The organism is Microbacterium sp. M3, assembly GCF_033548675.1.
GTDB classification, from domain to species: Bacteria; Actinomycetota; Actinomycetes; order Actinomycetales; family Microbacteriaceae; genus Microbacterium; species Microbacterium arthrosphaerae.
Genome location: NZ_JAWTZT010000001.1, coordinates 735,928 through 791,815, shown reverse-complemented (window position 1 = coordinate 791,815; position 55,888 = coordinate 735,928). Strand labels below are relative to the sequence as shown.

The window sequence follows — 55,888 nt, the reverse complement described above, 5'->3', positions numbered from 1 at the left end:
CGAGGCGAGGGCGTCGAACACGAGCCCGGTGCGCGAGAGCCGGATGCCGGGGTGGCGATGGTGCGCGTCGGCGATGAGCGGATGCCGCGTCGCGTCGAAGGCGGACGGGTCGTCGTCCGCCCCGCACAGCGCGGGCAGCTGATCGAGCACCCATTCCCGGCCGGGACCCCACGCGGCTCCCCGGATCACCCCGGGATGCGTCTCGCGGAGCGCGAGCGTCGCGATGCCCGCGGGCGTGCGGCTCACGCGCCAGATGACGGCGCCCGAGACCGTCATCGTAGGGTCGCCGGCGCCGTGGCGCTGAGACAGCACCGTGCGGTTCAGATCGAGCGGATGCCGCGGGCGGTACTCCGTCTCGAGCGGCCGGTCGTGCTCGGGCCGGGGGTCGCGCATCGGCGCGGCGCGCGGACCGCGGCGCTCGGCATCCCGCGTGCGGGGGCTGCGCGAGAGCGACGTGGTCATGCCGCCCACCCTACGCCGAGGCATCCGACATCCGACATCGCCCGCCATCCGGCGGGAGGTGAGCCGACACTTCCGACCCGCGGGCAGCGGGCGACCGCGTGCGACGGGTCGCGGGAACGCGACGCCGAAGCGGTCAGAAGCGGTCGGGCGACGGGGTGCCGTGACCGTAGCGGATGACGACGTCCGCGTGACGGTCGAAGCGGTAGCCGACGCCGCGCACGGTGCGCACGATGTCTTCGTAGCGGCCGAGCTTCGCGCGCAGGCGGCGGACGTGCACGTCGATCGTGCGCTCGCCGGGGGCGTCCTCGTCCGAGGTGCCCTGCCACAGCGAGGTCACCAGCTCGGTGCGCTCGATCGTGCGGCCCTCCCGCAGCACGAGGTACTGCAGCAGCTCGAACTCCTTGAACGTGAACGCGGCCGACTCGCCGTCGATCAGCACGCGCTTGCGCGAGATGTCGACGACAACACCGCCGGAGGCGGGCTCGTCGTCTTCGGGCTCGTCCTCCTTGGTGCGGGCGACGGCCGAGGGCTCGTGGAGCGCGAGCCGCACCACGTCGACGTCGCGACCACCCGAGCCGACCGGTGCCAGGGCGACTGTGGCGTAGGTCTCGGCCGCGGGGGCGAGGTCGGACAGCGTGCGGCGCAGCGCCTCGACGAGCACGCCGAGGCTCACGCCCGATGCGGCGGCCTTCGCCTCGTCGATGCCCACGTACAGCGCGAAGCCGCGCGGCGCGGTGCCGGCGGGGAGGGCGCGGGTGGCGGGCTGTTCGGGCGCCGCAGGGGCCGCGGGCGCGGCCGGCTCGACGGCGGCCGGCCTGTCGACGGCACGGAGGTGACGGACGGGAGCGGTGGCGGGACGGTCGAGGAGAGCGGTGGTCGACATGATGATGGTCCTTGCGGGAGGAACCCGGGGTGGCGGTACCGGGTTGGATGATGTGCTGCGGCCCTGTCGTCGTGGCGAGGAGGCCGTCGGCCCGGAGGGAGGCCTGTGCCCGACGCTGGGCGGTGTGCGAAGCAGTTCCGGGTGCGCGTGATCGACGCACGAAACCGGTGCTTCGGGGGACTCGCTGCGATCCGTTTTCAGAAGCGGAGGCGGAATCCGGCGGGGGTCACCGTGCTAGTGGCACATTCGACAACACATGACAATGCGGCCGGCCATCATCATGCCGGCAGTCCTGTTCGCCTCCCGGGCGGACAGATACAGCGCGTTGTCAGTCATGTGGCCGATTATGACGGACTCTGTCGAAAAACGTCAAATCGCACGGATGCCGGGGGCCGGATCGTTTCGGAATGTGACAGATTGCTCAGCCGATCGACCGAAAGCGCCCGCACCGGCCCCTCGAGCGCTTGACTGTCGCACGTGTCGAGCCGATCCGCGAAGGGCTCCGGGCCGCTGAAACGCTGGTGGCTCGGTCTCATCCAGCGCCGTCTCAACCCGCTGACCCTCGACCTGGCGCGGTCGGGCCGCGGACCGTTCTCGCTGATCCGCCACATCGGCCGCAAGACCGGCAGGACGTTCGAGACGCCCGTGATCCTGGGTGAGACGGCGGACGGACTCGTCGCCGAGCTCACGTACGGCACCGGCGTGAACTGGTATCGCAACATCGTCGCCGGCGGCGGCGAGGTGCTGCACCGCGGACGGTGGTACCGCATCGACGCCGTCGAGCCCTATGGCGTCGACGTCGGCCGGCGGGCGTTCGGCGCGGCGGCGCGCGTGGTTCTCGCGGTGCTGCGCCGGCGGGAGTTCCGCCTCTTGCGCGTGGCGCCCATCGATGCCCCGAGCGACCCGGCGGGGGATTGAGGCCCGTCGCCGGCGCAGTCTGAAGGCCGTCTGGGCGATCGCGGCGACATCCCCGTCGATGCGCCGGCGCGTCAGGGGCCGGGCGTAGCCTGTGCGGGTGACCGAGCTGCGCTTCACCAACGAGACGGATGCCTCGCGCTACACGCTGCACCGCGGCGATGACCTCGTCAGCGTGCTGGACTACCGCGACGACGGCCGCACCGTGGCCATGACCCGGGCGTACACCGTTCCGACCTTCCGCGGTCACGGCTACGCGGGCGAGCTCGTCGAGCGGGCGGTCGACGAGCTCGAGCAGACCGGCGACCGCAAGGTCGTACCGGTGTGCCGGTACGTCGCCGACTGGTTCGACGCGAACCCGTCGCGCCGCGGCATCCTCAATCCGCGTCCCTGACGGCGCGCCCTCGCGAGACGGCATCGTCCTCGCACCTTGTCAACCCCATGTCCCCGGACGCCCGGGTGCCGGAGGCTGGGGGAGGACGAGAGGAGTGCGCCATGGACCACGACCGATCGAGCGACCAGAGCCTGCCGGAGGGTGTCATCAACGCCGACCCGGCCGGTGGCTGGGAGGGCGTCGACGACCAGGAGGCTCGGGAACGCAACGCCCAGACCACCGAGTCCGAGCTGCTGACGGATGCCGCGCTGCAGCCGGACGATCCGGTCGAAGGGGAGGCGGCACGCCGTGGCGCCGATCCCGACATGGCCGCTGACACCGGACGAGGCGAGGAGCCCTGAGATGAGCACGACAGGCAACGAGTACGAGCAGCCGGGCGTGAACTACCCCGACCGCGGCGACGGCCCGGGCACCGGCACCGGCGCGGACGGCGCGGAACGCGACGAGCAGGTCGAGGCGGCGCCCACGATGGGGGAGCCGGCACCGGATTCCCAGCCCGCCGGCACGTGGACCGAGGCACCCGAGCAGGGCGGCGGTGCTCCGCCCACATCGCAGGGCGGATCGGAATCCGGCGCGCACTCCGCCGCCGCGGACGACTCCGCGGTGCCCTCCGCCGACCCCGCGGGATCGTCGCAGGGCGCCGCCGCGACGCTTCCGTCGAGCGGTGCGCTGAGCGGTGAGCCGAGCCACGAGGCGGTCGGCGTCGGCGTCATCGACGGCCAGGACCACCACGGGCACGACGACGGCCGCGACACCATGACGGTGAGCCAGGCGCAGCAGACCCCGGGTGGGCTGGGCAGCGAGCAGGAGCAGCGGCTGCCGGCGATGTCGCAGAACAACGCGTCGGATCTGGAGAAGGTGACCGGCATCGTGGCGCAGACGCGCCAGGACGTCGGGACCGAGCCGCAGGAGCGGATCGCCGATGTGCTGCGGCAGCGCCTCGAGCAGGCGGGCGTCACGCTGCCCGACTCCGATGTGCAGGAGCTCGCGCGCCAGGTGTCCACCGGCGACGCCGACGGTCCTGCCGAGCCGGGACGCAGCGCCACGAGCTGAGTTCCCGCGATTCCGACGGCGACGGCGGTGCGCGGGCTCTAGGCTGAGCGCGTGCGCATGGAAGACGTGTTCACCGCCGTCGCCGTCGGATTCGAGGCGATCGGCGCGGCCGCGATGATCGCCGGCTTCGTCGTCGCCCTGGTGCTGGGCGCCCGATCGCTCGCCCGCCACGAAGGTGGTCAGGCGGCGTTCACGACGTTGCGCACCACGCTCGGTGGCGCGATCCTGCTGGGCCTCGAGGTGCTCGTCGCGGCGGATCTCATCCGCACGATCACGTCGAAGCCCTCACTCGAGGATGCCGCGATCCTGGGCCTCATCGTGCTGATCCGCACCATCCTCTCGATCTCCATCCAGATCGAGATCGAGGGCACGCTCCCGTGGCGACGGGCGCTGCTGCGCAGCGGCGGCCAGGTGGTGGGCGACGCCGTCGCGCGCGATCGCGCGGCCGCGCAGGCTTCGCGGGCCGCCCCCGACCCCCGCTGACCCTCAGGCGACCGCGCAGGCGGCGGGGCATTCCTGCGGCGCGCGCAGCCCGATCGGCCGCGGCCAGGCCGCGCGCTGCGGGCGCACAGCCGTGACGGCGGGCACGACGGCCGCGGGATGCCGCGGGGCCGCGGTCGCCGCGTGCGGCGCAGTGGTGCGCTCGCGCATCGCAGCGAGGATGCGGTGCTCCCGGTCTCGCGTCCGGACGTCGTGGTGGTACTGCAGTTCGGCGGCATGTACAGCGAACATGGCTTCCTCCATCGGTTCCGTCACTGTGCAACCTACGCGGGGGCCCCGACATTGCCGGGGGCCGCAGGGATGTCCACCGCCCCGCGGCAGTCACCGCGCCGTGGAGCGGCTCTGCGCGGCGAACGCGCGGATGAGTCCGGCGGCGGGCGCGGCATCCCTGATCATCGTCTCGTGACCGTGACCGGCCACCTCGGCGAGCCGCCCGTCGGGGATGTTCGCGGCGACCCGTCGGCACCACGCCTGCGGTGCCACCAGGTCGTCCTCCCCGCGCAGGACGAGCGCGGGAACGTCCACCCGTGCGAGGACGTCCTCGGGGCGGTGGACGAGCATCGCGCGGAACTTCGCGCGCAATCGCGGCCCGGCGCGCAGGTACTCGCGCGCGCCCCGGGCGATCACGACCGGGCTCTCCACCGCGATGTCCCGCAGCAGGCGCCCGAGCTGCCGGGGCGCGGTGCGCGCCGCCGGGTCGACGGTGGGGCCGACGAGCACGATCCGCTCGACGACGGACGGATGCCGAACCGCGATCTCCAGCGCGACCTGTGCGCCCATCGAGTGCCCGACGACGACGGCGGGCGTGCGCACCCGCGCGCGCAGGTACGCCGCCACGAGGTCGGCGGTGCGCTCCATGGTGAGCACGCGCGGCGGCTCGGGGGCCTCTCCGTAACCGGGGAGGTCGAGCGTCACCACCTCGCCGTCGCCGAGATGGCGGGCGAGGTCGGCGAACACGGAGCGGCCCATGCCGATGCCGTGCACCAGGACATAGACGCGGTCCCCGCGGCCGCGACGCTCGGCGACGATCGTCGCGCCCGCGTGCGTGAATCGCTCGACCCCTGCCATCAGGCGGCGCCGGGCTGATCGCGGAGCCCGACGCGGTCGGGGATGTCGAACTGCACGCGCCGGAGCCACGATGACGGATCCGGCCACGGCCGCGACGCCGGCAGCGCCCGCAGTCGTGCGCGCAGCGCGGCGCCGGACGCCTCCACCGGCAGCACCCGCGACGGCGCGTGGTGCGCCAGCGCCCCGAGCCACCAGTGCCGCCAGGTGCCCTCGATGGCCTCGGGGCCGGCGACGACGTAGTAGTCGGGCATGACCGCCTCGCCCGTCGCGAACAGGCCGAGCAGGGCGTCGACCTCCGCCTCCAGCGACCCCAGCGTGGCGCGCTCCTCGTAGAGCTCGACCCACGCCGACGCGACGTGCTCGAGCGGGTCGGCGTCGTGCACCACGTAGGGGGCCGACACCGTCGCGACGAGGTGGGCGGCGACCGCCGGCTCGGCCTCGCGCAGTGACAGGGCGACGAGGGCCGGGACGTCGGCGAGACCCGTCAGGAGGCCGTCGCTCTCGGCTCCCACGAGCGCCACGACCGTGGACCGCGGGGCGGTGTCTGCGTTGTGCGCCATGTTCCACGATACGTCGGGCGCCGGTCGCGGCGCGCGCCGCCTCGCCGGGTGGCGGCGCACCTCGAGGCGCCGCGGGCCGGGGCCGCGGTCACTCGGCGCTCAGCACCACTGTGGTGAGGTCCGCGCCGAAGGTGAAGCGCGCGTCCACGGTGCCGCCCCGCAGCACCCCGGGCAGCCAGCGCGGGAAGTCGTCGCCCATCCGGGCGTACGGGACGGCGTCGAGGGGGAACCAGCGCGGCGCGAGCACGGCGCGCGCGACCGGTTCGCCCTGCCACCGTCGGCAGACGAACACCGTGGATCGCTCCGCCCGCGCACGCTGCGTCGGGAAGTGGCGGTCGACGACACCGGCCGGATGGAGATCGGATGCCTCGACCTCCACTCCGATCTGATCGCGCACGCCGCGCACCGCCGCCTGATCCGCAGGCTCTCCGGCCTCGAGCGCTGCGCCGATCCCGACGACCGCGCACCGGCCGTCATCGGCGTGCGTCTCGCCGAGCAGGACCTCCATGCCGTGCGGCCCGCGTCGCAGCAGCAGGACGACGCAGACCTCGGGCAAGGACATGGCATGAGGCTACGCGCTGCGCGCGACGACGCGCCTGCGGCAGGCGGTCTGCCGCTGCGCGGCCTGCCTCGCGAGGGATGTCGGGAGGCGAACGTACGGTGTGTGCATGCGGATCCTGCACACCTCGGACTGGCACATCGGGCGGTCGTTCCACGGCCACGCCACGCTCGATGCGCTGCGCGGTGTGCTCGATGCCCTCGTGGCGCAGGTGCGCGAGTGCGAGGTCGACGTCGTCCTCGTCGCGGGCGATGTCTTCGACTCCGCCACGCCGGCCGCCGGTGCGTACACACTGCTGTCCGACGCGCTGCGGGGACTGGCCGACGCCGGGGCGACCGTGATCGTCACGAGCGGCAACCACGACTCCGCCGCCCGGCTCGGATTCCAGTCGGGGCTGCTGCGCGACGGCGTGCACGTCGTCACCGACCCCGCGACGGTGGGCACACCCATCACGGTGGCCGACGAGCACGGCCCAGTGCACGTGTACGGCATCCCGTACCTCGAGCCGGTGCTGCTGCGCAGCGCCTGGCCGGGCGTCCGCTCCCAGACCGATGTGCTGGCGCACGCGATGGACCTCGTCCGCGCCGACGCGGGCCGCCGGGGCGGACGCTCGATCGCCGTCGCGCACTGCTTCGCCGCCGGCGTCGAGCCCACCCCGCACCTCGAGCGCGACATCCAGCAGGGCGGCCTCGACATCGTGCCGCTGACGACGTTCGACGGTGTGGACTACATGGCGCTCGGCCACATCCACGGCCGCCAGCAGCTGTCCCACCGGGTGCGCTACGCCGGCGCGCCGCTGCACTACAGCTTCGACGAGGGGCACAAGCCGCGCGGTTCGTGGCTGATCGACCTCGGTGCCGAGGGGCTGGGTGAGGTGGAATGGCTGCCCCTTCCGGTGCCGCGCACCCTCACCACGCTCCGGGCGACGCTCGACGAGCTGGTGTCGGCCGACCGTTTCGCAGACCACGTCGGCGACTGGATCCGCGCGGAGTACACCGATCCGCTTCCGCAGCGCGATCCCATGCGACGGCTGCTGGCGCGCTTCCCCCACTGCGCCGAGGTCCGTCACGCGCCCGAGGCGGCGCCTCGGGACGATCGCCGCACCTACGTCCAGCGCGTGCGCGCCGCCCGCAACGACGCCGAGCTCGTCGACGCGTTCCTCTCGCACGTCCGCGAGGGCGAGGGCGCCTCGGCCCGCGAGGCGGAACTCATCGGAGAGCTGATCGACGAGCGCTCGCGCGTGGAGGCGAACGCGTGAGGCTGCACCAGCTCGAGCTGACCGGCTTCGGGCCTTTCCGGGAGCGACAGCTCGTCGACTTCGAAGCCTTCGAGCGCGACGGCATCTTCCTCATCACGGGCCGCACCGGTGCGGGCAAGTCGAGCATCCTCGACGGCGTCTGCTTCGCCCTCTACGGCAGCGTGCCCCGCTATGAGGGCGGCGACAAGCGACTGCGGAGCGACCACTGCGCGCCCGAAGACCCCACCGAGGTGCGGCTGGAGTTCACCGTGGGCGACCGTCGCTGGCGGGTCACGCGTGCCCCGGAGTATCAGCGGCCGGCTCGTCGCGGCGGTGGGCTCACCAGCGAACCGACGCGCGCCGAGCTCGAGGAGCTCGTCGACGGGTCGTGGGTCGGGCGCGCCGGCAAGCCCCGTGACGTGGGGCTGCTCCTCGACGAGGTGCTCGGCCTGAACGCCCAGCAGTTCCAGCAGGTGATCCTGCTCGCGCAGAACAGGTTCTCGCGCTTCCTGCTCGCGTCGGGGGGCGAACGGCAGTCACTGCTGCGCGCGCTGTTCGGCACGCGGCGCTACGAGGAGTACGTGCGCGAGCTCGGCGAGCGCAGCAAGGCCGGGCAGCGCGAGCTCGAGGCGCTGGGCGAGCGCGCACGGACGCTCCTCGACCAGGCGGAGCGCCTCGTCGGCGCGCACGATCTGATCCCCGAGCCCGCCGCTGACGACGCTCCGGTGGTCGAGCTGACGGCGCGCCGCGCGGCGGTCGACCTCGCCGAACAGCGCGCGGCGTACCGGCTCGACACCCTGGCCCGCGAACGGGCCGATGCCGACACGGTGCGCGCCGCGGCCGAGGCGGCGCACGCGGAGCGCGTGGCGCTGGCGAAGGCCCAGGGCGAGCTCGGCCGGGCCCGGGCGCGGCTGGTCGCGCTCGAAGAAGCGGGCGCGGCGATCGTGCATGATCGGGTGCGTCTCGCTCAGGCGCGCGCGGCCGAGGGCCTGCGCGCGCCGATCGAGGCATTGCGCCGGGCGGAGCGCGCGGCCGTGGCGGCGGCCGAGCGTGCGGCCGCGGCGGACGCCGCGTGGGACCGGGTGCGGCCCGAGGCCCTGGCGGACGAAGACCCGGCTGTTCTGGTGGAGCGCCTCACCGGCGAGCTCGCGGTGGCGACCGCGGCCGCTGCGCAGGAGAGCGCACTGGCCGAGGCGCAGACGCAGCTGCGCGCGGCTGAGGCCCGCGCCGACCAGCTCGCCCGCGACCTCGAGGCCCTCGACGCGCAGCGTGCGGCGGTGCCCGCCGAACTCGCACGTCTCGCGGCCGAACTCGATGCCGAGCGCGAGGCCGCGGCGCGCCGTGATCCCGCCCGAGCGCATCACGCCGAACTGACCGGCCGTCTGGCGGCCGCCGAGGAGGCGGAGAAGCTCGCCCGTGCGCAGCGCGACGCCGAGGTCGCGCACCGCGACGCCGCGACCGTCGCGGCGGCAGCGGCGGCACGCGTCGCCGAGCTGCTGCAGCGCCGGCTCGACGGCTATGCCGGCGAGCTCGCGGCCACCCTCGTCGATGGCGAACCCTGCGCGGTCTGCGGCGCCACGAGTCATCCGTCGCCCGCCGAGCCCGGTGACGAGCCGGTGACCGACGATGTCCTGGCGGCTGCCGAAACCGCCCGCGATGCCGCGGCCGCGCGGGAGCGGATCGCGTCGGAGTCGGCGCGCGCGGCACGAGAGCGCCACGGCGCCGCGGCCGCCCGTGCCGGCGGCCAGAGCGCGGAGGCCCTGCGAGACCTGCTCGCGGCCGCAGCCGTAGACCTGACGGCCGCCGACCGCGCTGTCGCCCAGCGCGATGCCCTCACCCGTCAGCACACCGAGCTGCTCGCGCTCGACGCTGAAGCCGCCGCCTCGCGCGACGCGCTCGACGAGGCGCTCACCGCCGCACGCACCCGAAGTGCGTCGCTCACCGCGACCGTCGCCGCCACGCGCGCGGTCGTCGACGAGGCCCGAGGGGATCATGCCGACGTCGCAGAACGCGTCGTCCACGTCACCGCGCTGCGCGAAGGCGCCCGCGCGGTCGCCGAGGCCCGCGAGGATGCACAACGGGCCGAGGCCCGGGTCGCGGAGGCGCGCGACGACGCGCGGGAACGGCTCGCGGCATCCGTCTTCGCCGATGCGGAAGAAGCGTCGGCGGCACTGCTCGATCCGCCCTCGACGGAGCGACTGGCCGACGACATCGCCGCCCACGAGTCGCAGCTCGCCGCCACGCGGGCACGCCTGCTCGAGCTCGAGCTCGAACTCGCGGGCGCGCCCGACGAGCCCGCCGACACGGCGGGCTCCCAGGCGGCGCTGACCGCCGCCGACGAGGCGCGCACGGCGGCGCTCCGGGCCGAGCGCGATGCGCAGACCCTCACCGTGACGCTGCGCGAACTCGCCGTGCAGATCGACGACGCCTACGCCGGCCTCGCGGCACGTGCCGCTGACGCGGCCGCGATCGCGCGCCTGGCCGACACCGTGGCCGGCCGCGCGCCCAACACGATGAAGATGGACCTCGAGACCTTCGTGCTGGCGGCCGAGCTCGAAGAGATCGTGACCGCCGCCAACGTGCGCCTGGGCGACATGTCGTCGGGTCGCTACCGTCTGCAGCACACGGACGCGCGCGCCGCGCGCGGCGCGGCCTCGGGTCTGGGCCTGGAGATCATGGACGCCTTCACCGGCCAGGCGCGTCCGGCGCAGTCGCTCTCGGGCGGCGAGACGTTCCTCGCCTCGCTCGCGCTGGCGCTCGGGCTCGCGGAGGTCGTCACCGCGCGCGCCGGCGGCGTGCGACTCGACACGCTGTTCGTCGACGAGGGCTTCGGCTCGCTCGACGACGAGACACTCGAACTCGCGATGCGCACCCTGGACGAGCTGCGCCAGGGCGGGCGGACCGTCGGCGTGATCAGCCATGTCGCGGCGATGAAGGAGCAGCTCCCGGCACAGCTGGCTGTCGAGGCGACGGCTGAGGGGCCGAGCCTGATCCGCCAGGAGTCGGTCGTCCCGGCGGGCGGCGCCTAGGCTGGAACGGTGAAAAAGGGCACTCTCTGGACGATCCTCGGCGTCATCGCGGCAATCGTGATCGCGTGGTTCCTGGTCGAGGTGCTGTTCTCACTGCTGTGGTTCATCGGGAAGCTCGTGATCGTCGCCATCGTGGCGGTCATCGTCTTCGTGGTGCTGCGCAGCCTGTTCGCCCGGGACCGGGACTGACTCAGACCCCGTAGTCGGCGCGGATGCGGTCGCGCAGCTGCCGGCTGCAGGCGGTGACGGCCGCATGCCAGTCGGTGATCGCGCCGTCCTGGGCGCGGTCCGACACCGCCTTCAGCACGCGGATCGGCACGCCGAAGCGCTGCGCGACCCAGATGTACGCGTAGGTCTCCATGTCGACGAGACCGGCGCCCAGCGGCCGGATGACCGCGACTGCTTCGGCGTCGTCCACGAAATGGTCGCCGGTCGCGATCACGACGCCGTCGACCCCGAGCTCGACTCGTGGAGGCAGCGAGACGTGGTGGCCCACGATGCCGTCGATGTCGGTGACGTCGTGCTGGATCGCCCCGGCGATCTCGTAGACGTCGGCGTCGAGGCGCGCGTCGATCGCCCCGGCCGTGCCGACCACCACGATCTCGTCGTACGCGGTGGCGTCGAGAGCTCGGGTGAGCGCATACGTCGCCTGAAGCTTGCCCGGACCGGTCACGAGCCGGTCGAACCCGGGAAGGTCTTCGGGGAACGCGACCAGTTCGGACTCGAGGGCGGCGACGAGGAGCTTCACCTCTCCATCATGTCCCGCTTCCTCGCCGGCATGTCCCGGTTTCGTCCCTTCCCGCGCCCCGGAAGGGCCGAAAGTGGGACATGCTCCAGCCGGAACGGACGAAAGTGGGACATGCTCCGCCTGCCCCGCCGCGCCTGCGCGTCGGGGCGGGAGTAGCCTGGAACGGATGCCTGAGCCTGAGCCGAGACCGACGAAGACCTCGAGCACGGCCCGCGGCGTTCCGGCCACCACCGCGGTCATCCCGCTCTCATCCGCCGCGCGGTGGCGGGCGTTCTGGGTGTGCGTGTCGGTCGCGGCGATCACGATCCTCGACATGACGAAGGTGAACGTCGCGCTGCCCTCGATCGGCGAGGTGCTGGATGCCGGCTCCACCGAGCTGCAGCTCATCGTGTCGGGCTTCGTCCTCACGTTCGGGCTCGTGCTGGTGCCGATGGGTCGCCTCGGCGACCAGCGCTCACGCCGGACCCTGTTCGTGGTCGGCCTGTCGCTGTACACCGTCACCAGCATCGTGTGCGCCCTCGCGCCCACCGCCGCCGTGCTGCTGGTCGGCCGGCTGCTGCAGGGCGTGGCCGCCGGCATCCAGATGCCCCAGGTCCTGGGCATGGCGCAAGAGCTCTTCCAGGGACGCGAGCGCGGCCGCGCGTTCGGTCTGTTCGGTGCGACGATCGGCATCGCGACGGCGTTCGGGCCCACGCTCGGCGGTCTGCTCATCGCCCTCGGCGGGCCCACCGACGGCTGGCGCCTGATCTTCTGGATGAACGTCCCCCTGTGCCTGGCCGCCATCGGCCTGGCGCTGTGGCTGCTGCCCGACACGCGCACCCGGTCGCCGCGTCCGGTGCAGCTCGACCCGATCGGCGTGCTGCTGTTCGGCCTGAGCGTGATCTCGCTCATGTGGCCGTTCCTCTTCACGACGGGAGCGCCCACCGACAACCCGGCGCGGTGGTGGCTGCTGGTGGCCTTCGCCCTCTTCGTCTCGGCCTTCATCGCGTGGGAGCGGCGGTACGCCGCGCGCGGCCGGAGTCCGCTGATCCCGCTCGGCCTCTTCCGGGTCTCGTCGTACCGCAACGGCACCATGCTGCAGACGGCCTATTTCACGGCCGCGCCCGCGATGTTCCTCATGACGACGCTCTTCCTGCAGATCGGCCTCGGGCTCGAACCGGTGTACGCCGGCATGGTGTCGATCGGGTTCGCGCTCGCGAGCGCCGTGACCTCGTGGATCGGCGGCAACCTCGTCAGCACCCACGGCCGCATCGTGGTGGTCTGGGGACTCGTCGCGATGCTCGCGTGCGTGGGCGGACTCGTCTTGGTGGCGCTGTACAGCGACCCCGCGTGGACGCCGTATCTGGCGGCGGCGGTGATGACGATCGGCGGCGCGGGCGGCGGACTCGTCATCGCTCCCAACCAGACGCTGACGCTCGCCGACGTGCCGGTGAAGCAGGGCGGCCTCGCTGGATCGGTGGGGCAGCTCGGCCAGCGCATCGGAGCCGCCGTCGGCACCGCTGTGGCTCTCTCGCTGTTCTACGCCACCATCTATCGTGAGTCCGGCTCGCACGACAGCCTCGTCGTCTACCACGACGCGTACGCGTTCGGGATGCTGTCGGTCGGGGTCTTCCTCGCCCTCGCGTTCCTGGTCTCGATCGTCGACCTCACCGCCCGCCGCGCGCGAGAGCGGCGTGGTGACCCGACCGAGACCGCGGGAGCGCCGGCGCCCTGACCTCGCGCACGGGGCGATCGGGTCGGGTCTGCCGCCTCGTCCGGCAGACCCTCCCACGCTGACCTGGGAAGGGGATGGTCGGCGTGCCCCTTGCACGGGTCCGTGCTGGTCTGGGGATTCCTCACGGGCCCGTCTGCACGCTACCCACCGGGCGGCCGCCACCGCGTCGTCATATCTGCATGAAGTTGTCGAATGACGTTCAGGCGCGCAGCGCGACGGGGCCGAGGACCGGGCGCCTCCGGTCGCGCACCCATCGCGCGCCGGTCGTGCGGAACTCGGCGCGCGTGGTGAAGCGGTACCGGTACGACACGGCACGCACCCAGCGGGGCTGCTCACCCGCGAACGGGTCGTGCGCGAGCAGGCGGAGCGTCGGCGCGTCAGCCGCCAGCAGGCGCACGACGAAGACGGTGAACCAGTCCTCGAGCGAGCGCCCCAGCGGCAGGAACCACATCAGCCAGTCCAGGCGCAGGTGGTACGGCGCGAACTGCCGGGGAATCCTCGACACATCGCCGGGTTTGCCCTTGAAGGAGTACTCACGCCAGGTCGCGGCATCCGGATCCTCGTCCGTGGTGCCCTCCACGACGATCTCGATGCGTTCCTTCGTCACGGTGCCGAACGCGCCGTACGCATTGGCCAGCTGCCACCTGTTGAAGGACGCGTTCATGAGCTGCCGGCTCGCGAAGAGGTTCTGCAGCGGGCGCCAGCTGAGCACGAGGTAGAGCACGCCGACCGCGCACGTGACGACCAGCCAGGCCAGCGGCATCCCGTCGACGATCCAGGGCGGATCGGATGCCGCCACCCGCGGCTCTGCGCCGATGCCCGGCACGCCGATGGCCGAGAAGGCGAGTACGACGGTGATCCAGTTGAGCCAGGCGAAGTTGCCGGTGACGATGAGCCATAGCTGGGTCGCGACCACGATGCCCGCCGCGACCGCGCCGACGATCGCCGGCACCGGGCCGGGGAGGAAGAGCCCCAGGACGGGGGCGAAGAGGAACCACGGCACGACGAGCTGCGCGAAGTGGTTGCCGAGCACCTCGCCCCGGTGGAACCACCGCGGGAGGAGATGCGCCTGGCGGCTGAGCGGACCCGGCATCGGCTGCGTCTCGTGGTGGTACATGAGCGCGGTGAGGTCGCGCCACTCCTGGCCACCGCGGATCTTGATCATGCCGGCGCCGAACTCGAGCCGGAAGACGAGCCACCAGAACAGCACGATGACGACGGTGGGCGGCGGCTGCTCGTCCGAGCCCAGGAACGCGGCGAGGAACCCGGCCTCGAGGATGAGCATCTCCCACCCGAAGCCGTAGAACGTCTGCCCGATGCTGGTGATCGACATGTAGCCGCCCCACAGCGCCAGGAAGCACAGCATCGGCACCCACGGCGGCCCGAGCTGGGGGATCCCCGCGACAAGCGCCGCCGCGATGACGATGCCCGCGGTGCAGAGCGCCACCAGCCGCCGGTCGGTGTAGCGCACGAACCGGAACAGGGTGGGGCGCAGCAGCCGGGCCGCCCGCTTCGACGACCTCGTCCACGCCAGCAGCTCGGGCGCCGGCAGCAGCCCGCGCTCGCCGAGGAGCGGCCGGAACTGGTTGAGCGTCGAGAGGAACGCGACGACGAAGAGCGCCGCGATGCCCCGCTGCAGCACCTGCCGCGCGAACTCGAAGTCGACCGCGGCGAACCCGTTCACGGGCGCCGCCCTCGTCGCTTGAGCCGGCAGCGGCTGCACAACTCCACGGAACCCGTCGCACCAGGTGCCGGCACCCGCCCGGAGGCGGCGGAGACCGCCGGATCCGTGGAGTTCTGCCGGAGCACGATCCTCACCTGCCCGGGAAGAGGTCTCCGAGGCCGGGGCGCTCGCCGCGGCGCCCGCGCGCGCCGTCGCGCAGCGCCTGCCGGGCGGCGTACCAGCCCGGCATCCCGGTGACGCCGGGGCCGGGAGGCGTGGCGGCCGAGGCGAGGTAGACACCCCGCAGCGGCGTGCGCCACGGCGTCGTCGACACGACCGGCCGCCGGATCGCCTGCGCGAACGTGAACGCCCCGCCGAGGATGTCGCCGCCGATGTCGGACGGATTGAACGCGGCGCGCTCAGCGGCCGTCATCGATCTGCTCGCCAGGATGTGGTGCCGGAAGCCGGGCGCGAAGCGCTCGATCTGCCGCACGATGAGCTCGGTGGGATCCGTGGTCGATCCCGCCGGCACGTGGATGTAGGTCCACAGGGTGTGCTTGCCCTCCGGTGCGCGCGTGCCGTCGAGCACGGTCGGCTGGACCACCAGCACGTAGGGGCGCTCCGTCAGCCGCCCGCGGGCGACGGCGTTCTCGCTGGCCTCGATCTCCTCCCGCGTCCCGCCGAGGTGCACGGTCGGGGCGAGCGCCACCTCGGGGTGGGCCCAGGGGACGGGGCGGTCCAGCGCGAAGTCCACCTTGGCTGCGGCCGGGCCGTACCGGTAGCGCCGGATGGCGTGCGCGTAGCGCGCGGGCAGCTCGGGGTGGGTGAGCAGCAGCCGCGGTGTGGTGTCGAGCAGCAGCAGGTCTCCGGCATCCGGGTCTCCCCAGTCGAAGCCGTCGAGGCTCGACACGTGCACGTCGGTCTCGACGCTGCCGCCGTGGTCGCGCAGGTCGGTCACGAGCGCGTCGGCGATGGCCTGCGCGCCGCCCCGCGGGAACGCCCAGCCGTCGGCGGCGTGCGCGTGGGCGGCGAGGAGCAGCCCCGACGCGGCGGCGCCCAGCGACGGCAGCGGGGTGTTCGCGTGGGCGAGCACGCCTGTCAGGAGCGCGTTCGCCTCGTCCGTCCGGAACGTGTCGCGGCCCACCCGCGTGCCGAGCTGCAGAGCGCGCAGCCCGAAACGGAGGGTGGTGACCGGATGCCGCGGCCACCGCAGCAGCTGGGATCCGGTGAAGTCCACCACCTCGCCGAGATGACGGCTCAGGGGGCGGAGCACCGCCCGCCACGCGCCGGCGTCGGGGCCGAGCGCCTCGGCGGTGCGCTCGAGATCGCGCCACGCGATCGCGGCGCGTCCGCCGTCCAGCGGCTGCGCGTAGGACGCCAGGGGGTGGATCCAGCCGACGCGGTCATGGATGCCGAACGCGCGGAAGAAGGGCGAGGTGAGCGCCGCCGGGTGCACCGCGGAGCCGACGTCGTGGCGGAATCCCGGGAGGGTCAGCGCGGCGGTGCGGATGCCGCCGCCCACGGTCGAGGCGGCTTCGAGCACCCGGACCTCATACCCGGCGCGTGCGAGCGCGACCGCGGCGGAGAGCCCGTTCGGTCCGCTGCCGATCACCGTCGCGCGCCGTGCCATGGCCCCATCCTGGCATCGCGCCGTGGCACCGGCAGGGGGTTGACGGGGCATCCGCGTGGCGGTCTTCCTCGCCACGCGCTGCCGGGACAGGATGGAGGCGCGGGCAGTCCGCGGAGATGAGGTGGATCATGCAATCGGTGCTTCTCGACACTCCGGCGGGCATCACGGCCCGGCTCGGGTGGGACCCGAAGATCGTCGAGCACGATCGCAAGCGCCAGCTGGCCAAGGAGCTCGTCGCGGCGCACCTCGGCGTCGAGCCGAAAGACGTGCGGGTGGAGCGGGAAGCCCCGGGCACGTTCGGATTCCACACCCAGCTGATCGCCGAGGTCGGCGGTCGCGAGGTGCCGCTGAAGATCCGCAACGCGAACTTCCGGGCCGCGACCGTCGTCGCCGTCGCCGACCCGGGCATCCCGCTGGGGCTCGACCTGCGCGACGCCCACCCCGACGACGGCGAGCTCTTCGTCATGAAGCGCCACTCGCACCTCTTCGAGGAGGACGACCTCCCGAAGCTGCTCGCCCACTGGACCCGCGTGCAGGCCGTGCGCGACGCCGACGGCCGCGGGGCGCGCGTCGCCGCCGACCACGTGCGGCTCGACAGCCCCCTCACCACCGGCTGGATCCCCGACCGCAAGGTGCGCTACCGCCTCACCGACCTGTCGCGCGACAGCTGGATCATCACGCTGGCCCACGCACCCGCCGCCGCAGCGCCGCCCGCCTGACGCCGCACGCGCGCCGGCGGGGTGAGCCGGCTCGCGCGCCGCCCGTGGTGCGGCGATCGGACCGGGAGATGACGGATGCCGCGGGCCGCGGCATCCGTCATCTCATTCCTGTGCGAGCTCGGGCAGGGCGGCGTCGAGCTCTGCCAGCCACGCACGGGCGTTGCCGTCGGACGGAGCGCGCCAGTCGCCGCGGGGCGACAGCGAGCCGGCCGGCGACACCTTCGGGCCGTTCGGGATCGCCGAGCGCTTGAACTGCGCGAAGGCGAAGTAGCGCTGCAGGAACACGCGCAGCCATTTCGCGACCGTCGGCAGGTCGTAGGCGTAGCGGTCCTCGTCGGGGAAGCCGGGCGGCCAGGCGCCGGCGTCGGCATCGTGCCAGGCGTGCGAGGCGATGAACGCGATCTTCGACGGCCGGAACCCGAAGCGGAGCACGTGGTACAGCGCGAAGTCGTGCAGCGAGTACGGGCCGATGCGGTCCTCGGTCGACTGCATCTTGCCGTCCTGGCCCGCGGGCACGAGCTCGGGCGAGATCTCGGTGTCGAGCACGGACTGCAGCACGGCGCGGGCCTCGTCGCTGAGGTCGGTGGACCCGCCCTCGTGGCCGCGGTGGGCGATGACCCAGCGGATGACGTGCTGGATGAGGGTCTTCGGCACGCCCGCGTTGACGGCGTAGTGGCTCATGTGGTCGCCGACGCCGTAGGTGGCCCAGCCGAGCGCGAGCTCCGACAGGTCGGACGTGCCGATGACCATGCCGCCGTGGTGGTTCGCGAGGCGGAAGAGGTAGTCGGTGCGCAGGCCCGCCTGCACGTTCTCGAAGGTGATGTCGTGCACCGGCTCGCCGTCGGCGAACGGGTGGCCGAGGCGCTCGAGCATCTCGGTCGCCGCCGGGCGGATGTCGATCGTCTCGATCGACGCCCCCATCGCCTCGGAGAGCGCGATGGCGTTCGACTTGGTGTGCTCGCTCGTCGCGAAGCCGGGCATCGTGTACGTCATGATGTCGCTGCGGGGGCGGCCCATGACGTCCATCGCGCGTGCGACCACCAGCAGCGCGTGCGTCGAGTCCAGGCCACCGCTCACGCCGAGGACCGGCTTCGGCCCGCCGATCGCGCGCATGCGCTGCACGAGCCCCGACACCTGGATGTTGAAGGCCTCGTAGCAGTCCAGCGCGAGCCGCTCGGGGTCGTCGGGCACGAACGGGAACCGGTCGAGCGTGCGCCGCAGTCCGATGTCGGTCTGCGGCGGCTCGAGCCGGAAGTGCACGGTGCGGAACAGGCGGTCGGCGGCGGTCGCGCGCCGGTTGTCGTCGAAGGTGCCCTGCCGCAGGCGGTCCTGCCGCAGCCGGTCGAGGTCGACGTCGGCGACGGAGCGGCGCGGGCCGTCGGGGAAGCGCTCCGTCTCGACGAGCAGGTTGCCGCCCTCGTAGATCATGGTCTGGCCGTCCCACGAGACGTCGTTCGTGGACTCGCCCATGCCGGCGGCGGCATACGCGTAGGCGGCGAGGCAGCGCAGCGACTGCGACTGGCAGAGGTCCTTGCGGTCCTCGGCGCGCGCGATCGTGATCGGGCTCCCGCTGAGGTTCAGCAGCACCGATGCGCCGGCGAGCGCCGCGTGCGACGACGGCGGGATCGGAACCCACACGTCCTCGCACACCTCGGCGTGCACGACGAGCCCCGGGACGTCGAGCGCCTCGAACAGCAGGTCGGGCCCGAACGGGGCCTCGAGGTCGCCGACGCGGACGTCCTGGCCCGCCTGGTCGTCGCCGGGCGCGTACCAGCGGCGCTCGTAGAACTCCCGGTAGGTCGGCAGGTACGACTTGGGGGCGACGCCGAGCAGCTCGCCGCGGTGGATGACGACGGCGCAGTTGTAGAGGCGGTTGCGGTGACGCAGCGGCGCGCCGACGACGATCATCGGCAGAAGATCGACGGATGCCGCCACCAGCCGCTCGATCGCGGCCTCGACGGCGTCGAGCACCGGGTCCTGCATGACGAGGTCGTCGATCGCGTAGCCGGTGAGGCACAGCTCCGGGAAGACCGCGACGGCGACCGCGTCGGCGTCGCACTCGCGGGCGGACGCCAGCACCGCGTCGGCGTTCGTCGCGGGGTCGGCGATCGAGACCGGGATCGTGCAGGCGGCGACCCGGGCGAACCCGTGCCGGTACGCGCTCTCGAAGGGCAGGCTCATGCGCTCCAGTCTGTCAGTTGGGGTGTCGGCCCGGTCGGGGGTTGCGTCGTGGCCGGTGCCCTGAGCGGCGTTCGAATCGCGCACTTCGCAGGTTTTCGACCCGATCGGCTGCAAAGTGCGCGACTCGAACGCATGGGCCGGAGGTGTCGGGGGCCGCGGCTAGGGTCGTGGGGGAGAAGGGGCAGGGCATGCGATACATCGAGGACGAAGGCCGGATCGTCTGGAGCGCGAGCGACCTGAAGGCCGCCGCGGAGTGCGAGTTCGCCTGGCTGCGCGCGATCGACGCGCGACTCGGGCGCGTGGCCGCGGTCGAAGAGCCCGAAGACCTCACGCTCGAGCGCGCGGGGCGCCTCGGCACCGTCCACGAGCAGCGGGTGCTCGCCGACTACGTCGCGCGATACGGCGACGGGGTGGTCGAGATCCCCGAGACGCGATCGTCGGATGCCGCGGCCCTCGCCGATGCGGTCGCCCGCACGAACGCCGCCCTGGCCTCCGGCGCCGAAGTCGTCTATCAGGCCGCGTTCGCGACGGACGAGTTCGTGGGGTTCGCCGACTTCCTCGTCCGCGACGACGACCGGCGCTGGCTGGTGCAGGACACCAAGCTGGCCCGTCACGCGCGCGTCACCGCGCTCATGCAGCTCGCCGCCTACGTCGACCAGCTCGACCGTCTGGCGGTTCCCCGGTCGGGCCGCGTGCAGCTGCTCCTCGGCGACGGCAGCGTGAGCGAGCACGAGGTCGACGACCTGCTGCCCGTCTTCACGCTGCGGCGCGAGCGGCTGGCCGCCCTCATCGCCGATCGCCGTATCGATCTCGGCGCCGCAGCGGAGCCGATCGCGTGGGGCGACCCCCGGGGCGACCTCGGCGTGGTGGCGTGCGGACGCTGCGCGACGTGCGATGCCGAGGTCGTGGCGTCCCGCGACCTCCTTCTCGTCGCCGGCATGCGGCCGGTGCAGCGCGAGCGGCTGCGCGCGGCCGGCATCACGACCATCGAGCAGCTCGCAGAGGCCCCGGCCGGTCCTGCCGGCATGAACCCGGACGTGTTCGGGTCGCTGCGCATCCAGGCCCGCCTGCAGCTCGAGAGCCCCGCGGGCACGCCGCCGCTCGTGACGCCGAAGCCCCCGGCCGCCGTGGTCGCCCTCGCCGCCGTGGCCGTCGACGCGTCGGCCGCGACCATCACCGCCGACGCCGCGGAGCTCGGCGTCGCCGGGCTGGTCGACGAGCCCGGTGCCGTCGCCGACGCCGCGCCGCCGGTCCCGGTGTTCGAGGTCGTCGCGCCGAAGGCGCTCGGCGCGCTCCCACGCCCCGACCACGGGGATCTCTTCTTCGACTTCGAGGGCGACCCCCTCTACACCGAGCCGCCGGTGCCCGGAGAGCCCAGGCAGTGGGGCATCGACTACCTGTTCGGCTGGGTCGACAGCCGCGAGCAGTACACGGCCCTGTGGGCGCACTCGTTCGCCGACGAGAAGCGCGCGCTCGAGACGTTCCTCGACATCGTGAACCTGCGGCGTCAGCAGCATCCGGGCATGCACATCTACCATTACGCGCCGTACGAGCCGACGCACCTGCTGGCGATGGCGGCGCGCCACGGCGTGCGCGAGGCCGACGTCGACCGGCTGCTGCGCGACGGCGTCTTCGTCGACCTGTACCCGGTCGTGCGCCGTGCGCTGCGGGTAGGTTCGCGGTCGTACTCGATCAAGAAGCTCGAGCCGCTCTACATGGGCGATGAGGTGCGCACCAGCGACGTGCAGAAGGGCGACGACTCGATCGTCCGCTATGTCGAGGCGCGCGCGCTCGAGGCCGACGGCCACGACCTCGAGGCGGGGCTGGTGCTCGACGACCTCGCCGACTACAACCGCTACGACTGCGTCTCGACGCGGCGGCTGCGCGACTGGCTCGTGGACCGCGCGCGCGAAGCGGCCCTCGTGCCCTCACCCAACCCCGAGCCCGACGAGCGCGCGTACGAGCCCTCGCCGCGGGCCACGATGCTCGACGCCCTGGCGCTCGAGCACCCCGAGGACTCGGTCGACGCGCGGACGCTGCGTCTGGGCGCGGCGGCGATCGACTACTACCCGCGCGAGGCGAAGTCGTTCTGGGCCACGCACTTCCTGCGGCTGCGCGAGCCGGTGTCGCTGTGGGACGACACCCGCGACGTCGTCGTGATCGACCCGACCCGCAGCCGCGTGCGCGAGGACTGGCACTTCCCCGAGAGCGGCCGCGGCGGTGAGCGGCGGGTCGTCGAGCTGCGCGGAGACCTCGCCCCCGGCACGCGCCTGAGCGAGGGCGTCAACCCGTTCGCGCTGTACGAGCTGCCGGCGCCGTATCCGTTCGAGGCCTCGCCGCGGTGGATCCACTCCTACCGCTCGGTCACGGTGCTCGAGGTGCTCGACGACGGGGCCGTCATCGAAGAGACGGCAGTCGACGGGATCACGTGGAGCGAGCTGCCCCTCGCTCTCACCCCGGCGGCACCGCCCGCGGCGGGCAACCAGCAGGCGGCCATCGACGCGTGGGCGGATGCCGTCATCGCGGCCGCGCCGGAGCTGCCCGAAGACCCGGCCACCGACATCCTGTGCCGCCGCCCGCCGCGCACGCGTCCGGCCCCGGACGCGGCCGCGATGCCGGGCGTGGCGAGCAGCGGGCTTCCGCCGGCGGGAGACGACCTCGTCGACGCGATCGCCCGCGCCGTGCGCCGCCTCGACCGCAGCTACCTGGCCGTGCAGGGCCCTCCCGGTACGGGGAAGACCTACGTCGGATCCCACGTCATCGCGCGACTCGTGCAGGAGCACGGCTACAAGGTCGGGGTCGTCGCCCAGGGGCATGCGACCGTCGAGCACCTGCTCGAACGCGTCATCGCCGCGGGGGTCCCCGCCGCGCAGGTCGGCAAGGCCCCCAAAGACCCCGCCGCCGCCCATGCCTTCACGGTGCTGCCGAAGAACGGGGTCGCGGCGTTCACCGCCGAGCACGAGGCATCCGGCTATGTGATCGGCGGCACCGCGTGGGACTTCAGCCACGAGGGCCGCGTGCCGCGCGGCAGCCTCGACCTCCTCGTCGTCGACGAGGCCGGGCAGTTCTCGCTGGCGTCGACGATCGCGGTGTCGCTCGCCGCACCGCGCCTGCTGCTGCTCGGCGACCCCCAGCAGCTGCCGCAGGTGAGCCAGGGCACCCATCCCGCGCCGGTCGACACCTCGGCGCTCGGCTGGGTGATGGACGGCGCCGACGTCATCCCGCCCGAGTACGGCTACTTCCTGGCCCAGACGCGGCGGATGCGGCCCGAGGTCGCGGCGCCGGTCTCGGCCCTGTCGTATCGCGGCGAGCTCGCGGCGCACCCCTCGACGGCCCTGCGCCGGATCGACGGGGTCAGCGCCGGCCTGCAGCCGATCGCGCTCCGCCACCACGGCAACGCGACCCAGTCGCTCGAAGAGGCCGCGGAGGTCGCCCGCATCGTGGCCGACCTCATCGGCCGGCCGTGGACCGATGCTGCCACCGACGACGCCGACGGGGTGTCGGCTGCGGCGCCGCCGCGCCCGCTCGAAGAGCGCGACATCATCGTCGTGACCCCGTACAACGCGCAGCAGGTGGCGGTCGAGACGGCCCTGGCGGCGGCGGGCTTCCCCGGCGTCCCGGTCGGCACCGTCGACAAGTTCCAGGGCAAGGAGGCGGCCGTCGCCATCGTGTCGCTCGCGGCGTCCAGCGGGCGCGACGCTCCGCGGGGCCTGGAGTTCCTGCTGCTGCGCAATCGCCTCAACGTCGCGATCTCGCGCGCCATGCACACGGCGTATGTCGTCTACTCGCCGGGACTGCTCGACGACCTGCCGTACACGCCCGAAGGCGTGGCGCGACTGAGCGGCTTCGCGCGGCTGGTCGGGCGGGGCTGAGCGCCGCGTAGACTCGCGCACACGTCGCAGACGGTGCGCATGACAGCGGTGGGCATCCGCGACGACCGCGCGAGACCCACGCCCGCAGAGGAGCCCGCATGGCCGACGACGCATCGCAGCAGTTCGAGATCGACCTCCCGCCCGAGCTGATCGGCGGTGCGTACGCCGATTTCGCGAACGTGTGGCACACCCCCACGGTGTTCGTGATGGACTTCCTCACCCTCGCGCAGCCGCCGCGCGAGCAGGTCGATGCCGAGACCGGGCAGCGCCACACCGTCGTGCCCGCGCGCGTGGTGAGCCGCATCCGGATTCCTCCTGACCAGGTGTTCGAGCTCGCCAAGGCGCTCACCCAGCAGCTGGAGTTCTGGGAGCGCGAGACGGGCCGCCGCAACCCGCAGGAGCCGCCGCTCGGAGACTGAACCGGTCGCGACCTCGCCGCGCACACAGGGCTAGACGGCGCACCCCGGCATGTCAACCCCATAGGGCCGGGAACCTCGCCGTTCTAGCCTGGCCGGGCGTCCGAGAGGCGCAGATGGCGCGGCATCCGTTCGGCGAGGGGCGGATGTCGCGCCGCTTCTTGCGCATCGGCGGTCGTATCAGCGTGTCTGCCCCCTCCTCTGTCACACGGAGGGGGTGCCGACATGACCGCGATCGACCAGCCGTCCGCCGTGACCGCGGCGGCACGCCGGGAGCCGGTGCGCGAGGCGAGGACGGATGCCGTGACCCCGGCGCCTGCGCCGGCAGCCGGTGCGACCGTCGCCTCCGCCGCGCGCCCCGGGCAGCGGCGCGGGCTCGTCTTCTGGATCGTCCGGTATCTGCCCGCCGAGATCGCCGGCACCGCCGTGATGGTGCTGGGCGGACTGCTCGCCACGATGTGGACGGATGTCGCACCGGTCATCGCCCTCGTCGCCCTCCTCGGCGAGATCGTCGGGTTCTATGCGGTGCTCGCCGTCGCGAACTTCGTCGAGCAGTCCCGGGTGGCCCGCACGCGCACGCGCGCCGCCGCGCGCACCGGCGTGCTGCTGGTCGCCGAGTTCGGTGCCGCCGAGGTGCTCGACACGTTCCTGATCCGTCCGGCGGCCCTGATGCTGGGACTCTGGCTCGTCCCCGATCCGCTCTGGGGCATGCTCGCCGGCAAGGTCGCCGCCGACGTCGTCTTCTACGCCATCGCGGCGGGGGCCTTCACCGTCACCGCGAAGAGCGGGCTGCGCGATCGCCGCCGCTCCGCCGATGCCCCGGAGGTGGCGTCATGAACCCCACAGCCCTGCATGACCTTCACGTCAAGCGGCGTGATGCGCGCACCGCGCGGGCGTTCGAGGATCGACGGCGGGCCGAGACATCCGCTCTCCTCTCCTCCGTCGCCGCACGCGCCGCGATCGCCCTGCACGGCACCCCGGTGCTGCTGCTCGATCCCGAGCGCGTGCGCCGTCAGTACCGGCACCTGCGCCGCACGCTGCCGTTCGTGGGCTTCCACTACGCGGTCAAGGCGCTCGCACACGACGCGGTGCTCGACGTGCTCGACGACGCGGGTTGCGGGTTCGACATCGCGGGCGGCGAGGAGCTCGCGCTGCTGACCCGGCGCGGCGTCGACCCGGCTCGCATCATCCACACGCATCCGATCAAGAAGCCGGCCGAGATCGCCGCGGCGCTCGCCGCCGGTGTGCGGACGTTCGTGGTCGACAACGACGTCGAGATCGACAAGTTCCGCGGCGCACCGCCCGACACCCGGCTGCTGGTGCGGCTGGCGTACCGCAGCCCCCACGCGAAGAGCGATCTGTCGAGCAAGTTCGGGGTCGGGCCGTTCGAGGCCGCGCATCTCGTCGAGCGCGCGCTCGCGGCGGGGGTCACCGTCGCCGGGTTCAGCTACCACGTCGGCAGTCAACTGGACGATGCCGGCCGATTCGCAGCGGCGGCCGCCGACACGCTGGAGCTCATGGACATCCTCGAGCGGCGGCTGAACGTGCAGTTCGACACGCTCGACATCGGCGGCGGCTTCCCGGCGTCCTACGATGCCGAAGCCGCCGGCGTCGACGAGATGGCCGCGGCGCTGCGTCCGGTGCTCGAGCCGCACGCGCGGCGGCTCGACATCATCGCCGAACCGGGACGCGTGATGGTCGCCGACGCCATGACGCTGGTCACGAGCGTCGTCGGGATCGCCGAGCGCAGCGACGGCCGCTGGTACTACCTCGATGACGGGCTCTACGGCTCGTACTCCAACGTGCTCACCGAGGACGTGCACCCGCTCGTCTTCGCGGAGCGGGATCTGCCGGGGTCTGCCGCGTCACACCCGGCCGGCGCCGCCGGTCACCGCTGGGCGACGCTCGCCGGGCCGACCTGCGACTCGTCCGACGTGATCGCCCGCGAGGTGATGCTGCCCGATCTGCGGGTGGGCGACCTGCTCGTGAGTCCCACGATGGGCGCCTACACGACCGTCACCGCGACGCGGTTCAACGGCCGCCCGTTCACCCCGGTCGCGGTGCTCGGACGCGGCCCGGTGACCGGCGAGATCGCCGTCGCCTCGGACGCCCGCCGCCTGCCGATCGTGTGAGGCCCGGCGCGCGGTGCGTCCCGGAATCGTGCGGCGCCGTGGCGGCGGCCCGTGCCCCGGACGGGAGGCCCGGAAGCCTCCAGCCCGCTCGCGCCCGCCCCCGCCGAGCCTCAGACGGTGCCGTAGAGGCGGTCGCCCGCGTCTCCGAGACCGGGCACGATGTAGCCCTTCTCGTTGAGCCGCTCGTCGAGGGCGCCGAGCACGAGGGTCACGTCGCGGCCGTCGACCTGCTTCTCGATCGCGGCGACGCCCTCGGGGGCGCCGAGCAGGCAGATCGCGGTGACGTCCTGCGCGCCGCGGCGGAACAGGAACTCGATGGCGGCGCCGAGCGAGCCGCCGGTTGCGAGCATCGGGTCGAGCACGAAGCACTGGCGATCGCTGAGGTCGTCGGGCAGACGCTCGGCGTACGTGGACGGCACCAGCGTCTCTTCGTTGCGCACCATGCCGAGGAAGCCGACCTCGGCGGTGGGGATGAGCTTGACCATGCCCTCGAGCATGCCGAGGCCGGCACGGAGGATGGGCACGACCAGCGGCCGGGGGTCGCCGATGCGCACGCCGATGGTCGTGGTCACGGGCGTCTGGATCTCGACCTCCTCGACGCGCACGTTGCGCGTCGCCTCGTAGGCCAGGAGGGTGACGAGCTCTTCGGTGAGCTGCCGGAAGACCGGCGACGACGTGCGCTGGTCGCGCAGCACCGTGAGCTTGTGGGTGATGAGGGGGTGGTCGGCGACGTGCAGGCGCATAGACACAGAGTAGTGCCGCCTCCTGTCAGCGACCGTGCGCAGGGGCCGGCGATACCCTCGGGAGGTGACTTTCGACGCCGCCGACCTCGCCGCCATGGACCGCGCGCTCGCGCTCGCCGTGGCGGCCGGTGCGACCGGCGACGTCCCGGTCGGCGCGGTGGTGACGGATGCCGCGGGCACGGTGATCGGCGAAGGTCGCAACCGTCGAGAGCTCGAGCACGATCCGACCGCGCACGCGGAGGTGGTGGCGCTCCGCGAGGCGGCGGCCGCGCTCGGCTCGTGGAACCTCGAGGGGTGCACCCTGGTGGTGACGCTCGAGCCGTGCGTCATGTGCGCGGGGGCGGTGCTGCAGTCCCGCGTCTCGCGGCTGGTGTTCGGCGCCTGGGACGAGAAGGCCGGTGCCGCGGGGTCGATGTACGACGTCGTGCGCGACCGGCGCCTGCCTCACCGCGCCGAGGTGGTGGCCGGCGTGCGCGAGGACGAGGCATCCGCCCTCCTGCGCGCGTTCTTCGACGAGCGTCGCTGAACCCGCGGCCGGGTGGGGTCAGCCGCCGCGGATCGGGGGGACAGCACCCTGCTCCGGAGCCGTGCGGCGGGCCTAGCGTGACGCACGTGACCCGCCTCATCGAACCCGTCCGCTCCGCACCCGCCGTCACCCGGCCCGGCGGCATCCGCTCCCGCATCGGCTGGCTGGTCGTGCTGCTCACGGCCCTGGCGATCGTGGCGTACTCCGCCGTGCCGTACTTCACGGCCTCGCTGCGCGATCTGGCCGGCGACGACGTCGGCCTCGCGCCGACGTACGCCGGGGTGCACCCGTTCGTGCAGGGGGCGCTCTACGTCCACATCGTCGGCGGCGCGGTCGCCCTCGTCGCCGGCCCCCTGCAGTTCTGGAGCGGGCTGCGCACCCGCGCCCCGCGCGCGCATCGCTGGATCGGCCGCGTCTCCCTCGTCGCCGTCGCCGTCGGCGGCGTGGCCGGGCTGATCATCGCGCCGTCCAGCCCCGCCGGATTCGTCGGGTTCTTCGGCTTCGGCGCGCTCGCCGTGCTGTGGCTGGTGACCGGATGGCGCGCCTACCGTGCCATCCGCCGCGGCGATGTGCCGAGCCACCGCGCGTGGATGATCCGCAACTACGCCCTCACTTACTCCGGCGTGATGCTGCGGGTGTGGCTGCCCGTGCTGCTCGTGGCCTCGCTCCTGATCGGATGGCCGCCCGAGTACGGGTCGGCCTTCGCGAACGCGTACGCGGCCGTCCCGTTCCTGTGCTGGCTGCCGAACCTCGTGTTCGCGGAATGGCTCATCCGGCGCCGCGGCCTGCCGTCCTACCGGCTGCCCGTCTGACCCCGTCCCCGGTGCCCGGCCCTCGGGCGAGGCGGGGTCGGAGAGCGAGGCGGGGTCAACGGGGAAGGTAGGGGAGCACCTCGGCGCCGAGGTACTCGACGTGTGCGACGTCCTGCAGGTCCATCAGCTGGAGGTACACGCGCTGCGCTCCGAGCGCGACCAGCCGCTCGACCTTGGCCACGATCTCGTCGCGGTCGCCCACGATGTTGACGTCGCCGCGCAGCTCGCCGACGGTGCGGCCGATGTTCGCTGCACGACGGTCGAGCTCGGGAACGGATGCCGCAGCCAGCGTCGGCAGTGCCACCGAGAGCTTGAGCGACTTCGGGTCGCGACCGATCCGCTCGCAGGCCGCCCGCACGACGGCGAACTTCTCGGCCGACTCCGCCTCGGAGCGGAAGCCGATGTTGAACTCGGTCGCGTACCGCGCGGCGAGCTCCGGCGTCCGCCGCGGGCCGCCGCCGCCCACGATCACCGGAACACGCGGCTGCACCGGCTTAGGCAGGGCCGGGGCATCCGTCAGCCGATAGTGCGTGCCGTCGAAGCTGTACGTCTCGCCCGCCGGCGTGGCCCACAGGCCCGTCACGAGTTCGAGCTGCTCCTCGAGCAGGTCGAACCTCTTCGCGGGGAACGGGATGCCGTAGGCCGCGTGCTCGCGTTCGAACCACCCCGTGCCGAGGCCCAGCTCGACGCGCCCGCCCGACATCGCGTCGACCTGCGCGACCTGGATCGCCAGCAGGCCGGGCACGCGATACGTCACCGACGACACGAGGGTGCCGAGCCGGATGCGCGAGGTCTCACGCGCGAGGCCGGCCAGGGTGGTCCACGCATCGGTGGGGCCTGGAAGGCCGTCGCCGTCGCCCATGTGGAGATAGTGGTCGGAGCGGAAGAATCCGTCGAAGCCGAGTCGCTCACCCGCCTGGGCGAAGGCGAGCTGGTCGTCGTAGCTCGCGCCCTGCTGCGGTTCGGTGAACAGGCAGTACTCGATGGGCATCGTGTCCTCGTCGGTGCTTGGTGGGGGCGGTGAGAGAAGGCGATCGCTCGTCGCCGCGAACACCCGCCGAGCCAGTCGGTGGGAGCGATGCGGCCTGCGAAGCGGTCAGTCGGCGGACTTGATCACGAACTGCGACGTGGGCGGCGTCGGGTCGTCGCCCGGCCGGAAGATGTCGGGCTCGAAGTAGATCACCCGCGCTGCGGGTACGGCCTGGCGCACCCGGGACTCCACGCGGTCGATGTCGGCGGCGACGTCCGCGAGCGGGGCGTCCGAGGCGAAGCCCAGCTTGGCCGCGACCAGGAGCTCGTCCGGGCCGAGATACAGCGTCTTGATGTGGATGAGCTTCTCGACCTCGGGCCCGTCGGCGATGGCCGCGACGATGCGCTGCAGATCGGCATCCGTCGCTCCTTCGCCGACCAGGAGGCTCTTCGTCTCGATGCCGAGGACGATCGCGATCACGATCAGCAGCGTGCCGATCATGAGCGTGCCGAGGGCATCGAACAGCGGGTTGTGGGTGATCGCCGTCATGCCGACGCCGAACAGGGCGAACACGAGGCCGATCAGGGCGCCGACGTCTTCGAGCAGGACGACGGGAAGCTCGGGCGCCTTGGCGTGGCGCACGAACGAGACCCACGACTGCCCTCGGCCGCGGACATGGTTGCTCTCCTTGATCGCCGTGCGCAGCGAGAACGACTCGAGGAGGATCGCGATGACCAGCACCCCGATCGGCACCCAGTAGTTCGTGACCTCGTGGGGATGCGTCAGCTTCTCGACGCCCTCGTAGATGGAGAAGAGACCACCCACCGAGAACAGGATGATCGAGACGACGAAGGCGTAGACGTAGCGCTCGCGCCCGTAGCCGAACGGATGGTCGCGGTCGGCGGCCCGCTTCGCACGGCGGCCGCCGAGGAGGAGCAGCAGCTGGTTGCCCGAGTCGGCGACCGAGTGGATCGCCTCGGCGAGCATCGAGGCCGAGCCCGAGATGAGCCAGGCGACGAACTTCGCCAGGGCGATGCCCATGTTCGCCAGGAACGCCGCGATGATGGCCTTGCCGCCGCCGGAAGCACTCATGCGGATGAGTCTACGGACGCCGCGCGCTGCGCCCGACACCCCTTGCGCGCCGGGGCTTTCGGTGTCAGTCGGACGAGCGCAGGATGATCGCCTCGGTCGGAGGAGCCGGATCGTGCGGCCGCCCGACGTAGCCGATCGCCTCGAGCAGCGCGTGACGGAACTCGGCCGGCCGCTCGAGATGCGGGGTGTGGCCGGCGCCCTCGAGCGCGATCTCCGTGACCTCGCCGCCCGCGGCGGCGTAGCGCGCCAGGACGTCGCGCGTCTGCGACACCATCTCCTGCGGGGGCGCGACGTCGTCGCCGGGCCAATCCGGCACGAAGCCGAGCTTGGCGAGGTTGTTGTAGTCGTAGAGCGACGCGTCCGACACGATCGGGTCGGCGGTGCCGCGGATCCACAGGATCGGCGGCTTCTCGGCGAGCTCCACGATCCCCGACACATCGAAGTACCCCGGGGCCATGGTGTTGGCGACGCCGATCTTGCCGGCCGCGAACCCCGGCCAGTTCTTGCTCGGCACCGCGTCGCCCGGGTAGTTGCCCGTGGCGGTCGAGGTGGTGAGCATCGACTCGATCCACACGTCCTCGTGGTCGGTGCGGTAGTCGGCCGCCACGTACTGCGAGCGGAACACCGAGCGGGGCGACGTCGGGGCGTCCGTGGTCTTGTCGTGGTCGATGAGCCGCTGCACGAAGTCGGGGTTGACGGTGCCGCCGCCGCAGCCGGCGTCGTCGTCGGTGAGTCGCGAGCCATCGCGGCGGGTGCCGCCGAAACCGTACGGCGAGATGGGCGCTTCGAGCGTCAGGCTCAGCACAGGGTGGTCGAGGGCGTACTGCAGCGCCACCCCGGCCCCCATCGACCATCCGACGAGGTGCGCCGTCGGGATGCCGAGCGCCTCGAGCGTCGCCCGGACGTCGTCGCTGAAGTCCCGCACGCCGCGTGTCGCGTCGATCGGCGCGTGCTCCGTGCCGCCGTACCCGCGGAGGTCGATCGCGATGACGCGGATGTCGGTCGGCAGGTCCTGCATCGTCTCCTGCCAGAACAGCGCCGACGACACGTTCCCATGGATCAGCACGACGGTGCGATCCGGGGGCGTTGCGGGGTCGTCGCCGGTGCGCTCCAGCACGTTGACGGTCAGCCCGGGCGTCTCCACGCTGCGCGCGGCGATGCCGTCGAAGAGGGTCATGTTCGCGTGCCTCCCACGTCTGCGAGAGCCCCTGCGCCCCCGTACTCCCGAGAATAGACCGCCGAGCGGCCTGCGGTCAGCGCTCGTAGGATGACGCCATGCCTCACGACGCCACTCCGCTCCCTCCCATCGCGATCCTGGGCGCCGGCTCCATGGGCGGTGCGATCGCCCGGGGCCTCGCCCGGTCCGGCCTTGCAAGCGACGGCGTCACCACGACGAACCGCTCGCGCGCCAAGGCCGCCGAGCTCGACGGCCTCGACCGCGTGACCAGCGTCGCGCTCGAGGATGCGCCCACGGGGAACACGGATGCCGCGGCTGCCGCGGACGTCGTGCTCATCGGCGTCAAGCCGGCGATGGTGCCCGACCTGCTGCGCGAGATCGCCCCCGTGCTCCGCCCCGGCACCATCGTGGTGAGCCTCGCCGCCGGGGTCACGGTCGCGACGTTCGAGGAGATCCTTCCGTCGGGCATGCCGGTGCTGCGCTCGATGCCGAACACGCCCGCGCTGGTCGGTCGCGGCGTCACGGGGCTCGCGGCCGGAACGCACGCGAGCGCCGCGGTCGTCGCCACGGTGCGGCGGCTGTTCGAGACCGTGGGTACGGTGATCGAGGTGCCCGAAGGGCAGATCGACGCGCTCTCGACGATCTCGGGCTCGGGGCCCGCCTACTTCTTCCTGCTCGTCGAGGAGTTCACGAAGGCCGCCGTCGGCAAGGGCTTCGCCGAGGCCGAGGCGCGGCTCATGGCCGAGCAGACCTTCATCGGCGCCGCGGCGCTGCTCGAGGCATCCGCAGGCGACCCGGCAGAGCTGCGCCGCAAGGTGACCAGTCCGAAGGGCACGACCGAGCGCGCCATCGCCGTGCTGCAGGGCGCGCGGATCGACGCCGCGTTCGCCACGGCGACCGATGCGGCGCTCGCCCGTGCCAAGGAGCTCGCCGCCGGAGCGTAGCGACCCGCGGCGCACCCGGCGGTCGACGCGCAGAGCTCGACGCTCCGCGCGCGGCGCTCAGCGGTCGAGCGAGGCGAACCGCTCGATGTCGGAGTTCGTGCCCGACACGATGATGAGGTCGTGGTTGGTGACCACGGTGTTGGCCTCGGCGTAGCGGAAGGGCTTGCCGGGGCTCTTCACGCCGACCACCGTGACGTTGTACTTGGTGCGCACGCCCGATTCGTTGAGGCCCACGCCCCGGATGAACTTCGGCGGGTAGAGCTTCGCGAGCGCGAAGTCGTCGTCGAAGCGGATGAAGTCGAGCATGCGCCCGCTGACCAGGTGCGCGACGCGCTCGCCGGCTTCGCGCTCGGGGTAGATCACGTGGTTCGCGCCGACGCGGGCGAGGATCTTGCCGTGCGACTGCGAGACCGCCTTGGCCCAGATCTGCGGCACCTTGAGGTCGACGAGGTTGGCCGTGATGAGGACGGATGCCTCGATCGACGATCCGACGGCCACCACGGCGACCTGGAAGTCCTGGGCGCCGATCTGCTTCAGGGCGTCGATGTTGCGCGCGTCGGCCTGGACGGTGTGGGTGACCCGCTCCGACCACTTCTGCACGAGGTCGAGGTTGTCGTCGATCGCGAGCACCTCGCGGTCCAGGCGATCCAGCTCGCCGGCGCAGGCGGCGCCGAAGCGTCCCAGTCCGATGACGAGGACGGGCGCATCGCCCCTCATCCGCTCAACCAACGATCGGCCTTTCCACGGGCAGCGAGTACAGCTGCGAACGGGTTGACGCGGCCACGGCCGCGGCGAGAGTCACTGTACCAACGCGGCCCATGACGATGGTCACCGCCAGCACGTAGATGGCAGGGTCGGGGAGCGTGGCGGTGAGGCCGGTCGACAGGCCCACGGTGGCGAAGCCCGAGATGACGTCGAACAGCACGTCGCCGAGGTCGGCCTTGGTGATCTGCGTGATGATGATCGTCGAGATCGCGACGATGGTCGCGCCCCACGCCACGACCGAGAGGGCGACCCGGAGCACGTCGCTCGGGATGCGGCGCCCGAACACCTGGTTCGAGGCGCGTCCCTTCGCCTCGGAGACGACGGCGAGCGCGATGACGGCGAGGGTCGTGACCTTGATGCCGCCGGCGGTCGAGGCCGACCCGCCGCCGACGAACATGAGCATGCACGCCACGAGCAGACTGGACTGGTTGAGCTCGCCGACGTCGAGGATCGAGAAGCCGCCGGATCTGGTCATCGCCGACAGGAAGAACGCCTGGAACGTGGTGTCCCAGGCGTCCTCACGGCCGAGCGTCAGCAGGTTGTCGTACTCGAGCACGAGGAAGACCACGCCGCCGAGGAAGAAGAGCGAGACCGTCGTGATGACGGTGAGCTTGGCGTGCAGCGACCACCGGCGCACCCGCCACCGCTGGCGCAGCACGGTGTAGATCACCGGGAAGCCGATCGAGCCGAGGAAGACGCCGGCCATCAGCACCGTGAGGAAGAAGTAGTCATGCCGGAACGGCTCGAGGCCCTCGGCGTTCGGTGTGAATCCGGTGTTGGTGAACGACATCGCGGCGTAGAACGGGGCCTCCCACAGCGCGGCGTGCCACGGCACGCCGGCCACGATGAGCCCCGGGAAGAGGAGGATCGCGATGATCCCCTCGATCACGAGAGTCGAGAGGGCGACCGTCGCCAGCAGGCTGCCGATCTGGCCCAGCTGGACGGTCTGACCCTCGTTGACGGGGCCGGCGTGGGTGCGGAGCGGGTTCGAGTCGCTCGCGGCGATCAGCTTCGCGCGCAGCCCCAGGCGGCGCGAGATGACGAGGCCGAGGATCGAGGCGAGGGTCAGCACGCCGAGGGCGCCGATCTGCACGCCCACGAACACCAGCACATGGCCGAACGGCGACCAGTGCGTCGCCATGTCGACGGTGGCGAGGCCCGTGACGCAGATGGTCGACACCGCCGTGAAGAAGGCATCGGCGAAGGGCGTGACCCGGCCGTCCGCGGCCGCGATCGGGAGCGAGAACAGGCCCGTGAACAGCAGGATGAGCGACAGGAAGATCAGGATCGCGAACCGCGCGGGGGAGCGCTGCGTCAGGTCGCGGAAGAACTCCAGGAACGCGTGCCCGACAGCGCGGAGGCGACCCATGGCGGTGACGGGAACGACACGCCTGCCATCCGTCATACGGGGTTCCTCCTGATGCGAAACGGAGCTCGTGCGGCGGACCGGCGGTCGTGCTCATGGTACTCCGCGGGGCTCCCCACTAATCTGAGCACATGGCGGACATCTTCGACGTGATCGCAGACGGAACGCGTCGCGACATCCTGCGACTGCTGCTCGATCGATCATCCGCCGGAGACCGCGGCACCAGCGTGTCGCACATCGTGACCGAGCTCGGCGCCAGCCAGCCCACGGTCTCGAAGCACCTGAAGGTGCTGCGCGACGCGCACCTCGTCTCGGTGCGCGAAGAGGGGCAGCACCGCTACTACAGCCTGTCGGCGGCGCCGCTGGACGAGGTGGACGATTGGCTCGTCCCCTTCCTCGCGGGCGACGACGACATGGCCGACGCGACGCCCCTGGCCCTGCCGGATTCGGCCGCGCACGCGGCCGAGGTCGTCGGCCGGGCCGCGGCATCCGCGAAGCACGCCTTCGAGAACGCGCTCAAGCGCCTGCCCGGCCGCTGACCCGCGCCCGACGCGGCAGGGGAGACCCGGGCGTGCGCGGCGCCGGACCTCCCCTCCGCATGCGGACTACCGGCGCCCGGCCTTGCGACGGAACAGCCACGCGCCCCACACGAACGAGGCGACGAGGATCCCCACGCACCACAGCACGGCCCAGCCGGCGGTGTCGCCGACGGGCGTGCCCATCAGCAGTCCGCGGATGGTCTCGATGATCGGCGTGACCGGCTGGTACTCGGCGATGCCCTGCAGCCACTCGGGCATCGTCGCCACGGGCACGTAGGCGCTCGACAGGTACGGCAGGAACAGGATGATGAAGCCGTAGCCGTTCGCGCCCTCGGGGCTGCCGGCGGCCAGGCCGATCGCGGCGAACAGGTAGGTGATCGCGAGGATCCACAGCGCGATCACGGCGACCGCGCCGAGCCAGCCCCAGATGTCAGCGGTCGGGCGGAAGCCGACCAGCACGGCGACCCCGATCACGACGGCCGTCGCCAGCAGGTTGCGAAGGAGGCTCGCGACGACGTGACCCGTGAGCACGGCGCTCGCCCGCAAAGGCATGGTGCGGAACCGGTCGATGATGCCGGCCTTCATGTCGCCGGCGACGTAGACGGCCGTCGAGGCCGCCCCGAATCCGGCACACGTGAGGATGACCCCCGGGACGACGTAGTTCACGTAGTCGCCGGTGGGGTCGATGGCGCCGCCGAACACCCACGTGAACATGAGCATGAGCATCACTGGGAGCAGGATCGCCATGAGCAGCGATTCGCCGTCCCGCAGCGAGTGCCTGAGGCTGCGTCCGACGAAGACGCTCTCGGCGGTGAGACCGCCGATCCGCGGTCGCAGTGCCGGCATCGCGGGGGCGGCGGCGGGGGTCAGGGTGGTCATGCGATCTCCTCGAGGGTGCGGGACCGGTCGGCGGCGGGACGGCCGCGGCCGTCGGGGGTGGTCAGGGCGAGGAACACGTCGTCGAGGCTGGGCCGTCGCAGCGTCACGATCCCAGTGGCGCCGGACTCGTCGAGCGCGTCGAGCGCGCGCCGGAGCCCCGGCACGGTGCCGTCGGTCGGGATCTCGCGCAGCAGGGTGCCGTCGGCGTCGTGCACCTCGACGGTGTCGGCGCCGACGCGGGACTTGAGCTCGGCCGCCGTGCCGATCGCGACGATGCGCCCGCCGTCGAGCACGGCGATGCGGTCGGCCAGCTGATCGGCCTCCTCGAGGTACTGCGTGGTGAGGAAGACGGTGGTGCCGGCGGCGGCGAGCGACCGGATGACGTCCCAGAGCTCCCGTCGGCTGCGCGTATCGAGTCCCGTCGTGGGCTCGTCGAGGAAGAGCACCTCGGGTGCGACGACGAAGCTGAGCGCGAGGTCGAGGCGCCGGCGCATGCCGCCCGAGTAGGTGCCGACACGGCGGGCTGCGGCATCCGTCAGTCCGAAGCGTTGCAGGAGTTCCGACGCGCGGGCGCGGGCCGCGCGTCGCGGCAGCCCCGAGAGCCGGCCCAGCATCACGAGGTTCTCGGTGCCCGTGAGGGCGTCGTCGACGGCGGCGGCCTGGCCGGTCAGGGCGATGCGGCGCTTGACCTGATCGGGCTCGCGCGCCACGTCGATGCCCCCGACCGCGGCGTGACCGGTATCGGGGCGGACGAGCGTGGTGAGGACGTTGATGGTGGTGGTCTTGCCGGCGCCGTTGGGTCCGAGGAGCGCGAAGACCTCGCCGCGCGAGACGTCGAACTGGAGGTCTTCGAGCACCCGGTGGCGCCCGAAGGTCTTGCTCAGGCCGCGGACGGCGATGACCGGCGCGGCGGTGTCGACAGGCATGGATTCCTCCGATGTGTGTAGGGCGAAAACTGTTTACGACGGTAACTGTTTATGACGCTAACACACTGTTTACGGGATAAACAGACCTAAACTGACGGGATGACCGAAGCGTCCGAGCCGGAGCTGCCCCGGGGCATCGCCCTCGCCTGGGGTGTCGCGGCCAACCCGCAGCGAGGCCCGAAGCGCGAGATGAGCGTCGAGCGCATCGTCGAGGCGGCGGTCGAGATCGCGGATGCCGAAGGCCTGGGTGCCGTCTCCATGGCAGCGGTGGCGGCGAAGCTGGGCTTCACGCCGATGTCGCTCTATCGGTACGTGACAGCCAAGGACGACCTGATCCTGCTCATGCAGGAGGAGGCCACCGGCCTCCCGTCGGACGAGGTGCTCGCCGGGGGTGACTGGCGGGAGAGGCTGATGGCGCTGTACCGGGAGCAGGTCGCCCGGTACATGCGCCACCCGTGGGTGCTCGAGATCGCGATCACCGGGTCGCCCGTCACGCCGAACAGTGCCGCGTGGATGGATGCGAGTCTCGCCGCCCTCGCCGACACGCCCCTCTCGCACGCCGACCGGCTGGCCGTGCTGCTCCTCGTCACCGGCGCGGCGCGCTGGACCGGCATTGTCCTGGCCGGCTACCAGCGCGCGGAGCGGGAGGGGGCGATGTCGGGCGACGAGATCACGGTTCTCGAGGACGGCCTCTTCCGCACCCTGATCACCGGCGACGCGTATCCGCACCTGCGCGAGGCGATCGACGCCGGCGTCTTCCTCGACGAGGCGGATCCGTTCGCCTTTGGGCTGGAGCGCAGCCTCGACGGCGTGGCGGCGTACATCCAGTCCGTGGCAGAGGGGCGCGTGGTCGAGCGCTCGCCGTTCCCGGTCTCGGGCGACGCCGGCATCGCCGCGGACAAGAAGTACCGCGAGGCGCAGAAGGCGGTGCGCAACGCCGAGAAGGCGCTGCGCGACGCGCGCAAGCTCGAACGGCAGGCGGCGCGCGAGGCGCGCGACCGGCTGGCGCGCCAGCGGCCCGAGGCCTGATCGCGTCCCATCCGCAACAGGAACCACAGCGTTCACACGTGCCCCGTGTTTACACACCGGTCCCGCGCGCTCTAGAGTGATCGCAGCACTTCTGGGGAAGGGGATCGACATGGCGGAGCTGCCGGACGTGCGCTTCCTCACGGTGGCCGAGGTCGCCGACATCATGCGGGTCTCGAAGATGACGGTCTACCGTCTCGTGCACTCGGGCGAGCTCCCCGCGGTGCGGTTCGGCCGCAGCTACCGGGTGCCCGAGTCGGCGGTGACCGAGGCCCTGCAACGGCCGATCGCCGACGTCGGCTAGACTGATCCGAGGCATTTTCCGTATCTGCCCGTTCCCGGGCGCCGCACACGCCGCGCCCAGACCCCGACATAGTGAGGTTTTCCGTGGGTTCTGTCATCAAGAAGCGCCGCAAGCGCATGGCGAAGAAGAAGCACCGCAAGCTGCTTCGCAAGACTCGCCACCAGCGCCGCAACAAGAAGTAAGCGGCATCCGCACCAAGCGCCCCCAGGCTGCTGCGCTTTCGTCAAGCGCAGCGACCGGTCGAAGGGGGCGCTTCGTGTATGCGGAATCCGTTCCCGCCTGACCGCGTTGAAAGGCAGTCATGAAGTCCATCACCGTCCAGCAGCTCCGCGACCGGGTCGACGTGCCCCTCATCGACGTCCGCGAGATCGACGAGTTCGCCGCCGGTCACGTGCCGGGTGCCGTCAACATCCCGATGTCGGTGCTCGGTGGTCGACTCGACGAGCTGCCCGACGGGGCGTTCGACGTGATCTGCGCCGTCGGGGGCCGCTCGGGCCGCGTGGTCGAGGCGCTCGAGGCCCGTGGGTACGACGCGACCAACGTCGACGGCGGCACCAACGACTGGATCGCCTCGGGCTTCCCCGTCGAGCGCTGAGCCGGCGTCGTGACCACCCTCACCCTCATCGGCAAGCCCGACTGCCACCTCTGCGACGTGGCGCGCGAGGTCGTCGAGACCGTCGTCGCCGAGCTGCCTGAGGACGCCGTCGACGTCGAGGAGCTCTCGATCGTCGACGATCCCGCGCTGTACGCGCTGTGGTGGGAGAAGATCCCCGTCGTCCTCATCGACGGCGAGCTGCACGGCCACTGGCGTGTGTCGCCCGATCGCCTGCGGGCGGCGCTGCGCGCCTGACCTCCGGCATCCATCCCGCCTCACGGGTGGGACGGATGCCGCGACTCAGCCCGCGAGCCGCGCGCGCAGCCCGTCGAGCTCGGTCTCGGTGAGCCCGCCCGAACGGAGATAGTCCGCCGACCCGCCGCGCTCGTCGATCCACGCGAACGCCTGCGCCATCGCCGCGGGCGGGGTGCCGGTCACGAGCTCGCGGACCTCGGGCGTCAGCGGTGCACCCATCTGCTCGATGCCGGCCAGCATGCGGTCGGCCCACGGACCTGCGAGGTTGCGCTCGGACTGCGCATAGTCGTCGATCACGGCGTCGCGCTCGGCGCCGACCGCGTCGAGGATGACGGCGACGGCGACGCCGGTGCGGTCCTTGCCGGCGGTGCAGTGCACGAGCACCGCCGACGGGCGATCGTCGACGGATGCGGCGACGCGGCGCGCGGCCTCGGCGAACGACGCGGCGCCGTGCTCCAGCATCTGCACATAGAGGTCGCCGAGGCGGGGCAGCGTGGCGAGGATGCGGGACGCCATGCCGGTGTCGATCGGTCCGCCTTCGGCGGCCGCGGCCCCGGCGGCTCCGGTGAGGGCGCCCTCCAGCACTGAGAGCTCGACGATGTCGAGCGTGCGGTCGGCCGGAAGGCGATCGGGGGCGCTCTCCTGCTCGAACGGCGTGCGGAAGTCTGCGATGACCCCGATCGGGCTCGCCGACAGTGCGGTCACGCCCGCATCGGTGAGCGCGCTGAGCGCATCGGAGCGGTAGAGGACGCCCGCGCGGACGGCGCCGCCCGCGGCGAGCGGCAGGCCGCCCAGGTCACGGAAGTTGTGGAGGCCTTCGAGAGTGAGAGTCACCCTCGAGGATTACCACACCGCGCGCGACGGATCAGGGTGCGAGGCGGGTCGGGCCCCGGAAGAGGTACGTCACCTCGCGGATGGAGTCCTGGCCGAGCAGCAGCATGAGCACGCGCGCGAGGCCCATGCCGAAGCCGCCGTGGGGCGGGGCGCCGTAGCGGAAGAAGTCGAAGTAGAAGTCGAGGTGCTCGGCACCCAGGCCCTTCTCCTTCGCCTGCTCGATCAGCACGTCGACGCGGTGCTCGCGCTGTGCGCCCGTCGTGATCTCGACGCCCTTGAAGAGGAGGTCGTACGACTTCGTGAGCCCGGTCTCGTCGTCGCGCATGTGGTAGAACGCGCGGATCTCGGGGTGGTAGTCGGTGATGAAGACGAACTGGTGCCCGTAGGTCTCCTCGACGTACGCGGAGATCTGGCGCTCGCCCTCCGGGTCGAGGTCGCCGTCGGTGCGGGGGATGTCGTAGCCGCGGCTCTTCACGATCTCGCGCGCCTCGGCGAGCGGGATGCGCGGGAACGGGATCGCCGGCACCTGCACCTCGAGGCCGAACAGCTCCTCGATCTCGGCCCCGTGCTTGTCCTTGACGGCCTGGATGCCGGCCTGGAGCAGCTCCTCCTGCATGGCGGCGACGTCCTCGTGCGAGTCGATCCAGCTGATCTCGGCGTCGACCGACGTGAACTCGGTGGCGTGGCGCGACGTGAACGACGGGTCGGCGCGGAAGGCGGGGGCGATCTCGAAGATCTTGCCGAAGCCGGCGACCTGCGCCATCTGCTTGAAGAACTGCGGCGACTGCGCGAGATAGGCCGTCTTCTCCTCGAAGTAGGGCACCTCGAACAGCTCGGCGTTGGACTCGGATGCCGAGGCCATGAGCTTCGGCGAGTGCACCTCGATGAAGTCGCGCTCGATCCAGTACGAGCGGAAGGCGTGCTCGAGCGTCGTCTGCACGCGGAAGATGAGGTTGTTGCGGCGCTGGCGCAGGTCGAGGAAGCGCCAGTCCATGCGCTTGTCGAGGCCGGAGTCGGCGGCGATGGGGGTCTCGGGGAGCGCGGCGGCCGCGATGTCGAGCGCGGCGATCTTGATCTCCACGCCGCCGAGCTTCACGCGCTCGTCGTGCTTGAGCTCGCCGGTCACGGTCAGGAACGTGCCCGTGGCGAGGTTCGAGATGAGGTCGGTGAGAGCCAGGGCCGCGGCATCCTGTTCCGTGCCGTCCTCGGCCGGCCGGGTGGCCGGGTTCACCAGCTGCACCGCCCCGGTCTCATCGCGGAGGATGACGAACTGCACCTTCTTCTGATCACGGACCGTCTCGACCCACCCGGAGACCGAGACGGGGCCGTCGGCCAGACCCTGCAGCTGCTTGACGAGGACGCGTTCACTCACGAGGGACAAGTCTAGGTGACCCGTCGCGGCGCGCCTTCGCCGGGTGGCGCCCCTGCGCTTCCGGGGGTCAGCACCCGGGATTCGCTCAAACTCCTGACCTAGCGTGGTGACGTCGCGCCGATCGGCCGCGGCCGCCGCCACGAGAAGCCGCCACGAAAAACCACCGCCAAAGGGCACCGACGGATGGGATCCGACGAATGACGACTGCGACGACGACCGACGGCTCCTGGCTCTCCGCACTCGCGGACTGGGCCGTGTCGCTCATGGATGTGATCGGTCCCGCCGGGGCCGGGATCGCGATCGCGATGGAGAACCTCTTCCCGCCGCTGCCCAGCGAGGTGATCCTGCCGATGGCGGGACTCGCCGCGAGCCGCGGCTCGTTCTCGGTGGTCGAAGCCCTGGTGTGGACCACGCTGGGCTCCGTCGTCGGCGCCCTCCTGCTCTACGGTCTCGGCGCGTGGCTGGGCGTCGCGCGACTGCGCGCGATCGCGGCCAAGGCGCCCCTGCTGCACCCGGAAGACATCGACCGCACCGTCGCGTGGTTCGGGCGCCACGGCGGCAAGGCGGTGTTCTTCGGACGGATGATCCCCATCTTCCGCAGCCTCATCTCCATCCCCGCGGGCATCACCCGCATGCCCGTGTGGCGGTTCACCCTCCTCACGGCTGCCGGCAGCGTGATCTGGAACTCGATCTTCGTGTTCTCGGGGTTCTTCCTGGGGGAGTCGTGGCACATCGTCGAGCGGTACGCCGACATCCTGCAGTACGTCGTCATCGCGGCCGCCGTGATCGGCGTCGCCTGGTTCCTCTACGTCCGGGTGCGCGCGCTGCTGGAGTCGCGCGGCGCCTCGGGCGGTCCCGAGCCCGAGCTCGACTGAGGGCACCCGGGCAACGCTCAGCCGGTCCACAGAAGACCCGCACGTAGACTGGTCCGGTGCCCGCCGAACGCCTCCACCTCGTGCGCCATGGGGAGGTTCACAACCCCGCCCGCGTGCTCTACGGACGACTCCCCGGTTACGGGCTGAGCGCCGACGGGCGCGGCATGGCCCGGCAGGCCGCCGAGTATGTGCAGGCGCTCGAGCGCAGCGTCACGGCGCTCGTCTGCTCGCCGCTGCAGCGCGCACAGGAGTCCGCCGAGCCGTTCACCGAGATCTTCGGGCTCGAGCCGGTCATCGACGAACGCGTCATCGAGCCCACCAACGTCTTCGAGGGCAAGCGCATGGCCCGCGCGCTCGTCAACCCGTGGAACTGGCGCCACCTGCGCAAGCCGGCGCTGCCGAGCTGGGGCGAGCCGTACGCGGATGTCGTGGGCCGCATGAACAAGGCCATGACAGAGGCGTGGGATGCCGCGGACTCGGGCGACGTCGTCATCGTCTCGCACCAGCTCCCCATCTGGATCACCCACCTCGCCGTCGCCGGGCTCCCGCTCCGGCACGATCCCCGCGCGCGGCGCTGCGCGCTGTCGAGCGTGACGAGCTTCGAGATGGTCGACGGCACATGGGCCGAGATCGCCTATGCCGAACCGGCGTCGACGGCCGGCGCGGTGGACGTGGGGGCGGTATGACACGGTCGGCTCAGGAACCGCTCGGCGAGACGCGCCCGGCACGCGGCGCACGGCTCCGGGCTGCGGCATCCGCTCTGCTCGTCGCCGGACTGATCGGCGTGCTCGCCGCCTGCACGAGCGACCCGCTCGCCGACCAGTACCGCGCCGGCGACAACAAGGGGTTCGTCGCGGCGGACGGCTTCCGCGTGGTGGAGATCCCGGCGGAGGAGCGCACCGATCCCGTCGAGTTCGAGGGCGTGCTCGACACCGGCGAGACGACGAGCAGCGCCGACTACGACGGCGACGTGCTCGTCGTGAACTTCTGGTACGCGGCGTGCGCGCCGTGCCGGGTCGAGGCGCCCGAGCTCGCTGCCGCCGATGCGGCGTTCGACGGGCAGGACGTCGCGTTCCTCGGGATCAACCTGTACGACGGCGCCGAGGCGTCTCTGGCCTTCGCGCGGAAGTACGGGGTCGAGTACCCCAGCGCCCTGGCGACCGAGGACGGCTCGATCAAGCTGGCGTTCGCCGGCGAGACGCCCCTCAACGCCGTGCCCGTGACGCTCGTGCTCGACAAGGAGGGCCGCGTCGCCGCGCGGCTGGTGGGGCAGATCGAAGAGGCGTCGATCCTCGAGACCCTCGTGCGCGAGACGCTGGAGGAGTCGTGAGTCTCGGCGAGCTCGTCGCCGACGGGTCGCTGCTCGCCGCGATCCCGATCGCCGTCCTCGCGGGGGCGCTCTCGTTCCTGTCGCCGTGCGTGCTGCCGCTCGTTCCGGGCTATCTCGGCTTCATCGGCGGTGCCGTCGCGCCGCGGCCGGCTCCGGTGAGCGTGGGAGCGGATGCCGAGCGTCGCGGTTCGTCGAATGCTCAGGGCGTTTCGTCTCGCTTCGCTCGCTCAACGACCGGAATCACGAATCCCCGGTCGTTGAGCGAGCGAGGAACGCGGTCGTTGAGCGAGCCTGCGAGTCGAAACGCAGAGACGAAACGCGCCGAATCGGCGACCGACGACGGAGCACCGGGCCGCGGGCGCCTGGTGCTGGGCGTGCTGCTGTTCATCGCCGGCTTCACCGTCGTCTTCGTCAGCATCGCGATGCTGGGCGGCACCCTCGGGCGGTTCCTGCTCGAGTACGCCGACATCATCACGCGCGTGCTCGGGGTGCTCATCATCGTGATGGGCTTCGTCTTCATCGGCTGGTTCGGCCTGGCGCAGCGCATCGCCCGGCCGCAGGTGCGCGGCAACCTGGGGCTCATCGGCGCCCCGCTCCTGGGGATCGCCCTGGGCATCGGGTGGGCGCCGTGCATCGGCCCGACCCTCGCGGTGATCCTCACGATGTCGTTCGAGTCGGGCTCGGCGGGGCGCGCGGCGCTCCTCGGCGTGGCGTACTCGCTCGGGCTCGGCATCCCGTTCCTCCTCCTCACCCTCGGATTCGGCTGGGCGACGCGGTCGGTGTCGTTCGTGCGGCGCCACATCCGCGTGGTCAACCTGATCGGCGGGGCCCTGCTCATCGTGCTCGGACTGCTCATGGTCACCGGCGTCTGGACGGCCCTCATGGCGCAGCTGCAGGGGGTGTTCGCCAGTGTCCCGGCCCCGCTCTGACGCCGCGAACGAGGCGGTCGACGACCGCGCGACCGACCCCCTCCGGCCCGCGGATCACGCGGAGGCCGGGGGCGCGGCATCCGATTCCGCCGCAGGTGGGTCCGACATCGCCCAGCCCGCGCTCGGCGTCGTCGGCTGGCTGCGGTGGGGGTGGCGTCAGCTGACCTCGATGCGCACCGCGCTCGTGCTGCTGCTGCTGCTCGCGATCGCCGCGGTGCCCGGGTCGCTGGTGCCCCAGCGCAGCGCCGACCCCAACGGCGTGCGCCAGTACTTCGTCGACAATCCCGACCTCGCGCCGGTGCTCGACAACCTGAGCCTGTTCGACGTGTACACGTCGCCCTGGTTCTCGGCGATCTACATCCTGCTGTTCATCTCCCTCGTCGGCTGCGTCATCCCGCGCACCAAGCACCACTACAAGGCGATGCGGGCGCAGCCGCCGCGCACCCCCGCGCGGCTGTCGCGGCTGGACGCGCACCGCTCCGAGGTGCTCGAGTTCGCCGACCCGGCCGCGGCGGCCGCGGGGGCGGAGACGGCGGTCGACGCCGCGCGGCAGCAGCTGCGCAAGGCGGGCTACCGGGTGGAGCGGTACGACACCGCCCGCGCGCTGTCGGTCTCGGCCGAGCGCGGCTACCTGCGCGAGACGGGGAACCTCGTGTTCCACGGCGCGCTGGTCGGCGTGCTCCTCGCGGTCGGCATCGGCGGCGGGTTCACCTACACCGGCCAGACCGTCATCATCGAGGGCCGCACGTGGGTCAACACGATGCTCGACTACACCTCGTTCAATCCCGGACGGTTCGTCGACGAGGAGGCGCTGGAGCCGTACGCGCTGACCCTCGACGACTTCTCGCTGTCGTACGTGATGCCGGGTCAGCAGGGGGCCGGCCAGGCGGGCGATTTCGTCGCCCACCTCACCACGCAGTTCCCCGACGCCGACCCGGCCGAAGGCGAGGTGCGGGTCAATCACCCGCTCGAGATCGCCGGCGACCGCGTGTACCTGATGGGCAACGGGTACGCGCCGACGATCACGATCCGCAACAGCGACGGCGACGTGGTGTTCTCGGAGTCGGTGCCGTTCCTGCCGCAGGACAACAACATGACCTCGCAGGGCGTCGTGAAGGTGCCCGACGGGCTGCGCGAGCAGGTGGGCCTCGTGGGCTTCTTCTATCCCACCGCTCAGGAGCTCACCAACGGCGCCTACACATCGGTGTACGGCGACCTGCAGTACCCGATGCTGACGTTCTGGGTGTACGCCGGCGACCTCGGCATCGACGGCGGCGTGCCGAAGTCGGTGTACACGCTCGACCCCGAGGAGATGACACAGCTCGCCGGCGGCGACTCGGGCGTCGCGTCGCTCGAGCTCATGCCGGGCGACACCGTCGACCTGCCCGACGGCCTCGGCACGATCTCGTTCGACAGCGAGGCCCCCGCCGGTGCGGCGGGCTTCGAAGACGCGGTCAAGCGCTACGTGTCGCTGTCGATCCACCGCGACGCCTCGGCGACGTGGGTGCTGGTGTTCGCGGTGCTGGCCCTGGCCGGCCTCCTCGCCGCGCTGTTCGTGCCCCGCCGGCGCATGTGGGTGAAGGCCACACCACAGGGGCACACCGTGCAGCTCGAGTACGCCGGCCTCGCCCGCGGCGAGGACCCCGCGCTCGACGCCGCGGTCGCGCAGTTCGCGCAGCGGCATCTGGGCGCCCTCGCCGACCTCTCCGTTTTCGAATCGCGCACATTGCAGGATCCGGCACCGGAAAACCGCAAAGTGCGCGACTCGAAGCCCGAATCGACCCCCGACGTAGACTGAGAGCCATGCCCGACGCCACCCCCCTCACGCTCGACGACGTCTCGGTGCTGCTGGTCTGGACGGCCATCGCGATCTACGCGCTCGCGTTCATCGCCTATGCGGTGGACCTCGCCCGCCGCGGCGCCGCTGCGGTCGACGTCGCGGACGCGTCGGCGAAGGATGCCGCGACCGCGGCCGTGCGCGAGCGCGAGCTCGTCGCCGCGGGCGGTTCGGCCCGCACCGGCATCATCGAGCGGATGAGGTCGCAGGAGGCCGCCTCGGCGGACGCGCTGAACGCCCCGATCGGCCGGCGGCAGCGCCTCGTCTGGGCGCGCATCGGCACGTCGCTGACGGTGCTCGGGTTCCTCTTCCACCTCGGCGCCGACGTGACGCGGGGGATCGCCGCCGGGCGCGTGCCGTGGTCGAACATGTACGAGTTCGCCCTCACCGGGACGCTGCTCATCATCGCGGTGTACCTCGGCGTGCTCTTCCGCTACGACCTGCGGTTCCTCGGCACGTTCATCACCGGGCTCGTGGTGGTGCTCCTGGGCGGCACCGCGATCTGGTTCTACACCGACATCGTGCCGCTGATGGACCCGCTGAAGTCGGTGTGGCTCGTCATCCACGTGTTCGTCGCGTCGCTCGCGACCGCCCTGTTCGCCCTCGCGTTCGGGCTCTCGGTGCTCCAGCTCATGCAGGCGCGCCGGGAGCGCAAGGTCGCCGCCGCCGCGGCGATCCCGGCGACGGAGGCTGCGGCATCCGCCCCCGTCAAGAGCGGGCCGCACTTCCTGCGCACCCTGCCCAGCGCCGAGACGCTCGAGTCGCTGGCCTATCGCTTCGCCATCCTGGGCTTCATCTTCTGGACCTTCACCCTCATCGCGGGGTCCATCTGGGCCAACGACGCGTGGGGCCGGTACTGGGGCTTCGACACGAAGGAAGTCTGGACCTTCGTCATCTGGGTGCTCTACGCCGGCTACATCCACGCTCGCGCGACGCGCGGCTGGCGCGGCGCCCGGTCGGCGTGGCTGTCGATCATCGGCTTCACCGCGGTGATCTTCAACTTCACCATCGTGAACATGTTCTTCAAGGGCCTGCACGCCTACTCCGGCCTCAGCTGAGCCGGCCCTCGTCTACGCCGGGGCGAGCACGACGACCGGTGTCTGCCGCGTGCGCCGCGCGGCGTGCGCGTCGAGGTCGGCGCCGCCCTCGAGGGTGCGCCAGACGGCCCACAGTCGCTCGCGCTCGGCACCGGTCGCCTCGCGGGCGACCACCTCGCGTGATCCCTCCGGCAGGTCGACGGATGCCGCGGGCCGCGCCCGCAGGTTCAGCCACCACGCCGGCGGCGGGTCGCCCCAGCCGTTCATCGCCAGCGTCACGAGGTTCTCGCCGTCCTCGACGTACGCGACGATCGCCACGCGCGGAGCCCCGGAGCGACGGCCGACCGTGTGCAGCCGCATCATGCCGTAGACGGCGGAGGACGGATGCCGCAGCCCCACACGGCCGCCGGTCACGCGGTACAGCGCGCGATGGAAGACCCACGCCGTGCGGATGAACCAGCGCGGCGGGATCCGCGACGACGCCTGCGTTGCGGGCGTCTCAGACGGGGAGGAGGGTGCGGTGTTCACGATCCCGATCCTCGTGCCCTGGGCGGTGCGCGGCAATCGGCCGACCGGCCCGACTTCCTCGTCCGATCGGACGAGGAAGTCGGGCGTACGACGGAGCCCCGGGCGACATGCGCCCGGGGCCTCGTCGTGCCTGGGTCAAGCCGTGGCGGGCGTCGCCTTCAGGAGCGCCCGCGCCGTGGTGGTACGGCGGCGGGCGACGGCGAGCACGGTCGCGCCCAGGGCCAGCAGCGTCCAGATCACCAGCCCCGCGATCGCGGCACCGAGTCCGGACGCCGACGTGAGGGCGGCGAGCATGCCGTTGTAGGCCGGGGTGGTGGGCATCAGGCCGGCGAGACCCGAGAGCACGCCGGGAACCGTGGAGACGATGCCGGTGGCGACCGCGAACACTCCGATGAGCGCGGCGATCCAGCGGCCCGCGCCGCCGAAGACGGCCACGAGCGCCTGGTTGACGGCGGCGAAGGCGACCCCGGCGACGACGCAGACGACGGCGAACACCGACCACTCGGCCCACGTGTACGACGCCGCCAGCTGCACGATCCCGGCGACGAGGAAGCCCTGCAGCGCCCCCAGCGCCGCCGCCGGCGCGTACGAGCGCAGCGCGAGCAGGGCCGACGGCCGGCGCGAAGTGAGCGCGCGGCGCGACACCGCCTGCAGCGCGATGAAGGTGCCGAGGCCTCCGAACCACAGCGCCAGCGTGGCCAGCAGCGGCACGGCCGAGGCGCCGAACAGCGAGGTTCCGACGCCCTCGGCGGCCACCGGATCCGAGACCACCGACGCGAGGTCGGTCGCCTCCTCGTCGGTGTACGACGGGATGGAATCGGATGCCGTGGCCAGCCCGCTCGCGAGCTCGCCGGTGCCGTCGGCGAGCTGCGCGACGCCGTCGGCCAGGCTCGTGGCGCCGTCGGCGGCCTGGGTGGCGCCGGAGGCGAGCTGCGACGCGCCGTCGGCCAGGCCGCTGGCACCGCTCTGGAGACCGGTGACGCCGGTCGCGAGCTGCCCGGCCCCCGCAGCCGACTGGTCGATGCCGCCCGCGAGCTGGGTGAGGCCGCCCGCGAGGGTGCCGACGCCGGTGCCGATCTGCCGGAACTGCGTGGCGAACTCGGTGGTGACGCCGATGTTGAGCTGGGCGATCCCGTCAGCGGTGTACTTGGTCAGCGCCACCGCGCCGGGATTCACCTCGGGGTCCGTGCCGTTGAGGATCGCCGATGTCGTGCCTGCCGAGGCGACGGCCTCTGCGAGCTTCGTGCAGAAATCACCTGGTTGAGCGCATGTGGCTGCCAGAGTCTGCAGGGCTTCGAAGTTCGTCTTGGCCGCCGCCGCCGCGGCAGCCGTCGCCGTGTTCGCGCCGCCGGCGACCTGCGTGAGTTCGTCGGGCACGATCCCGTCCTGCTCGAGCTGTGCCGCACCGGCGCTCGCGCCGTCGGCGATCTGCTGCGCTCCCGCGGCGGCCTCGCGGGTCTTGCCGGCGATCGTCGTGAGGCCCCACTGCAGCGACGTGGCGCCGCCCGCCACCTGACCGGCCCCGCTCGCCAGCTGCGAGGCGCCGCTCGAGAGCTGGGTGCTCCCGTCGGCCAGCTGCGAGATGCCGCCGGGCAGCTGCGAGGCGCCGTCGGCCGCCTGGGTCGCGCCGTCGGCGAGCTGCGAGGCGCCGTCTGCGGCGGTGCCGAGCTCGTCGCCGAGGGTCGTGAAGCCCACGAAGACGTTCTCGAGGTACACCGTCGACAACTGCGTCCCCATGGTCGAGGCCGCGGCCGAGGCGACCTGGGCGGTGATGGCGTCGTCGACGATGAGGCTGTCGGGGGGAGTGGTCACCTCGATCGTCGCCTGCTCGGGCACCTCGCCCGGCTGGGTCGAGGTCGCGGCGGCCGAGAAGTTCGCGGGGATGGTGATGACGGCGGCATAGGTGCCGTCGGCCAGACCCTCCTCGGCGTCCTCAGCGTTCGAGATGGTCCACGTCAGGTTGCTGTCGAGGTCGTCCGAGCCCTCGACAAGGCCGGCCGTGAGCTGACGCCCGAGCGGCACCATCTGGCCGTCGATCGTCACCGGCTCGTCCTCGTTCACGATGGCGGCCGTGAGGTTGTCGAGCCGCTCGACGGGGTTGTAGAGCGCGGCGACCAGGATGCCGCCGATCACGACGGGCAGCAGCAGCACGCCGATGAGCGTGAGCCAGGTGATGGGCCGGCGCGAGCGCGAGCGCTCGAGGGCGGTGGTCCAGTGGGAGGTCATGCGTTCACCTCTGCGGTGGTGGTGGTCTGCGGGGTGGCGGAGCGCAGTGCGATCGACGTCACGTCGGGGCGATGGGCGTCCGCGAGGAGTGCGAGGGCCGCGCTCTCGGTGCGGGAGGTCACGACGAGCGTGAGGCGGGCGTCGTCGTCGCTCGCGCGCAGCGCGCTCGCGGCGTCGCGGAGGACCGCGGCCGCCTGATCCCGCTCGGCGGCATCCAGCGCGTCGACGCCCTCGACGACGACGAGCGTCGTCTTGCCGGCCAGCGCCCGGCGCAGGGCCGCCACCCGGTCCTCCCCGTCGCCGAGGAGGGCGAGGCCGACGTGCGCGCGCACCCAGGCCGCGCGCTCGGGCAGCAGGTGCCCGGCGACGCGCAGCCGGCCGTCGGTCGGCGCGATCCGCGCGGCGATCGTCAGTGCGAAGGCGCGCGCGGCGCGGGCATCGCCCGTCGCGATCAGGGTGCCGCCGGGCTCGAGCCGGAAGCTGGCGTCGTCGTAGAGCACGACCTCGCCGGCAGAACCGCCGCCGTCTGCGCGCACCGCGACGCCGTCGCCCACGACCGCGGCGGTCGCGTGGGGCTCGGGCCAGTCGGCGAGCGACAGCTCGCGCTCGACCGCTTCGCCCTCGATGTCGAAGTGGGGGAGGATCCGCTCGAGCCAGCGCGGCATCCACCAGGCCTTGTCGCCGAGGAGCGCCATCACGGCAGGCACGAGCGTCATGCGCACGAGGAACGCGTCGACGGCGATGCCGACGGCGAGTCCGAGCGCGATCGGCTTGATCGACGAATCGCCCTCGGGCACGAATGCGGCGAACACGGCGAACATGATGATCGCGGCGGCGGTGACCACGCGGGCCGAGGCGGTGAAGCCGGAGCGCACCGCGCCGACCGCGATGTCGCGCCGGCTGCGGGTCGAGTGCTCCGCGGCGGCACGGCGCGCGTGGACGTAGTCCTCGCGCATGCGGCTGACGAGGAAGACCTCGTAGTCCATCGCGAGCCCGAACAGCACCCCCATGAGGATGATCGGCATGAAGCTGATGACGGGGCCCGTCTTGTCGACGTGCAGCAGCTCCGCGCCCCAGCCCCACTCGAACACGGCAGCCACGACGCCGAACGCCGCGAGCACCGACAGCAGGTAGCCGAGGGCCGCCTTGATGGGCACCCACACCGAGCGGAAGACGATCATCAGCAGCACGAGCGACAGGCCCACCACGAACACGCCGAAGGGCAGCAGCGCGGCCCCCAGCCGATCGGAGATGTCGATGCCGACGGCGGTGAATCCGGTCACGAGCAGCTCGACCCCGTACTCGTCCTCCAGTTCGGGGGCGAGGGCGCGCAGGTCGCGGACGAGCTCGGCGGTCGCCGGGTCGTCGGGCGCGGTCTCGGGAACGATCTGGATCAGCCCGGTGTCGGCCGTCTCGTTCGGCGTCGCGAGCGCGACCTCCTTGACGCCCGGCACCTGCTCGATCTCGTCGGCGAGGTCTTCCATCAGCCCGAGCGGGTCGGTCGAGGTCACGATGGTGCCCGTCATGATGAGCGGGCCGTTCGCGCCGGGGCCGAAGTGCTCAGCGGTGAGGTCGTACGCCTGGCGGGCCTGGCTCGACTCCGGCTGCTGGCCGGCGTTGGGCAGGGCGAGCGCGAGGCTCGCCGCGGGGATCGCCATGACGCCGAGGGTGAGCACGACGGCGATGGTCGTGACCCACGGGTGGCGGGTCACCAGCATCACCCAGCGGTTCGTCTTCTTGGTCGTGGCGACGGCGGGCGCCGCAGCCGGCGACGTCGGCACCGCTGCGTCGCCCTCCACACCCGACCCGTCCGTGCCGGTCTCGTCCGTGCCGGTCTCGTGCGCGTCGGCCGCCGAAGAGCGGCGCCCGCGCAGGGCGATGCCGCGGGCCTTGCGGCCGTGTCCCCAGCCCGCCACACGGTCTTTGGCGAACCCGAGCAGAGCCGGGGTGAGGGTGATTGCCACGACCACGGCGATCGCCACCGCGACGGCCGCCGCGATGCCCATCGTGGTGAGGAACGGGATGCCGGCGAAGCCGAGACCGATGAGGGCGATGAGCACCGTGACGCCGGCGAAGACGACGGCGGAGCCCGCGGTGCCGGTCGCGCGGGCGGCGGACTCTTCGGGATCGACGCCCGCGCGCACCTGATCCTGATGTCGCGCGACGATGAAGAGCGCGTAGTCGATGCCGACCGCGAGCCCCAGCATGATCGCCAGCATGGGCGTGGTCGACGAGATCGACGCGAACGCCGTCGAGACGTAGATCAGCGCGATCGCGAGTCCCACGCCGATGAGCGCCGACACCAGCGGGAACCACGCCACCGCGAACGAGCGGAACGTGACGATCAGCACGAACAGCGCGATCAGCACGCCCACCGCCTCGATGAGCGACAGCGCCGGCACCGAGGTCGAGAAGAGGTCGCCGCCCATGGCGACCTGCGAGCCCTCGGGGAGGGTGTCGCGGAGGTCGTGCGCGACGTCCTCGAGGCCGGCCTTGGTCTCGTCCGAGACGTCGGTCGCCTGGCCGTCGAACTGCAGGCGGATGATCGCGGCCGACTCGTCGTCCGACACCATGCCGGTGACCATCTCGTTGAAGGGATCGGTCACGGCGATCACGCCGTCGAGGTCCTCGAGGTGCGCGACCGTGTCGTCGATCGCGCCGGCGTACGGCTCCTCGTCGACCTGGTCGCCGTCGGCGGCGACGATCACGAGCTGCGCGCTCGTGCCGCTCGCCTGCGGAAAGCTGCGGTCGAGCAGCTGGATGCCCTCCTGCGCCTCGGTGCCGGGGATCGAGAAGGAGTTGTCGGTGCCCTTCATGAAGAGCGCCGCGCCGCCGCCGGCCAGTGCGAGCAGCAGCAGCCACGACACGAGCACCCGCCACGGGTGACGGTACGACCAGCGGCCGAGCGCATACAGAAGAGTCGACACAGCGCCTCCGGTTACGGGTGGAGAGTTCGGGAAGTGTCGATACAGCGCTGTATCGGATACATGAGTGTATCGTAAGGCGGGTTCCGATCCCGAAACTGAGTAGTGCGTGTGAGACTGGCCGAGGAGGATCCCCGTTGACCGACACGAGCGTCACCTCGCCCCGCCGCGAAGCGACCCGGCAGAAGCTGCTGGATGCCGCGGCCCTGGTGTTCGCGGAAGTGGGCGTGGATGCGGCATCCGTCGAGGCCATCTGCGAACGCGCGGGTTTCACGCGCGGCGCGTTCTACTCGAACTTCGAGACCAAGGACGAGCTGATGCTGGCGCTCACCGAGCGCGTCGCGGGCGAGAAGATCGACGAGGTCGCGGCGCGGGTGGCGGTGCTGCAGGAGCGTGGCGAAGACCTCGAGCCGGGTGCGCTCGTGAGGCGCCTGCTCGACGTCGCTTTCGACGAGAAGCACGGCATCCTGCTCACCAGCGAGATCCGCACGCGCGCGATGCGCGATCCGCGCCTGGCGCGCACGTATCTCGCGTGGCAGGAGGGCATGGCCGAGCGCGTCGGCTCGTTCATCGAGAGCCTCGCCGAGACGTACCGATTCCGTCTGCGGGTGCCGGCGCCCGAGTTCGCCGGCCTCATCATGCAGGCCTGGGAGGACACCGCCGCGTACGCCATGATGATGGGCATGACGGCGCAGGAGTCGCACCAGCTGGTCAATGACCGTACCGCGCGGCTGGCAGCGGCCCTCGTGGATCCGATCGCCGGCTGACCGCGCGGGCGGAGTTCAGTCCCCCGACGCGAGGAGCGCGTGGCAGCGGGCGAGGCGGTCGAGCCACCACTCGCGCCGGTCGGCGGGCGCGGCGTGCGCGTCGAGCAGCCCCGGCCCGGGTGTCACACGCCCGGTCGGCAACGCACCGCCTCGGGGCGCCAGCGGCGGGTCGACGACGTCGGCGGTGAACAGCGACGCGGTGCCCAGGCCGCAGTCGTAGTCCAGCTCGGGGAGGGCTGCTGCGAGCGCGACGCCCATCGACAGCCCCACCGAGGTGTCGAGCGCGCTCGACACGACGGCGGGGAGGCCCGCTTCGGCGACGATCTCGAGGGCGCGGCGCACGCCGCCGAGCGGCTGCGCCTTGATGACGAGCAGGTCCGCCGCGCCCGCTCGCGCGACCGCGAGCGGGTCGTCGGCCTTGCGCACGCTCTCGTCGGCCGCGATCGGGATGCCCATGTACTTCATGCGGCGCCGCAGCTCTGCGAGCTCGTCGACGCTCGCACACGGCTGCTCGACGTACTCCAGGTCGAACTCGGCCAGCGCGTGGATCGCGCGCTCCGCCTCGTCGACGTTCCACGCGCCGTTCGCGTCGACGCGCACGCGCCCCTCGGCGCCGAGCTCCGCCCGGACCGCGCGCACACGTGCGATGTCGTCGGCCAGTACCTGCCCGGCTTCGGCGACCTTGACCTTCGCGGTGCGGCAGCCGTCGAAGCGCGCCAGGACGCCGGGGACGGATGCCGCGGCCACTGCCGGCACGGTGGCATTCACGCCGACGAGGTCGCGCACGGCCGCGGGGCGCGGCATCCATGCGTCCTCGAGGGCCGCGCTCAGCCACGTCGAGGCCTCGATGTCGCCGTATTCGACGAAGGGGGAGAACTCCGCCCAGCCCTCGGGCCCTTCGAGCAGCAGGGCCTCGCGCTCGTCGACGCCGCGGAAGCGCGTCGCCAGCGGCAGTGCCACCACGCGGGCGGTGCTCAGGAGGTCGTCGAGCGGGGGGAGGGGTGCAGGGCTGCTCACGCCCCCATCCTTCCCCGCCACCGTCTGACTTGTCGTATGTGTACGCGACACGCCAGCGTGTCGCGTGCACATACGCCAACTCATCGGAGTCGTGACGCCGCGGGCGAAATAGCAATGTGCCGTTGACTATAGTGCGCGGCGCACAGTATGGTGTGAGGCATGAGCGAATCCGAGATCCTCGACACGCACCTGCAGGAGCTGCGGCGGGGCACCGTCGTGCTGGCGTGTCTGCGGCTGCTCGAGCAGCCGGGCTACGGGTACGGCCTGCTCGAGGAGCTGGGCACGCGGGGGTTCGCGACCGACGCGAACACGCTGTATCCCTTGCTGCGCCGCCTGGAGAAGCAGGGGTATCTCACGAGCGAGTGGAACACCGACGAGTCCCGCCCGCGCAAGTTCTACCGAACCAGTGCCGCCGGCGCCCGCCTGGCGTCCGCCCTCACCGACGACTTCCGTGCGATCGCCGCCGCGATCGACGAACTCCCCGAGGAGAACTGACATGTCCACGACCACCCTCACCGATCGCTACGTCGACGCCGCGATGCGGACCGTGCCCGAGGCCCAGCGCGACGACCTCGCCGCCGAGCTGCGCGCCTCCATCGACGACCAGGTCGAAGCCCGCGTCGAGCAGGGCGACCTCCACGACGCCGCCGAGCGCGCTGTGCTGACGGACCTCGGCGACCCCGAGAAGCTCGCCGCGCAGTACACCGACCGGCCGCTGTGGCTCGTCGGCCCGCGCTACTACCTCACCTGGTGGCGGCTCACGAAGCTGCTGTGGGCCATCGTGCCCGCCTGCGCGGCGTTCGGCGTGGCGCTCGCCCAGACGCTGTCGGGCGCCGACTTCGGCGAGATCGTCGGCTCGGTGGCGAGCGTCACGATCAGCGTCATCGTGAACATCGGCTTCTGGACGGCCCTCGTCTTCTTCATCGTCGAGCGCAGCGCGCGGGGCACCGACGTCGGGCTCGTCGGCAGGTGGACGCCCGACGACCTGCCCGAGATCCGCGAACGGGGCACGGGTCTCAGCGACCTCGTCGCGTCGCTCGTCTTCCTCGGGATCGCCGCCGGCGCGATCCTGTGGGACCACTTCGTCGGGTTCGTCTACACGCCCGAGACCGGCTGGATGTCCTTCCTCTCGCCGGACCTGTGGCCGTGGTACATCGGGGCGCTCTTCGTGCTGATGGTGTTCGAGGCGCTCCTCGCCATCTCGGTCTACGCCAAGGGCCGGTGGGACGCCGGCTCCGCCACCATCAACCTGGTCCTCAACCTCACGGTCGCGGGCGGCGCGCTGTGGCTGCTGTCGCAGCAGCAGCTGATCAACCCCGAGTTCTTCGCGGTGGTCATCCCGGCGGACTCGTCCGAGACCGTGACGACGATCGTCCAGGCGCTCTTCGCCTTCGGCGTCGTCGCGGTGGCCGCGTGGGACTCGGTCGACGCGTTCCTCAAGGCGCGCCGGGCGCGCTGACCGGTGTGGTGACGGATGCCGCGGCCCGCGGCATCCGTCACCGCCCTAGTCTTTTCCCCATGCCTCTCCTCGACACTCCCGTGCGCCTCGGCGTGCAG

At 72.1% G+C, this 55,888-nt stretch carries 56 protein-coding genes (1 of these 56 cut by a window edge); 32 read left to right on the top strand and 24 right to left on the bottom strand.

Going from position 1 to position 55,888, the window contains the following annotated elements; all coding sequences use genetic code 11:
* Together R8Z57_RS03615 and R8Z57_RS03610 are read right to left on the bottom strand one after the other, a co-directional pair.
* Positions 1-462, bottom strand: partial view of a DNA-3-methyladenine glycosylase 2 family protein gene (locus R8Z57_RS03615; RefSeq protein ID WP_318352376.1) — the beginning only. Its footprint begins 549 nt before the window's first position; only the first 462 of its 1,011 coding nucleotides appear in the window; its start codon is at positions 460-462; the stop codon falls past the left edge of the window.
* A gap of 133 nt (positions 463-595) precedes the next feature.
* On the bottom strand, positions 596-1,345 hold the full coding sequence (locus tag R8Z57_RS03610; protein WP_318352375.1) for a winged helix-turn-helix domain-containing protein: 750 nt from the start codon (positions 1,343-1,345) through the stop codon (positions 596-598).
* Between the two features lie 477 nt (positions 1,346-1,822).
* Between R8Z57_RS03610 and R8Z57_RS03605 the strand changes: the two genes are divergently transcribed.
* The 5 genes from R8Z57_RS03605 to R8Z57_RS03585 all read left to right on the top strand — a co-directional run bounded on the left by R8Z57_RS03605 (position 1,823) and on the right by R8Z57_RS03585 (position 4,190).
* Positions 1,823-2,263 carry a nitroreductase family deazaflavin-dependent oxidoreductase gene (locus R8Z57_RS03605; RefSeq protein WP_318352374.1) on the top strand — a complete coding sequence of 147 codons (441 nt, stop codon included), beginning with the start codon at positions 1,823-1,825 and terminating at the stop codon, positions 2,261-2,263.
* A gap of 97 nt (positions 2,264-2,360) precedes the next feature.
* Positions 2,361-2,654: a GNAT family N-acetyltransferase gene (locus R8Z57_RS03600; protein ID WP_318352373.1), complete on the top strand. Its 294-nt coding sequence runs from the start codon at positions 2,361-2,363 to the stop codon at positions 2,652-2,654.
* A gap of 101 nt (positions 2,655-2,755) precedes the next feature.
* On the top strand, positions 2,756-2,995 hold the full coding sequence (locus R8Z57_RS03595) for a hypothetical protein (protein WP_318352372.1): 240 nt from the start codon (positions 2,756-2,758) through the stop codon (positions 2,993-2,995).
* A gap of 1 nt (position 2,996) precedes the next feature.
* Entirely contained in the window at positions 2,997-3,707 is a 711-nt protein-coding gene (locus R8Z57_RS03590) for a hypothetical protein (protein WP_318352371.1), read from the top strand.
* Positions 3,708-3,764: 57 nt separating this feature from the next.
* A complete protein-coding gene (locus R8Z57_RS03585; RefSeq protein ID WP_318352720.1) occupies positions 3,765-4,190 on the top strand; it encodes a DUF1622 domain-containing protein in 426 nt (141 codons plus the stop codon).
* A 3-nt stretch (positions 4,191-4,193) separates the two neighbouring features.
* On the opposite strand, the gene R8Z57_RS03580 is transcribed toward R8Z57_RS03585, so the two are convergent.
* The 4 genes from R8Z57_RS03580 to R8Z57_RS03565 form a co-directional block, all read right to left on the bottom strand.
* Positions 4,194-4,439, bottom strand: coding sequence for a hypothetical protein (locus R8Z57_RS03580; protein WP_318352370.1), 246 nt, complete (start codon positions 4,437-4,439; stop codon positions 4,194-4,196).
* A 90-nt stretch (positions 4,440-4,529) separates the two neighbouring features.
* Positions 4,530-5,276 carry an alpha/beta hydrolase gene (locus R8Z57_RS03575; RefSeq protein WP_318352369.1) on the bottom strand — a complete coding sequence of 249 codons (747 nt, stop codon included), beginning with the start codon at positions 5,274-5,276 and terminating at the stop codon, positions 4,530-4,532.
* On the bottom strand, positions 5,276-5,836 hold the full coding sequence (locus tag R8Z57_RS03570; RefSeq protein ID WP_318352368.1) for a hypothetical protein: 561 nt from the start codon (positions 5,834-5,836) through the stop codon (positions 5,276-5,278). Before R8Z57_RS03570 ends, R8Z57_RS03575 begins: the two co-directional genes overlap by 1 nt.
* Positions 5,837-5,924: 88 nt before the next feature.
* On the bottom strand, positions 5,925-6,398 hold the full coding sequence (locus R8Z57_RS03565; RefSeq protein WP_318352367.1) for an NUDIX domain-containing protein: 474 nt from the start codon (positions 6,396-6,398) through the stop codon (positions 5,925-5,927).
* Between the two features lie 106 nt (positions 6,399-6,504).
* On the opposite strand from R8Z57_RS03565, the gene R8Z57_RS03560 reads away from it, so the two are divergent.
* Genes R8Z57_RS03560 through R8Z57_RS03550 form a run of 3 tightly spaced genes read left to right on the top strand, consistent with a single transcriptional unit; the run spans position 6,505 to position 10,850 of the window.
* Positions 6,505-7,653 (top strand): exonuclease SbcCD subunit D, encoded by a 1,149-nt coding sequence (locus R8Z57_RS03560; protein ID WP_318352366.1) that lies wholly within the window; start codon positions 6,505-6,507, stop codon positions 7,651-7,653.
* Entirely contained in the window at positions 7,650-10,661 is a 3,012-nt protein-coding gene (locus R8Z57_RS03555) for an AAA family ATPase (protein WP_318352365.1), read from the top strand. The genes R8Z57_RS03560 and R8Z57_RS03555 overlap by 4 nt, the downstream gene beginning before the upstream one ends.
* Positions 10,662-10,670: 9 nt before the next feature.
* Complete coding sequence (locus R8Z57_RS03550; protein ID WP_318352364.1) at positions 10,671-10,850, top strand: hypothetical protein; 180 nt, start codon at positions 10,671-10,673, stop codon at positions 10,848-10,850.
* A 1-nt stretch (position 10,851) separates the two neighbouring features.
* On the opposite strand, the gene R8Z57_RS03545 is transcribed toward R8Z57_RS03550, so the two are convergent.
* Entirely contained in the window at positions 10,852-11,409 is a 558-nt protein-coding gene (locus R8Z57_RS03545; protein WP_318352363.1) for a nucleoside phosphorylase, read from the bottom strand.
* Between the two features lie 166 nt (positions 11,410-11,575).
* On the opposite strand from R8Z57_RS03545, the gene R8Z57_RS03540 reads away from it, so the two are divergent.
* Positions 11,576-13,123, top strand: a complete 1,548-nt coding sequence (locus R8Z57_RS03540) for an MFS transporter (RefSeq protein ID WP_318352362.1) — start codon at positions 11,576-11,578, stop codon at positions 13,121-13,123.
* Between the two features lie 199 nt (positions 13,124-13,322).
* On the opposite strand, the gene R8Z57_RS03535 is transcribed toward R8Z57_RS03540, so the two are convergent.
* Both R8Z57_RS03535 and R8Z57_RS03530 read right to left on the bottom strand, forming a co-directional pair.
* Positions 13,323-14,807, bottom strand: a complete 1,485-nt coding sequence (locus tag R8Z57_RS03535) for a lipase maturation factor family protein (protein ID WP_318352361.1) — start codon at positions 14,805-14,807, stop codon at positions 13,323-13,325.
* A 130-nt stretch (positions 14,808-14,937) separates the two neighbouring features.
* Entirely contained in the window at positions 14,938-16,416 is a 1,479-nt protein-coding gene (locus tag R8Z57_RS03530) for an NAD(P)/FAD-dependent oxidoreductase (RefSeq protein ID WP_318352360.1), read from the bottom strand.
* Positions 16,417-16,544: 128 nt separating this feature from the next.
* Between R8Z57_RS03530 and R8Z57_RS03525 the strand changes: the two genes are divergently transcribed.
* Positions 16,545-17,135: a hypothetical protein gene (locus tag R8Z57_RS03525; protein WP_318352359.1), complete on the top strand. Its 591-nt coding sequence runs from the start codon at positions 16,545-16,547 to the stop codon at positions 17,133-17,135.
* 102 nt (positions 17,136-17,237) lie between these two features.
* Here R8Z57_RS03525 and R8Z57_RS03520 read toward each other — a convergent pair whose 3' ends face one another.
* Positions 17,238-19,316 (bottom strand): NAD(+) synthase, encoded by a 2,079-nt coding sequence (locus tag R8Z57_RS03520; protein ID WP_318352358.1) that lies wholly within the window; start codon positions 19,314-19,316, stop codon positions 17,238-17,240.
* Between the two features lie 188 nt (positions 19,317-19,504).
* On the opposite strand from R8Z57_RS03520, the gene R8Z57_RS03515 reads away from it, so the two are divergent.
* The 4 genes from R8Z57_RS03515 (at position 19,505) to R8Z57_RS03500 (ending at position 25,736) form a co-directional block, all read left to right on the top strand.
* Positions 19,505-23,188 (top strand): TM0106 family RecB-like putative nuclease, encoded by a 3,684-nt coding sequence (locus tag R8Z57_RS03515; RefSeq protein ID WP_318352357.1) that lies wholly within the window; start codon positions 19,505-19,507, stop codon positions 23,186-23,188.
* A 98-nt stretch (positions 23,189-23,286) separates the two neighbouring features.
* On the top strand, positions 23,287-23,607 hold the full coding sequence (locus R8Z57_RS03510) for a DUF3467 domain-containing protein (protein ID WP_109211411.1): 321 nt from the start codon (positions 23,287-23,289) through the stop codon (positions 23,605-23,607).
* A gap of 222 nt (positions 23,608-23,829) precedes the next feature.
* Positions 23,830-24,441: a hypothetical protein gene (locus R8Z57_RS03505; protein ID WP_318352356.1), complete on the top strand. Its 612-nt coding sequence runs from the start codon at positions 23,830-23,832 to the stop codon at positions 24,439-24,441.
* Positions 24,438-25,736 (top strand): type III PLP-dependent enzyme, encoded by a 1,299-nt coding sequence (locus R8Z57_RS03500; RefSeq protein WP_318352355.1) that lies wholly within the window; start codon positions 24,438-24,440, stop codon positions 25,734-25,736. The genes R8Z57_RS03505 and R8Z57_RS03500 overlap by 4 nt, the downstream gene beginning before the upstream one ends.
* Before the next feature lie 110 nt (positions 25,737-25,846).
* Here the strand turns inward: R8Z57_RS03500 and upp are convergent, their stop codons facing one another.
* Positions 25,847-26,479 (bottom strand): uracil phosphoribosyltransferase, encoded by a 633-nt coding sequence (gene upp, locus R8Z57_RS03495; protein ID WP_318352354.1) that lies wholly within the window; start codon positions 26,477-26,479, stop codon positions 25,847-25,849.
* A 94-nt stretch (positions 26,480-26,573) separates the two neighbouring features.
* Between upp and tadA the strand changes: the two genes are divergently transcribed.
* Both tadA and R8Z57_RS03485 read left to right on the top strand, forming a co-directional pair.
* Entirely contained in the window at positions 26,574-27,005 is a 432-nt protein-coding gene (gene tadA / locus R8Z57_RS03490; RefSeq protein WP_318352719.1) for a tRNA adenosine(34) deaminase TadA, read from the top strand.
* A gap of 86 nt (positions 27,006-27,091) precedes the next feature.
* Complete coding sequence (locus R8Z57_RS03485; protein ID WP_318352353.1) at positions 27,092-27,817, top strand: DUF2306 domain-containing protein; 726 nt, start codon at positions 27,092-27,094, stop codon at positions 27,815-27,817.
* 55 nt (positions 27,818-27,872) lie between these two features.
* Here R8Z57_RS03485 and R8Z57_RS03480 read toward each other — a convergent pair whose 3' ends face one another.
* From R8Z57_RS03480 to R8Z57_RS03470, 3 genes are all read right to left on the bottom strand, one after another.
* Complete coding sequence (locus tag R8Z57_RS03480; protein WP_318352718.1) at positions 27,873-28,802, bottom strand: LLM class F420-dependent oxidoreductase; 930 nt, start codon at positions 28,800-28,802, stop codon at positions 27,873-27,875.
* Positions 28,803-28,913: 111 nt separating this feature from the next.
* Entirely contained in the window at positions 28,914-29,879 is a 966-nt protein-coding gene (locus R8Z57_RS03475) for a cation diffusion facilitator family transporter (RefSeq protein ID WP_318352352.1), read from the bottom strand.
* Positions 29,880-29,943: 64 nt separating this feature from the next.
* Complete coding sequence (locus R8Z57_RS03470) at positions 29,944-31,056, bottom strand: alpha/beta hydrolase (RefSeq protein ID WP_318352351.1); 1,113 nt, start codon at positions 31,054-31,056, stop codon at positions 29,944-29,946.
* Between the two features lie 98 nt (positions 31,057-31,154).
* On the opposite strand from R8Z57_RS03470, the gene proC reads away from it, so the two are divergent.
* Positions 31,155-32,000, top strand: a complete 846-nt coding sequence (gene proC / locus R8Z57_RS03465) for a pyrroline-5-carboxylate reductase (protein ID WP_318352350.1) — start codon at positions 31,155-31,157, stop codon at positions 31,998-32,000.
* Positions 32,001-32,057: 57 nt separating this feature from the next.
* On the opposite strand, the gene R8Z57_RS03460 is transcribed toward proC, so the two are convergent.
* Both R8Z57_RS03460 and R8Z57_RS03455 read right to left on the bottom strand, forming a co-directional pair.
* The gene (locus R8Z57_RS03460) at positions 32,058-32,717 is read right to left on the bottom strand and encodes a potassium channel family protein (RefSeq protein ID WP_378722691.1); all 660 of its coding nucleotides are present in this window, start codon (positions 32,715-32,717) and stop codon (positions 32,058-32,060) included.
* 4 nt (positions 32,718-32,721) lie between these two features.
* Complete coding sequence (locus tag R8Z57_RS03455; RefSeq protein WP_318352717.1) at positions 32,722-34,134, bottom strand: TrkH family potassium uptake protein; 1,413 nt, start codon at positions 34,132-34,134, stop codon at positions 32,722-32,724.
* 128 nt (positions 34,135-34,262) lie between these two features.
* Between R8Z57_RS03455 and R8Z57_RS03450 the strand changes: the two genes are divergently transcribed.
* On the top strand, positions 34,263-34,670 hold the full coding sequence (locus tag R8Z57_RS03450) for a metalloregulator ArsR/SmtB family transcription factor (RefSeq protein ID WP_318352348.1): 408 nt from the start codon (positions 34,263-34,265) through the stop codon (positions 34,668-34,670).
* A gap of 66 nt (positions 34,671-34,736) precedes the next feature.
* Here R8Z57_RS03450 and R8Z57_RS03445 read toward each other — a convergent pair whose 3' ends face one another.
* A complete protein-coding gene (locus R8Z57_RS03445) occupies positions 34,737-35,549 on the bottom strand; it encodes an ABC transporter permease (RefSeq protein ID WP_318352347.1) in 813 nt (270 codons plus the stop codon).
* On the bottom strand, positions 35,546-36,475 hold the full coding sequence (locus R8Z57_RS03440; protein WP_318352346.1) for an ATP-binding cassette domain-containing protein: 930 nt from the start codon (positions 36,473-36,475) through the stop codon (positions 35,546-35,548). Before R8Z57_RS03440 ends, R8Z57_RS03445 begins: the two co-directional genes overlap by 4 nt.
* Before the next feature lie 99 nt (positions 36,476-36,574).
* On the opposite strand from R8Z57_RS03440, the gene R8Z57_RS03435 reads away from it, so the two are divergent.
* The 5 genes from R8Z57_RS03435 (at position 36,575) to R8Z57_RS03415 (ending at position 38,655) form a co-directional block, all read left to right on the top strand.
* On the top strand, positions 36,575-37,504 hold the full coding sequence (locus tag R8Z57_RS03435) for a TetR/AcrR family transcriptional regulator (protein WP_318352345.1): 930 nt from the start codon (positions 36,575-36,577) through the stop codon (positions 37,502-37,504).
* A 109-nt stretch (positions 37,505-37,613) separates the two neighbouring features.
* On the top strand, positions 37,614-37,805 hold the full coding sequence (locus tag R8Z57_RS03430; RefSeq protein WP_179434504.1) for a helix-turn-helix domain-containing protein: 192 nt from the start codon (positions 37,614-37,616) through the stop codon (positions 37,803-37,805).
* 83 nt (positions 37,806-37,888) lie between these two features.
* Positions 37,889-37,987: a 30S ribosomal protein bS22 gene (locus R8Z57_RS03425; protein ID WP_003792170.1), complete on the top strand. Its 99-nt coding sequence runs from the start codon at positions 37,889-37,891 to the stop codon at positions 37,985-37,987.
* 119 nt (positions 37,988-38,106) lie between these two features.
* On the top strand, positions 38,107-38,400 hold the full coding sequence (locus tag R8Z57_RS03420) for a rhodanese-like domain-containing protein (RefSeq protein WP_318352344.1): 294 nt from the start codon (positions 38,107-38,109) through the stop codon (positions 38,398-38,400).
* Between the two features lie 9 nt (positions 38,401-38,409).
* Entirely contained in the window at positions 38,410-38,655 is a 246-nt protein-coding gene (locus R8Z57_RS03415; RefSeq protein ID WP_318352343.1) for a glutaredoxin family protein, read from the top strand.
* 45 nt (positions 38,656-38,700) lie between these two features.
* Here the strand turns inward: R8Z57_RS03415 and R8Z57_RS03410 are convergent, their stop codons facing one another.
* Both R8Z57_RS03410 and aspS read right to left on the bottom strand, forming a co-directional pair.
* Positions 38,701-39,489, bottom strand: coding sequence for a tyrosine-protein phosphatase (locus tag R8Z57_RS03410; protein ID WP_318352342.1), 789 nt, complete (start codon positions 39,487-39,489; stop codon positions 38,701-38,703).
* A 31-nt stretch (positions 39,490-39,520) separates the two neighbouring features.
* Positions 39,521-40,861 (bottom strand): aspartate--tRNA(Asn) ligase, encoded by a 1,341-nt coding sequence (aspS, locus tag R8Z57_RS03405; protein WP_318352341.1) that lies wholly within the window; start codon positions 40,859-40,861, stop codon positions 39,521-39,523.
* Between the two features lie 197 nt (positions 40,862-41,058).
* Here aspS and R8Z57_RS03400 point away from each other — a divergent pair, with 197 nt between their 5' ends.
* From R8Z57_RS03400 to ccsB, 6 genes are read left to right on the top strand one after another with little or no spacing between them, the layout of a single operon-like run.
* Positions 41,059-41,736, top strand: a complete 678-nt coding sequence (locus R8Z57_RS03400; RefSeq protein ID WP_318352340.1) for a DedA family protein — start codon at positions 41,059-41,061, stop codon at positions 41,734-41,736.
* Between the two features lie 56 nt (positions 41,737-41,792).
* Positions 41,793-42,422, top strand: a complete 630-nt coding sequence (locus tag R8Z57_RS03395; RefSeq protein ID WP_318352339.1) for a histidine phosphatase family protein — start codon at positions 41,793-41,795, stop codon at positions 42,420-42,422.
* Entirely contained in the window at positions 42,419-43,066 is a 648-nt protein-coding gene (locus tag R8Z57_RS03390) for a TlpA disulfide reductase family protein (RefSeq protein WP_318352338.1), read from the top strand. Before R8Z57_RS03395 ends, R8Z57_RS03390 begins: the two co-directional genes overlap by 4 nt.
* Entirely contained in the window at positions 43,063-43,995 is a 933-nt protein-coding gene (locus R8Z57_RS03385) for a cytochrome c biogenesis CcdA family protein (protein ID WP_318352337.1), read from the top strand. Before R8Z57_RS03390 ends, R8Z57_RS03385 begins: the two co-directional genes overlap by 4 nt.
* Positions 43,976-45,793 (top strand): cytochrome c biogenesis protein ResB, encoded by a 1,818-nt coding sequence (locus R8Z57_RS03380; RefSeq protein ID WP_318352336.1) that lies wholly within the window; start codon positions 43,976-43,978, stop codon positions 45,791-45,793. Before R8Z57_RS03385 ends, R8Z57_RS03380 begins: the two co-directional genes overlap by 20 nt.
* A 5-nt stretch (positions 45,794-45,798) precedes the next feature.
* Positions 45,799-46,890 (top strand): c-type cytochrome biogenesis protein CcsB, encoded by a 1,092-nt coding sequence (ccsB, locus tag R8Z57_RS03375; RefSeq protein WP_318352335.1) that lies wholly within the window; start codon positions 45,799-45,801, stop codon positions 46,888-46,890.
* A 12-nt stretch (positions 46,891-46,902) separates the two neighbouring features.
* Here the strand turns inward: ccsB and R8Z57_RS03370 are convergent, their stop codons facing one another.
* The 3 genes from R8Z57_RS03370 to R8Z57_RS03360 all read right to left on the bottom strand — a co-directional run bounded on the left by R8Z57_RS03370 (position 46,903) and on the right by R8Z57_RS03360 (position 52,550).
* Complete coding sequence (locus R8Z57_RS03370; protein ID WP_318352334.1) at positions 46,903-47,397, bottom strand: nitroreductase/quinone reductase family protein; 495 nt, start codon at positions 47,395-47,397, stop codon at positions 46,903-46,905.
* A gap of 135 nt (positions 47,398-47,532) precedes the next feature.
* On the bottom strand, positions 47,533-49,623 hold the full coding sequence (locus R8Z57_RS03365) for a YhgE/Pip domain-containing protein (RefSeq protein WP_318352333.1): 2,091 nt from the start codon (positions 49,621-49,623) through the stop codon (positions 47,533-47,535).
* Entirely contained in the window at positions 49,620-52,550 is a 2,931-nt protein-coding gene (locus R8Z57_RS03360) for an MMPL family transporter (RefSeq protein WP_318352332.1), read from the bottom strand. The genes R8Z57_RS03365 and R8Z57_RS03360 overlap by 4 nt, the downstream gene beginning before the upstream one ends.
* A gap of 134 nt (positions 52,551-52,684) precedes the next feature.
* Between R8Z57_RS03360 and R8Z57_RS03355 the strand changes: the two genes are divergently transcribed.
* Entirely contained in the window at positions 52,685-53,314 is a 630-nt protein-coding gene (locus tag R8Z57_RS03355; protein WP_318352331.1) for a helix-turn-helix domain-containing protein, read from the top strand.
* 15 nt (positions 53,315-53,329) lie between these two features.
* Here the strand turns inward: R8Z57_RS03355 and R8Z57_RS03350 are convergent, their stop codons facing one another.
* On the bottom strand, positions 53,330-54,331 hold the full coding sequence (locus R8Z57_RS03350; protein ID WP_318352330.1) for an o-succinylbenzoate synthase: 1,002 nt from the start codon (positions 54,329-54,331) through the stop codon (positions 53,330-53,332).
* A gap of 159 nt (positions 54,332-54,490) precedes the next feature.
* On the opposite strand from R8Z57_RS03350, the gene R8Z57_RS03345 reads away from it, so the two are divergent.
* Positions 54,491-54,826, top strand: coding sequence for a PadR family transcriptional regulator (locus R8Z57_RS03345; RefSeq protein WP_318352329.1), 336 nt, complete (start codon positions 54,491-54,493; stop codon positions 54,824-54,826).
* 1 nt (position 54,827) lies between these two features.
* Complete coding sequence (locus tag R8Z57_RS03340; protein ID WP_318352328.1) at positions 54,828-55,790, top strand: permease prefix domain 1-containing protein; 963 nt, start codon at positions 54,828-54,830, stop codon at positions 55,788-55,790.
* Positions 55,791-55,888 lie beyond the last annotated feature (98 nt).

Coding starts and splice junctions, on each gene's coding strand:
- R8Z57_RS03610 (WP_318352375.1), bottom strand. CDS start 1,345: ATGTCGACCACCGCTCTCCTCGACCGTCCCGCCACCGCTCCCGTCCGT.
- R8Z57_RS03595 (WP_318352372.1), top strand. CDS start 2,756: ATGGACCACGACCGATCGAGCGACCAGAGCCTGCCGGAGGGTGTCATC.
- R8Z57_RS03590 (WP_318352371.1), top strand. CDS start 2,997: ATGAGCACGACAGGCAACGAGTACGAGCAGCCGGGCGTGAACTACCCC.
- R8Z57_RS03585 (WP_318352720.1), top strand. CDS start 3,765: ATGGAAGACGTGTTCACCGCCGTCGCCGTCGGATTCGAGGCGATCGGC.
- R8Z57_RS03580 (WP_318352370.1), bottom strand. CDS start 4,439: ATGTTCGCTGTACATGCCGCCGAACTGCAGTACCACCACGACGTCCGG.
- R8Z57_RS03575 (WP_318352369.1), bottom strand. CDS start 5,276: ATGGCAGGGGTCGAGCGATTCACGCACGCGGGCGCGACGATCGTCGCC.
- R8Z57_RS03570 (WP_318352368.1), bottom strand. CDS start 5,836: ATGGCGCACAACGCAGACACCGCCCCGCGGTCCACGGTCGTGGCGCTC.
- R8Z57_RS03565 (WP_318352367.1), bottom strand. CDS start 6,398: ATGTCCTTGCCCGAGGTCTGCGTCGTCCTGCTGCTGCGACGCGGGCCG.
- R8Z57_RS03560 (WP_318352366.1), top strand. CDS start 6,505: ATGCGGATCCTGCACACCTCGGACTGGCACATCGGGCGGTCGTTCCAC.
- R8Z57_RS03540 (WP_318352362.1), top strand. CDS start 11,576: ATGCCTGAGCCTGAGCCGAGACCGACGAAGACCTCGAGCACGGCCCGC.
- R8Z57_RS03530 (WP_318352360.1), bottom strand. CDS start 16,416: ATGGCACGGCGCGCGACGGTGATCGGCAGCGGACCGAACGGGCTCTCC.
- R8Z57_RS03525 (WP_318352359.1), top strand. CDS start 16,545: ATGCAATCGGTGCTTCTCGACACTCCGGCGGGCATCACGGCCCGGCTC.
- R8Z57_RS03520 (WP_318352358.1), bottom strand. CDS start 19,316: ATGAGCCTGCCCTTCGAGAGCGCGTACCGGCACGGGTTCGCCCGGGTC.
- R8Z57_RS03515 (WP_318352357.1), top strand. CDS start 19,505: ATGCGATACATCGAGGACGAAGGCCGGATCGTCTGGAGCGCGAGCGAC.
- R8Z57_RS03510 (WP_109211411.1), top strand. CDS start 23,287: ATGGCCGACGACGCATCGCAGCAGTTCGAGATCGACCTCCCGCCCGAG.
- R8Z57_RS03505 (WP_318352356.1), top strand. CDS start 23,830: ATGACCGCGATCGACCAGCCGTCCGCCGTGACCGCGGCGGCACGCCGG.
- R8Z57_RS03500 (WP_318352355.1), top strand. CDS start 24,438: ATGAACCCCACAGCCCTGCATGACCTTCACGTCAAGCGGCGTGATGCG.
- upp (WP_318352354.1), bottom strand. CDS start 26,479: ATGCGCCTGCACGTCGCCGACCACCCCCTCATCACCCACAAGCTCACG.
- tadA (WP_318352719.1), top strand. CDS start 26,574: ATGGACCGCGCGCTCGCGCTCGCCGTGGCGGCCGGTGCGACCGGCGAC.
- R8Z57_RS03475 (WP_318352352.1), bottom strand. CDS start 29,879: ATGAGTGCTTCCGGCGGCGGCAAGGCCATCATCGCGGCGTTCCTGGCG.
- R8Z57_RS03470 (WP_318352351.1), bottom strand. CDS start 31,056: ATGACCCTCTTCGACGGCATCGCCGCGCGCAGCGTGGAGACGCCCGGG.
- proC (WP_318352350.1), top strand. CDS start 31,155: ATGCCTCACGACGCCACTCCGCTCCCTCCCATCGCGATCCTGGGCGCC.
- R8Z57_RS03460 (WP_378722691.1), bottom strand. CDS start 32,717: ATGAGGGGCGATGCGCCCGTCCTCGTCATCGGACTGGGACGCTTCGGC.
- R8Z57_RS03455 (WP_318352717.1), bottom strand. CDS start 34,134: ATGGGTCGCCTCCGCGCTGTCGGGCACGCGTTCCTGGAGTTCTTCCGC.
- R8Z57_RS03450 (WP_318352348.1), top strand. CDS start 34,263: ATGGCGGACATCTTCGACGTGATCGCAGACGGAACGCGTCGCGACATC.
- R8Z57_RS03445 (WP_318352347.1), bottom strand. CDS start 35,549: ATGACCACCCTGACCCCCGCCGCCGCCCCCGCGATGCCGGCACTGCGA.
- R8Z57_RS03440 (WP_318352346.1), bottom strand. CDS start 36,475: ATGCCTGTCGACACCGCCGCGCCGGTCATCGCCGTCCGCGGCCTGAGC.
- R8Z57_RS03435 (WP_318352345.1), top strand. CDS start 36,575: ATGACCGAAGCGTCCGAGCCGGAGCTGCCCCGGGGCATCGCCCTCGCC.
- R8Z57_RS03430 (WP_179434504.1), top strand. CDS start 37,614: ATGGCGGAGCTGCCGGACGTGCGCTTCCTCACGGTGGCCGAGGTCGCC.
- R8Z57_RS03420 (WP_318352344.1), top strand. CDS start 38,107: ATGAAGTCCATCACCGTCCAGCAGCTCCGCGACCGGGTCGACGTGCCC.
- R8Z57_RS03400 (WP_318352340.1), top strand. CDS start 41,059: ATGACGACTGCGACGACGACCGACGGCTCCTGGCTCTCCGCACTCGCG.
- R8Z57_RS03390 (WP_318352338.1), top strand. CDS start 42,419: ATGACACGGTCGGCTCAGGAACCGCTCGGCGAGACGCGCCCGGCACGC.
- ccsB (WP_318352335.1), top strand. CDS start 45,799: ATGCCCGACGCCACCCCCCTCACGCTCGACGACGTCTCGGTGCTGCTG.
- R8Z57_RS03365 (WP_318352333.1), bottom strand. CDS start 49,623: ATGACCTCCCACTGGACCACCGCCCTCGAGCGCTCGCGCTCGCGCCGG.
- R8Z57_RS03345 (WP_318352329.1), top strand. CDS start 54,491: ATGAGCGAATCCGAGATCCTCGACACGCACCTGCAGGAGCTGCGGCGG.
- R8Z57_RS03340 (WP_318352328.1), top strand. CDS start 54,828: ATGTCCACGACCACCCTCACCGATCGCTACGTCGACGCCGCGATGCGG.